This is a genomic window from Halorubrum distributum JCM 10118 (assembly GCF_000337335.1).
Classification (GTDB): Archaea; Halobacteriota; Halobacteria; order Halobacteriales; family Haloferacaceae; genus Halorubrum; species Halorubrum distributum.
This window is the reverse complement of sequence record NZ_AOJN01000052.1, coordinates 1-40,455: the sequence shown is the minus strand read 5'-3', so window position 1 is coordinate 40,455 and position 40,455 is coordinate 1. Positions and strand designations below refer to the sequence as shown.

37 protein-coding genes are annotated in these 40,455 nt (G+C 70.5%); 20 read left to right on the top strand and 17 right to left on the bottom strand.

The window, feature by feature from the left end:
- Positions 1-129: 129 nt before the first annotated feature.
- The gene (locus tag C466_RS11695; RefSeq protein ID WP_004595776.1) at positions 130-1,164 is read right to left on the bottom strand and encodes a glycosyltransferase family 4 protein; all 1,035 of its coding nucleotides are present in this window, start codon (positions 1,162-1,164) and stop codon (positions 130-132) included.
- Positions 1,165-1,222: 58 nt separating this feature from the next.
- Positions 1,223-2,089 (bottom strand): hypothetical protein, encoded by an 867-nt coding sequence (locus C466_RS11690; protein WP_004595777.1) that lies wholly within the window; start codon positions 2,087-2,089, stop codon positions 1,223-1,225.
- A 150-nt stretch (positions 2,090-2,239) separates the two neighbouring features.
- On the opposite strand from C466_RS11690, the gene C466_RS11685 reads away from it, so the two are divergent.
- Positions 2,240-3,253, top strand: a complete 1,014-nt coding sequence (locus C466_RS11685) for a lysylphosphatidylglycerol synthase transmembrane domain-containing protein (protein WP_049897437.1) — start codon at positions 2,240-2,242, stop codon at positions 3,251-3,253.
- Positions 3,254-3,262: 9 nt separating this feature from the next.
- On the opposite strand, the gene C466_RS11680 is transcribed toward C466_RS11685, so the two are convergent.
- The 3 genes from C466_RS11680 to C466_RS11670 all read right to left on the bottom strand — a co-directional run bounded on the left by C466_RS11680 (position 3,263) and on the right by C466_RS11670 (position 6,625).
- Positions 3,263-3,739, bottom strand: coding sequence for a hypothetical protein (locus tag C466_RS11680; RefSeq protein ID WP_004595779.1), 477 nt, complete (start codon positions 3,737-3,739; stop codon positions 3,263-3,265).
- A gap of 78 nt (positions 3,740-3,817) precedes the next feature.
- Positions 3,818-5,560, bottom strand: a complete 1,743-nt coding sequence (locus C466_RS11675) for a DUF2070 family protein (RefSeq protein WP_004595780.1) — start codon at positions 5,558-5,560, stop codon at positions 3,818-3,820.
- Positions 5,561-6,625 (bottom strand): glycosyltransferase, encoded by a 1,065-nt coding sequence (locus C466_RS11670; RefSeq protein WP_004595781.1) that lies wholly within the window; start codon positions 6,623-6,625, stop codon positions 5,561-5,563.
- A gap of 257 nt (positions 6,626-6,882) precedes the next feature.
- Between C466_RS11670 and C466_RS11665 the strand changes: the two genes are divergently transcribed.
- Both C466_RS11665 and moaC read left to right on the top strand, forming a co-directional pair.
- Positions 6,883-8,367 (top strand): bifunctional ADP-dependent NAD(P)H-hydrate dehydratase/NAD(P)H-hydrate epimerase, encoded by a 1,485-nt coding sequence (locus C466_RS11665; RefSeq protein WP_004595782.1) that lies wholly within the window; start codon positions 6,883-6,885, stop codon positions 8,365-8,367.
- Positions 8,360-8,902, top strand: coding sequence for a cyclic pyranopterin monophosphate synthase MoaC (gene moaC / locus C466_RS11660; protein ID WP_004595783.1), 543 nt, complete (start codon positions 8,360-8,362; stop codon positions 8,900-8,902). The genes C466_RS11665 and moaC overlap by 8 nt, the downstream gene beginning before the upstream one ends.
- A 56-nt stretch (positions 8,903-8,958) precedes the next feature.
- Here moaC and C466_RS11655 read toward each other — a convergent pair whose 3' ends face one another.
- Together C466_RS11655 and gcvT are read right to left on the bottom strand one after the other, a co-directional pair.
- Positions 8,959-10,719 (bottom strand): formate--tetrahydrofolate ligase, encoded by a 1,761-nt coding sequence (locus C466_RS11655; RefSeq protein ID WP_004595784.1) that lies wholly within the window; start codon positions 10,717-10,719, stop codon positions 8,959-8,961.
- Positions 10,720-10,774: 55 nt separating this feature from the next.
- A complete protein-coding gene (gene gcvT, locus C466_RS11650) occupies positions 10,775-11,959 on the bottom strand; it encodes a glycine cleavage system aminomethyltransferase GcvT (protein ID WP_004595785.1) in 1,185 nt (394 codons plus the stop codon).
- Between the two features lie 132 nt (positions 11,960-12,091).
- On the opposite strand from gcvT, the gene C466_RS11645 reads away from it, so the two are divergent.
- Positions 12,092-12,754, top strand: coding sequence for a S26 family signal peptidase (locus C466_RS11645; protein WP_004595786.1), 663 nt, complete (start codon positions 12,092-12,094; stop codon positions 12,752-12,754).
- 479 nt (positions 12,755-13,233) lie between these two features.
- Here C466_RS11645 and C466_RS11640 read toward each other — a convergent pair whose 3' ends face one another.
- Complete coding sequence (locus C466_RS11640) at positions 13,234-13,857, bottom strand: NYN domain-containing protein (RefSeq protein WP_004595787.1); 624 nt, start codon at positions 13,855-13,857, stop codon at positions 13,234-13,236.
- A gap of 196 nt (positions 13,858-14,053) precedes the next feature.
- On the opposite strand from C466_RS11640, the gene C466_RS11635 reads away from it, so the two are divergent.
- Entirely contained in the window at positions 14,054-14,308 is a 255-nt protein-coding gene (locus C466_RS11635; RefSeq protein WP_004595788.1) for a hypothetical protein, read from the top strand.
- A gap of 370 nt (positions 14,309-14,678) precedes the next feature.
- Here the strand turns inward: C466_RS11635 and ilvD are convergent, their stop codons facing one another.
- Together ilvD and C466_RS11625 are read right to left on the bottom strand one after the other, a co-directional pair.
- Complete coding sequence (gene ilvD / locus C466_RS11630) at positions 14,679-16,469, bottom strand: dihydroxy-acid dehydratase (RefSeq protein ID WP_004595789.1); 1,791 nt, start codon at positions 16,467-16,469, stop codon at positions 14,679-14,681.
- Between the two features lie 109 nt (positions 16,470-16,578).
- Positions 16,579-16,971 (bottom strand): VOC family protein, encoded by a 393-nt coding sequence (locus C466_RS11625; RefSeq protein ID WP_004595790.1) that lies wholly within the window; start codon positions 16,969-16,971, stop codon positions 16,579-16,581.
- Positions 16,972-17,137: 166 nt separating this feature from the next.
- On the opposite strand from C466_RS11625, the gene C466_RS11620 reads away from it, so the two are divergent.
- The gene (locus C466_RS11620; protein WP_004595791.1) at positions 17,138-17,500 is read left to right on the top strand and encodes an SHOCT domain-containing protein; all 363 of its coding nucleotides are present in this window, start codon (positions 17,138-17,140) and stop codon (positions 17,498-17,500) included.
- Positions 17,501-17,554: 54 nt separating this feature from the next.
- On the opposite strand, the gene purQ is transcribed toward C466_RS11620, so the two are convergent.
- Positions 17,555-18,232, bottom strand: a complete 678-nt coding sequence (gene purQ, locus C466_RS11615; protein ID WP_004595792.1) for a phosphoribosylformylglycinamidine synthase I — start codon at positions 18,230-18,232, stop codon at positions 17,555-17,557.
- A gap of 46 nt (positions 18,233-18,278) precedes the next feature.
- A complete protein-coding gene (gene purS, locus C466_RS11610; RefSeq protein ID WP_004595793.1) occupies positions 18,279-18,530 on the bottom strand; it encodes a phosphoribosylformylglycinamidine synthase subunit PurS in 252 nt (83 codons plus the stop codon).
- 180 nt (positions 18,531-18,710) lie between these two features.
- Between purS and C466_RS11605 the strand changes: the two genes are divergently transcribed.
- Together C466_RS11605 and C466_RS11600 are read left to right on the top strand one after the other, a co-directional pair.
- A complete protein-coding gene (locus tag C466_RS11605) occupies positions 18,711-19,691 on the top strand; it encodes a formyltetrahydrofolate deformylase (protein WP_004595794.1) in 981 nt (326 codons plus the stop codon).
- A gap of 83 nt (positions 19,692-19,774) precedes the next feature.
- Entirely contained in the window at positions 19,775-19,963 is a 189-nt protein-coding gene (locus tag C466_RS11600; RefSeq protein ID WP_004595795.1) for a hypothetical protein, read from the top strand.
- Between the two features lie 18 nt (positions 19,964-19,981).
- Here C466_RS11600 and C466_RS11595 read toward each other — a convergent pair whose 3' ends face one another.
- A complete protein-coding gene (locus tag C466_RS11595; protein WP_004595796.1) occupies positions 19,982-22,951 on the bottom strand; it encodes an ATP-dependent helicase in 2,970 nt (989 codons plus the stop codon).
- A 133-nt stretch (positions 22,952-23,084) separates the two neighbouring features.
- Here C466_RS11595 and cmk point away from each other — a divergent pair, with 133 nt between their 5' ends.
- Entirely contained in the window at positions 23,085-23,699 is a 615-nt protein-coding gene (cmk, locus tag C466_RS11590; protein ID WP_004595797.1) for a (d)CMP kinase, read from the top strand.
- Positions 23,700-23,722: 23 nt separating this feature from the next.
- Here cmk and C466_RS11585 read toward each other — a convergent pair whose 3' ends face one another.
- A complete protein-coding gene (locus C466_RS11585) occupies positions 23,723-24,187 on the bottom strand; it encodes an MGMT family protein (RefSeq protein ID WP_004595798.1) in 465 nt (154 codons plus the stop codon).
- A gap of 131 nt (positions 24,188-24,318) precedes the next feature.
- On the opposite strand from C466_RS11585, the gene trpC reads away from it, so the two are divergent.
- The 4 genes from trpC to C466_RS11565 all read left to right on the top strand — a co-directional run bounded on the left by trpC (position 24,319) and on the right by C466_RS11565 (position 28,232).
- On the top strand, positions 24,319-25,194 hold the full coding sequence (gene trpC / locus C466_RS11580) for an indole-3-glycerol phosphate synthase (RefSeq protein WP_004595799.1): 876 nt from the start codon (positions 24,319-24,321) through the stop codon (positions 25,192-25,194).
- Entirely contained in the window at positions 25,191-26,504 is a 1,314-nt protein-coding gene (trpB, locus tag C466_RS11575) for a tryptophan synthase subunit beta (protein ID WP_004595800.1), read from the top strand. Before trpC ends, trpB begins: the two co-directional genes overlap by 4 nt.
- Positions 26,505-27,350: a tryptophan synthase subunit alpha gene (gene trpA, locus C466_RS11570; RefSeq protein WP_004595801.1), complete on the top strand. Its 846-nt coding sequence runs from the start codon at positions 26,505-26,507 to the stop codon at positions 27,348-27,350.
- A gap of 90 nt (positions 27,351-27,440) precedes the next feature.
- Positions 27,441-28,232: a 2-amino-3,7-dideoxy-D-threo-hept-6-ulosonate synthase gene (locus tag C466_RS11565; RefSeq protein WP_004595802.1), complete on the top strand. Its 792-nt coding sequence runs from the start codon at positions 27,441-27,443 to the stop codon at positions 28,230-28,232.
- Positions 28,233-28,258: 26 nt separating this feature from the next.
- Here the strand turns inward: C466_RS11565 and C466_RS11560 are convergent, their stop codons facing one another.
- Positions 28,259-29,812 (bottom strand): HTTM domain-containing protein, encoded by a 1,554-nt coding sequence (locus tag C466_RS11560; RefSeq protein WP_004595803.1) that lies wholly within the window; start codon positions 29,810-29,812, stop codon positions 28,259-28,261.
- 121 nt (positions 29,813-29,933) lie between these two features.
- On the opposite strand from C466_RS11560, the gene C466_RS11555 reads away from it, so the two are divergent.
- A complete protein-coding gene (locus C466_RS11555) occupies positions 29,934-31,106 on the top strand; it encodes a 3-dehydroquinate synthase II (protein WP_004595805.1) in 1,173 nt (390 codons plus the stop codon).
- A 175-nt stretch (positions 31,107-31,281) separates the two neighbouring features.
- Here the strand turns inward: C466_RS11555 and C466_RS11550 are convergent, their stop codons facing one another.
- A complete protein-coding gene (locus C466_RS11550; RefSeq protein WP_049908342.1) occupies positions 31,282-31,683 on the bottom strand; it encodes a hypothetical protein in 402 nt (133 codons plus the stop codon).
- 872 nt (positions 31,684-32,555) lie between these two features.
- Here C466_RS11550 and C466_RS11545 point away from each other — a divergent pair.
- Positions 32,556-33,170: a hypothetical protein gene (locus C466_RS11545; protein WP_004595806.1), complete on the top strand. Its 615-nt coding sequence runs from the start codon at positions 32,556-32,558 to the stop codon at positions 33,168-33,170.
- A 149-nt stretch (positions 33,171-33,319) separates the two neighbouring features.
- Here C466_RS11545 and C466_RS11540 read toward each other — a convergent pair whose 3' ends face one another.
- On the bottom strand, positions 33,320-34,846 hold the full coding sequence (locus C466_RS11540) for a carboxypeptidase M32 (protein ID WP_004595807.1): 1,527 nt from the start codon (positions 34,844-34,846) through the stop codon (positions 33,320-33,322).
- Positions 34,847-34,992: 146 nt separating this feature from the next.
- On the opposite strand from C466_RS11540, the gene C466_RS11535 reads away from it, so the two are divergent.
- The 5 genes from C466_RS11535 (at position 34,993) to C466_RS11515 (ending at position 40,328) form a co-directional block, all read left to right on the top strand.
- Positions 34,993-36,039, top strand: coding sequence for a threonine aldolase family protein (locus tag C466_RS11535; RefSeq protein ID WP_004595808.1), 1,047 nt, complete (start codon positions 34,993-34,995; stop codon positions 36,037-36,039).
- 225 nt (positions 36,040-36,264) lie between these two features.
- Entirely contained in the window at positions 36,265-36,621 is a 357-nt protein-coding gene (locus tag C466_RS11530; protein WP_004595809.1) for a DUF2209 family protein, read from the top strand.
- Positions 36,618-37,976 carry a GTPase HflX gene (gene hflX, locus C466_RS11525; RefSeq protein WP_004595810.1) on the top strand — a complete coding sequence of 453 codons (1,359 nt, stop codon included), beginning with the start codon at positions 36,618-36,620 and terminating at the stop codon, positions 37,974-37,976. The genes C466_RS11530 and hflX overlap by 4 nt, the downstream gene beginning before the upstream one ends.
- Positions 37,977-38,096: 120 nt before the next feature.
- Positions 38,097-40,052: an acetate--CoA ligase gene (gene acs / locus C466_RS11520; RefSeq protein WP_004595811.1), complete on the top strand. Its 1,956-nt coding sequence runs from the start codon at positions 38,097-38,099 to the stop codon at positions 40,050-40,052.
- A 69-nt stretch (positions 40,053-40,121) separates the two neighbouring features.
- On the top strand, positions 40,122-40,328 hold the full coding sequence (locus C466_RS11515; protein WP_004595812.1) for a DUF2061 domain-containing protein: 207 nt from the start codon (positions 40,122-40,124) through the stop codon (positions 40,326-40,328).
- The last annotated feature ends 127 nt before the right edge of the window (positions 40,329-40,455 follow it).

Sequence of the window (40,455 nt, the reverse complement as noted above, 5' to 3'; positions counted from 1 at the left end):
GTGTCGGACACCGCTGACGCGGTGTCCTTGTCCTCTTCGACACGACAGCGACAGCTCGCCAGTATCAACAATCTCCTACGGAAGAGCGTCGTTCATATCTCGTTACTCACGGACGAATGCCACCGATACTCAGACCAGATCCGCGTACAGGTCCCGGTAGCGCTCGGCGATCGCCGACAGGGAGAACGCCTCGCTGCGTTCGGCGGCGTTCGCGCCGAGTTCCGCCCGCCGGTCCGGGTCCCGGAGTTCGTCGATGGCCTCGACGAACCCCTCCACGTCGTCGCCGCGAGCGCGGTCGTCCCGGTCGCCCGTCCCGGCCTCCCCGTCGTCGCGGTCGCCCACCTTCAGGCAGTCCTCGCCGTCCTTCAGCCACGAGAACGTCTCGATGTCGCGGACGACGACCGGCTTTCCGGCCGCCATCGCCTCCAGCAGCGCGATCCCCTCGTTCTCCTCGTGGGTCGGGAAACAGAACACGTCCCCCGCGGCGTACGCGCCGCGGATGTCTTCGACGAACCCCGTGAACGTGCAGTTCGACGGCGCCTCGTCGACGAGCCGCTTCGTCTCGCGACCCTTCAGCGAGCGGTCGATGTGGCCGAACCACGCGAAGTCCACGTCGGGGGTTCGGTGGGCGGTCTCGACGAACGTCTCCAACCCTTTCCGCTTGATCACGTGACCGACCATGAACACCGTCGGCGAATCGAGGTCGTAGCGCTCGCGGTACTCGGCTTCCAGCGCCTCGAACCCGTCGAGCTTCTCCCGGTCGACGCCGTTCGAGATCACCGTGGTCGGCGCGTCGGTGTACCCCTCGATCACGTCGCGGTTGTACTCGGAGGGACAGACGAGCCGGTCGGCGAGCCCGTAGGCGCGCCGGAGGTACGGCTTCAGCGGCCGCGCGAGCGCGTTAGTGAATCGGAAGCTGTCGCCGAAGTCCTCGGCGGTGACGTGGGTGTGCGCGACCACCGGGACGCCCGCCTTCCGGGCGCGGCGCGCGTACCAGACCGAGCGCGGCCCCATCAGGTTCAGATGGAGCACGTCGGCGTCCAGCGTCGGCTCGGTGGTGTACTCGATCCCGGTCCGGTCGAACATCTTCCGCTGGTGGTCGACGGACGCCGCCATGCCGCCGGTGACGTGCTCCTCGAACTCGAAGTAGTGGCTGACCTTCATCGGTGGAGCGGCGCTCGCGGCCGCGCGGCGCTCGCGTCTCGGGACCCCTCGCGGCCGGTCACTCGACTTCCAGCCACGGGACCTCCATCAGCGCGGGGATGTACGTCTCGATGTGGTGCTCCCAGACGCCCTCCTCGCCGAACGCCTCGCCGTGGTCGGCGGTGACGACTACGTCGCCGTCGAGCTCCTCGACGAGCTCCGAGACGCTCTCTAAGGCGATCCGGAGGTTCTCCTCGTACATCGACAGCGCGGTCACGCGCGTGCCGTCCTTCACGAGGTCCTTCGGGTCGAGTTCGAGCCACAGGCCGGCCTTCTGTGCGAACTCGCTGTCGTCCAGCCGGCTCTCGATCTTCGGCCGGACGGTGTCGCTGAGCGAGGAGAGCAGGCCGCCGTCGTCGTCGCCGCCGTCGCTCGCCTCTTCTTCCCCCTGCTCTCTGATCCCCTTCTGGATCTGCTTGAGCTTCTGTCCCTTCCCGCGGGAGAGGTAGGGAGCGTGCGGCTGCATGTAGTGGAGGACGGTGCGGTCGGCGCGCTCGACGGCGTCTTGGTTGCGGTGGAACGCGTCCGCGAGCCCCTCCGGCGGGACGGTCCCGAGGTCGTCGTCCCAGTCGGTCTTCCAGACGTCGTGGATGTCGCTGATGTGCTCGGAGGCCGTCCACTCGTAGTCGCAGCTCGCGCCCCACTTCAGCTCGTTCAGCGGGATCCCGAGGTCGTTGATGAACGGGTTCCCGGAGAAGTACGCGATGTCGTGGTCGTCGGTGAACGTGCGGTAGGCCCACTCCGGCGTCGAGGAGCCGACGCTCTTCCGCTTCTCGAGCGTGCCGTCGAGGTACTCGTCGTACACGTCCGCGAACACGTCGTACCGGCATGCGTCGAGAACCAGGCAGTAGTCCCACTCCGACTCGAGGAACCGCTGATCTTCCATTGGGTGGGCCGTCGGCCCGGCGGTACGTATGTATTCTCATTCTCGGCCCGGCACCGCGGGGGCCGCCGACGGGACGCAGTCCCGGGAGGCGGCCTTCGCCCGACGGACGCGAAGCAGACGTTTCAAGTTCGCTACGGCGCCACCCTGCCTATGGAAGGCCCACAACGGCGCGCGCTAATCTTGGGGGCGGGCGGCGCCGTCCTCCTCCTCGCGGTGCTTTTCGTCGTCGTCGGGGTCGATCGCGTCGTCGACGCGCTCGCCGCCGCGGACCCGGTCCTCGTCGCCCTGACCGCCGGTCTCGGCCTCTGTTGGCTCGCGGCGTGGAGCCTCATGCTGCGCGCCGTGTTGGGCGCGCTCGACGTCGAGATGTCGGTCCGGACCGCCTTTTTGGTCTACAGCGGCGCCGCCTTCGCGAACAACGTCACCCCGTTCGGGCAGGCGGGCGGCGAGCCGGTCGCCGCGGCCCTCATCTCGAAGGTGGGAGAGGCGCGCTACGAGACGGGGCTCGTCGGCATCGCGAGCGTCGACGTGCTCAACGTCGTCCCCTCGGTGTCCCTCGTGTTCCTCGGCGTGGGGTCGTACGCGGCCACCACCGCGGTCGGCGACCGCGTCGGGTTCGCCGTCGCGAGCGCGGTCGCGCTGATCGCCGCCATCGTCTCGGCGATCGCGTTCGTCTGGCGCTACCGCGTGGCGGTCGTCGACCGCGTTCCGGGCGCGATCGGGCCGTTCCTCGGCCGGTTCGACCGCTTCGACGCCGAGACGATCGAGGCCGGGCTCGCGGACCGGCTGGGGAACTTCTTCGCCGACATCGAGCGCGTCGGCACCGACCGCCCGCGGCTCCTCGGGATCGTCGCGCTCTCGCTCCTCGGCTGGCTCTTCCAGGCGGCCGCGCTCACGGCCGCGTTCGCCGCGGTCGGCCACCCGATCTCGCCGCTGATCCCGGTCTTCGTCGTCCCCCTGTCGTACGTGGCGGGCGCGACGCCCCTGCCCGGCGGCCTCGGCGGCATCGAGGCCGCGCTCGTCGGCCTGCTCGTCCCCACGACCGGGGTCGCCGCGTCCGCGATCACCGCCGCGGTCCTCGTGTTCCGCGGCGCGGTCTACTGGCTGCCGATGGTGATCGGCGGCGCTTCGGCCTCCGCGCTGGGCGTGAAGGCGTTCGAGTAGCGCGGGTCGTCACGGACCGCCGGTTCCCTCCGAGCGACGCCGCAGTGCCACCCCCAGCGCGAACGCCGCGCTCCCGAGCGTGAGCGCTATCGCGAGCGCGACGACCGGGCCGATCCGGAGTCCGGTCAGCAGTTCGGCGCGGGGACTCAGCGCGACGATCGACGGTCGCGGGACCGCGTAGCCGCCGGCGTCGAGCGTATCGCCGCGAACGACCGCCGCGAGCGGCGGGATCACGTAGATCCAGATCGTCGCGAGGAACGTCGCTCCCCACCCCGCGACGAGGCCGCCGCGGTGCCGACCGGCGTACCCGGCGCCCGCGAGGCCGACCGCGACGAGGGCGGCCCAGATCGGGTACCGTCCGGTGGTCCGCATCGGCTCCCACGGGAGGGCGACGAGGAGCGACGCGGCGGCGAACGCGGCCGCGACCGCGCCGAGCGCGCGTTTCGGGGACCGGCCGGTTCCGAGGAGGAGGGCTCGCGAGACCATGGGGACGCGTCGACGGGAGCGCACAAAAGCGACGGGGACCGCTCGCTCGGGGGCGGCTCCGCTGGCGCTGGCCCTGGTTCAGAAGAACAGCCACAGCACGAGCAGCGCGTACAGCGTCACGAGCGAGATGATCGTCAGGCGGATGAGGATGTTGACGCTGAACACGAGCCCGTTGTAGTCGTTCTTCAGGAGCTTCACCGGCTCCGTGCGGCGGCTCTCGAATCCCACCGTCGCGGGCGCGACGTCGTCGACGGCGCGGTCGACCGCGCGCTCGATGGCGTCGACATCGGACTCGCGCATGTTCGCCAGCTCGTGGATCGACGCGTGGGTGTCCGTCGAGAAGGGGATCACCGCGTCGAACTCCTCGCGGTAGGCGTCGGCGGTCGCCCGCACGTCCGGGGTGAGTCCGTTCGTGTCGACCCCGATCCAGAGCACCTCCTGGCCGTCGACGGCCTCGACCATCGCCAGCGCGTCTTGGCCGGTCCGCGTCACGGCGAACCCGGCGGCGTAGTCGTCCGCGAGCTCGGCGTCCGCGAGGCGCTCGCGGAACTCGTCGAACGCGCGCTTCAGGCGGTCGGCCTCGGCGGAGCCGTACTGGATCTCCACGTCGGGGCCGTTCTGGATGTCGTGTCTGTGCTGGTCGATCAACAGTACCTCGTCGTTGTCGACGTCGCGCATGAACACGCCGGTGTCGTAGTCGTCGATCCCCTCGCCGTGGAGGACGATCACCTCCTTGTCGCCGATCCGGCGGCCGTGGAACCGCACGTCGGCGTACCCCTCTCGCTCGCCGTAGGACTCCGTGACGAGCCGGGACGTGCGTTCGGTCCGCTCCGGCGCCGCGACCGCGTCGAGGATCCGCTCCGCGTCCGCCGGGTTCGAGAGGTCCTCCTTGTGCGTACACGGGACGTGGAAGAAGAACCCGGCCGAGCCGTCAGCGGCGGCCCCGACACCGCCGTCGGTCGCGGCCTCGTCGCGGTCGCGCTCGCCCCCGTCGGCCTCGCGGCCGTCGTTCAGCGCGTCGATCAGGTTTCCGCTCAGCTGGCCGCCGCCGAAGCCGCCGAGGGGGCCCGGGTGGACCCACGGGGCCGCGACCGTGAGCCGGTCCCCGTTGTCGACGGCGAACGTCTCGACGGACGGGCGGGCCTCGACGCCGAGATCGAGTGACTCGCGGTCGTTCCGGAGGAGCCCGGAGGTGAGCGCGAACGCCGAGACGTCGGTGTTGCTCTTGATCAGGTAGTCGACGACGAGGAGGACCAGCACGAGGAAGCCGGCCGCAATGAGCAGCGACGCGAACGCGAACACGTGGCGGTACGTCGAGAAGCCGAGGTCGCTGCCGCCCAGCGCGTAGAACGCGGTGATGAGCGCCGCCGGCTCGACGAGCGACACGAGGAGGATCCGGTCGGAGCGGTCGATGCCCGTCGAGACGACGAGCACCAGGATGTTGATCAGGTACAGCGTGATGAAGCTCAGCCAGATGATGCTCCAGGCGTTCCCGACGTTGTTCGCGCCGGTGAGCACCAGCGCGTACACGAACAGGACGAACTGCGAGGTGAGCGCCAGGAAGTAGCTCCACGGCCGCGGGTAGCCGTCGAGGACGCGGGGGAACAGCTCCGCGGCGACGACGAACGGGATCAGGAAGATGAGGGCGGCCACCGGAACGATCTGCGACGGGTCGGGAGCGAACGGCGTGAAGAGCCGGATTCCGGCGAACGTGGCGACGCCGTACACGGCGCTGAGGAGGACGAGCGCGACCGCCTGAAGCCGGAGTCGCGGCACCGAGAAGATGAACCGCTGGAACGCGTCGACGTTGTCCGCGCCCATCTACCCGGCCACCCCGTATATCGATTCGAGTTCGTCTATCGTCTGTTCCACAGAGAACCGCTCGACGGCCGCGCGGGTGTCCCTGTCGCCGTCGAGGCAGTCGCGGACCGCGCGCTCCATGTCGTCGAGGTCGCCGAGCGCGAACCGCGCGCCGTTCTCGGGACCGATCGTCTCGTCGAACGGCGCGACGTCCGCGGCGGCCACCGGGGTGCCGCAGGCGTTCGCCTCCAGCGTCGAGAGCCCGAGCGTGTCGCAGGTCGACGCCGTGAGGAAGACGTCGAGGGCGGCGTAGAAGTCGGGGAGCTCCTCCCGGGGGAGGAAGTCGTGGAACCGGACGTTCTCCGGCGCGTCCGCCTCCAGCTCCGCGCGGACGGGTCCCTCGCCGACGAGTTCGAACCGGACCTCGGGCAGCCGCTCGGCGAGCCGGAGCGTCTCGTCGACGTTCTTCTTGTGGGTCATCCGGCCGCTGTACCCGACTACCGGCGCGTCGGCCGCGGTCGGGCCGCCGTCGGTCGCGAGCGCGGCCACCCGGGCCCCCTCGCGCGGCCGGAACCGGTCCATCTCGATCCCGACCGGGAGCCGGTACGGCTCCACGTCGCGGCGGATCCGCGAGGTAGATGCCGTGACGCAGTCGAAGGCGTTCAAAAAGCGGTTCTCGTAGGCCACGTACGCCCGCCCGGCGAGCGAGGCGAGCCGCTCCGACTTGAGCCCCTGAACGAAGTAGTCCTCGACGGGGGTGTGGTGGGTGTACACCGAGGTCGCACCGTACCGCTTCGCGTACCGAAGTCCCATTAGGCCGGTCGACGCCGGGCCGTGACAGTGGACCACGTCGAGGTCGGGGAGCGTCGACAGGCGGCGGTAGGTCGGGAGGCGGTACTGTCGGTAGAAGGGGTTCGGCAGCGAGGGGACCGGTATCTCGCGCTCGTCGGGCTCGTGGCTGCTCTCCGGATACACGACGTACACGTCGTGCCCCCGGGACTCGAGGCGGTCGCGCCACGCCTGAATGGTGTAGGTGACGCCGTCGATGCCGGGGAAGTAGCTGTCGGTGAAGAAGCCGATGTTCATGGTCGCGTCTGGCGGTTGGGGGGCTGCCGGCGGCCGGGGCCGCCGCGGAGAGGCCTGTCGGCGGGGACTGCGCCGATCGGGGCGGGGCTCGGGTCGTCGTCCGCGCCGACGGCTACTGCGAGTACCACGGTCATTCGCGGACTTCACCACCTGACCGCTTCAACATTTTCATTTCTCGAGACCGCGCTCCGGGGCCGCCAGCGGGCGGCACGCCCCGACCCCGCCCGCTTAATCCCTCGGCGCCCGAACCGACGACTATGATCACGACCGACCGCATGGCGGCCGTCGACGCCAACGCGGCCGCGCTCGGCGTGCCCCGCAAACAGCTGATGGAGTCGTCCGGCAACGCGGTCGCCCGCGAGGTGCGAGCCGTCGCGGACCCCGGGGCGACCGTCGCGCTCGTCTGCGGCCGCGGGAACAACGGCGGCGACGCGCTCGTCGCGGCGCGGTTCCTGAAGGGGTACGACGTGACCGTCTCCCTGCTCGGTCGCCCCGAGGCGATCCGGACCGATATCGCGCGAGAGAACTGGGACGCGCTCGAAAGCGCGGAGATTCCGCGCGAGGCCGTCGCCGACTCTCGCGGCCTCAACCTCACCGGCCCCGACGGCGACGACCCGGACGTCGTCGTCGACGCGATGCTCGGCTCCGGAATCTCGGGCGGGCTCCGGGAGCCGGAACGGACCGCGGCCGCCGCGATCAACGCGAGCGACGCGACCGTGATCGCGGTCGACGTCCCCTCCGGTATCGACGCCGACACCGGGGATCCGACCGGCGGTTCGGGGGAGACCTCCGTCGACGCCGACGAGGGCGCCGTCGCCGTACACGCCGACCGCGTGGTGACGTTCCACGACGAGAAGCCCGGACTGGACTCGCTAGACGCCGCCGTCACGGTCGCTGACATCGGGATCCCGGCCGCCGCGGAGCGGTTCACCGGCCCGGGCGACCTGCTCGGGATCGACCGCGACCCGGACTCCCACAAGGGCGAGAACGGCGAGGTGCTGGTGGTCGGCGGGGGGCCGTACACCGGCGCGCCGACGCTGTCCGCGCTCGCCGCCCTCCGTGCGGGCGCCGACCTCGTCAGCGTGGCGTGTCCCGAGTCCGTCGCCGGCGCGGTCCAGGGGTTCTCGCCGAACCTCATCGTCCGCGCGCTGCCCGGCGACCGCGTCGGGCCCGCTCACGCGGACCGAGTCGCGTCGCTCGCGGCGGAGAACGACGTCGTCGTCCTCGGACCTGGGCTCGGGGGCGGCGACGGGACCGAGGCGTTCGTCCGCGAGTTCCTGACGGCGTTCGAGGGGCGCGCGGTCGTCGACGCGGACGCGCTCCGAGTCGTCCCCGACGTCGACACCGACGCCGAACTGATCTGTACGCCCCACCAAGGCGAACTCGTCGGTATGGGCGGCGAGACGGCGGAAGAGCCCGACGAGCGCGCGGAACTGGTCCGCGAGTTCGCGGCCGAACTGGACCACGCGCTGCTCGTGAAGGGCGCGGTCGACGTGATCGCCGACGCCGACGGCGCCCGGCTGAACCGCACCGGCAACCCCGGAATGACCGTCGGCGGGACCGGAGACGTGTTGGCGGGGACGGTCGGCGCGCTGGCGGCCGTGACCGACCCGTTCCGCGCGGCCGCGGTCGGCGCGTACGTCGTCGGTCGCGCGGGCGACGCGGCCGCGGAAGCGAACGGTGCCGGGCTGGTGGCGACGGACTTACCCGACCGGCTGCCGGAGGCGATGCGTAATGAGTGAGGAGGAAGGCAGCGCCGACAGGGGGGCCGACGGAGCGGGCGCGGAGCCCGCCGGCGCGGACGCGCTGACCCACACCGACGAGTCCGGCGACGTCCAGATGGTCGACGTCGGCGCGAAGCCCGACAGTAGCCGCCGCGCGGTCGCCCGCGGCGAGATCCGGCTGACGCCGGAGACGGTCGCAGCGGTCGAGGCCGACGCGGTCGAGAAGGGGGACGTGCTCGCGACCGCCCGGATCGGCGCGGTCCAGGCCGTGAAACACACCTGGGAGACGATCCCGATGTGCCACCAGATCCCCATCACGAACGTCGACACCGAATTTTCTGTCGGCGACGACCGGATAGAACTGACCGTCGCCGTCGAGACCACCGGGAAGACGGGCTGCGAGATGGAGGCGCTCGAGGGCGTCACGACCGGCCTCAACACCGTCTGGGACATGGTCAAGGCCGCCGAGAAGGACGCCGACGGGGGGTATCCCGACACGCGGATCGCGGACGTGGAAGTGGTCGACAAGCGAAAGGAGCGCGTCGGGGAGTAGGCCGATCGACGGGGCGCGGGCGCCGTCTCCCCGAGGGCGCCGCGAGGGTCGCCGCCTCAGAACAGCCCGGTCACGTCGCCGTCGGCGTCGACGTCGATGTCCTCGGCGGCGGGCTCGGCGGGGAGCCCCGGCATCGTCATCACGTCGGCGGTCTTCGCGACGACGAAGCCGGCGCCCGCCGAGGGTGTCACTTCGCGGATCGTCAGCGTCCACCCCTCCGGCACCCCGGTCCGCGCGGCGTCGCCGGACAGCGAGTACGGGGTCTTCGAGAGGCAGACGGGCAGGTCGCCGTACCCCCACCCCTCGACGCGCTCGACGTCGTCGGCCGCGCCGTCGACGTACTCGACGCCCGCGGCGCCGTACACCTCGCGGGCGACGGTCTCGATCTTCTCCCGAATCGGCGCGTCGACGTCGTACAGCGGCGAGAACGAGCCCGTCCCGGCGCGCTCGCGGACGAGCTCGGCCAGGTCGGTCGCGCCCGCGCCGCCGTCGCGGTAGGCGGTCGAGCGCGCGACCGGGATCCCGCGGTCCGCGATCGCCTCCTCCAGCGCCGCCAGTTCGGCCTCCGTGTCGTCGCCGAACACGTTGATCGCGGCGACCGTCGGGATCCCGAACGACTCGGCGATCGAGACGTGTTTCGCGACGTTGTCGACGCCGGCGCGGACCGCGCCCGGGTCCGGCTCCGCGAGGGCGTCGAAGTCGGTCGGCCACATCTCCAGCCCGTGGCGCTTCGCGCCGCGGACGGTGGCGACCACGACCGCGACGTCGGGGACTATCCCCTCCCGCGCGACGATGTTGCCGAACTTCTCCGCGCCGAGGTCGGCGCCGAAGCCCGCCTCGGTGACGAGGTAGTCGGCGAGCGCGGCGCCGACTCGGTCCGCGACGAGCGTGTTCGTCCCGTGCGCGATGTTCGCGAAGGGGCCGCCGTGGACGAACGCCGGAACGCCCTCGACCGTCTGGACGAGGTTCGGACGGAACGCGTCGCGGAGCAGCGCGGCCGCGGCGCCGGTCACGCCCAGGTCGTCCGGCGTCACCGGCTCGCCGTCCGCGTCGACGGCGAGGACGATGCGACCGATCCGCGCTTTTAAATCCTCCAGGTCGGACGCCAGCCCGAGGACCGCCATCAGCTCCGAGGCGGCGGTGATCACGAACTCGTCCTCGCGGGGGACGCCGCTCGCCGTCCCGCCGAGGCCGACGACCGTCTCGCGGAGCGCGCGGTCGTTGACGTCGAGCGCGCGCGGCCAGTGGACCCGCCGCGCGTCGATCTCCGCGTCGTTCCCCTGATGGAGGCGGTTGTCGAGCGCGGCCGCCAGGAGGTTGTGCGCCGACGTCAGCGCGTGGATGTCGCCGGTGAAGTGGAGGTTGATCGCCTCCATCGGCAAGACCTGCGAGTAGCCCCCGCCGGCCGCTCCGCCCTTGATCCCGAAGACCGGGCCGAGCGACGGCTCGCGCACGGCGACCGCGGTCCGCTCGCCCAGCTCCGCGAGGCCCTGGCCGAGCCCCACGGTCGTAACCGTCTTCCCCTCCCCCTTCGGGGTGGGCGACATGCCGGTCACGAGGACGGTCGTCCCGTCGAGTTCGCCCGGCGCGTCGGCCGCGCTCGCCCCGTCGCCAGCGCCCGCGGCGCCGCCGACGGCCTCGCGCACCGCCGCGTGCGTGAGCTTCGCGACGCCATCGCCGCGGCGCTCGACGTCGTCGGCTGAGAGACCGAGGTCGGCAGCGACGTCCTCGATCGGGCGGGGATCGGTCGCTCGCGCGACGGCGAGGTCGGACTCCGGTGCGCCGGTCGCGTCGCTCGCGGGATCAGTCGGTGCCATACCGGCGCTTCTCGGGCCGGTCTCATGAGGGTTGCTCGGTCCTTGCTGACAACCCTCACCGATCGAGGAACGGCGGGATCACGACCTCGGCGCGCTTCTCGTCGCCGCGCACGACGACGCTCACCTCGGCGCCGGCGTCGGCGTACGACTCGTGGAGGTAGCCGAGTCCGATCGGCTCGTCGAGCGTCGGGCTCATCGTCCCGGAGGTGAGCTTCCCGACGCGGGTGAGGTCGCCGTCGGTGACCGCGTAGCCGCCGCGGGGCACGCCGCGCTCGCGGAGGCGGACGCCGACGAACTTCTCGTCGACGCCCTGCTCCTTCTGGGCCTCCAAGGCGTCGCGGCCGACGAACTCCGTGTCGAGCTTCACGACGAACCCGATCCGGGCCTCGTAGGGCGTTCTGGGTTCGTTCTCGGGGTCGAAGTCCTGTCCGGAGAGCAGGAACCCCATCTCGGTGCGGAGCGTGTCTCGCGCGCCGAGCCCGCACGGCTGCGCCTCGCGCGGCGCGTCGACGAACGCGTCCCAGACGGCCTCGGCGGCGCCGGCGGGGCACATCACCTCGAAGCCGTCCTCGCCGGTGTAGCCGGTGCGCGCCACCCAGCTCTCGGTGTCCGCCACGGCCGCCGCCGTCGCCTCGAACTTCGAGAGGTCGATGACGCGGTCGCGCGGCGTGGCCTCGTCGAGGGCGTCGGCCGCGTCGGGGCCCTGGACCGCGAGCATCGCCCAGTCGTCGGTGGCGTTCGCGACGGTCGCGTCGAGGTCCCACTCGTCGCGGTGCGCGGTCCAGCGGTCCTCCATCTGCTCGTCGTGGCCCGCGTTCGGCACGAAGAGGTAGGCGGGGTCGCCGCTCGGCGCGTCGAGGTCGCCGCCGTGGGCGTCCTCCAAGTCCGCGAGCGACGCGGCCCCCTCGCCGGCCGCGGTGCCGTCCGGAAGTCGGTAGACGACCGTGTCGTCGAGCATCACGCCCGCCTCGTTCGTGATCGCGGCGTACTGGGAGTCGCCGGGGTCGAGCGAGGTCACGTCGTTGGTCGTGAGCCGGTTCATCAGCGCTGTCGCGTCCGGGCCGGCCACCTCGATCTCCCCCATGTGCGAGACGTCGAAGACGCCCACGGACTCGCGGACGGCCGCGTGTTCCGTCCGGATCGAGTCGAACTCGACCGGCATCTGCCAGCCGCCGAAGTCGGTGAACTTGGCGCCGCGCGCGTCGTGAGCGTCGTGGAGCGGAGGGAGGCGATCGGTCATACTCGCACCTCACCGGGACGAACCTAAGGCTTTGTGACATCGGCGGTCCGCTCGGCGAGCGCGTCGCGGCCGGCGCGGTCATCGCCGGACCCGGCCGACAGCCTCAAGCGGTCGCCGGTCCCCGTATCGGGCGTGAGCAGCCGTCGCCCCGATCGCACCGGTCTCGTCGCGCCCGCGGTCGCGGTCCTCCTGATCGCGGTCCTGCTCGGGTCGCTCGTCGGGACGTGGCCGCCGTTCGTCGCCGTCGAGAGCGGTAGCATGGCGCCCGGCGTCGAGCGCGGCGACCTCGTCGTCGTCACGGACACCGACCGCGCGCCGTGGGGCGACCTCTCGACCGCCGCCGACCCGGACGCCCCGACGCGCCTCGGTGAGGCGGGCGACGTGGTCGTCTACACGGTTCCGGGCGCCGGTGGGAGACCGGTGTTCCACCGACTGGCGTTTCCCGTCGACGCCGGCGAGGACTGGACCGACCGGGCGGACCCGGAGCTCCTCGCGGGCGACTGCGACGAACTCGCGACCTGTCCGGCGGCGTACGACGGGTACGTCACGTACGGCGACGCGAACGAGCTGTACGACCAGAGCGCCGGCATCGCGCCGGTCGTCCCCGACGAGTGGATCGCCGGCAAGGCGCTGTTCGCGGTGCCGGATCTCGGGTGGATCCGGGTGGGGATCGACGCGGCGGCCGCGCGGTACGGCGGGGTCGCGACCGGCGTCGTCCTCGTCGGCGGCGCGGGACTCGCGGGGGGCGTCGGCGCCCTTCTGGTAGGACGGCTCCGGCGTGGGAGGCGGCGGTGAGCCGATCCGGCCGGCGCGAGACAGTATTTAAACGGTGGCAAAGCGGCGGCACCGGTGATATATAAGGGCGGTGCGGTCAGCGCGCGCCTCCGAGCGGCCGCCCCCGGCGGCCGCGAGGAGCGCGTGTGAGGGACGCCGCGAGCGACCGGCGGGAGCGAGCGGCGAGGTTGGGGAGGTGTGAGGCTGCGGTGCTGTGCGGGGCGGGACTCAAAGGGGCAGTCGCCGGCGGCGGAGCCGCCGGCTGCCCGTGGCGCGTAGCGCCACGCTGCCGCGAGGGCGACGGCGCGCGACGTAAACACCGGAAGGAGCGAGCAACGCGAGCGACTGAGGAGCGCAACGAGCGTGCGCCCGCCTCGCGGCTGGGGCTTTGGAGGTGCTCTTCTCCAGAATACAGTGATTCGGTTATAAATAAGCGGCTGGGACTTCGGAGGCGGTCGTCGTCGATCCGCGACGTCTCTAATCGAGCTCGATTCCCAGTGCTACTGCGTCGAAGAGGTTTCCGCGGTCGTCTCGTCCTCGTCGCTCACGGACTCGCTCTTCGTATCGCCGTCGAGCGTCACGGAGCCGTTGGCGGCGTTCCGCAGCGCGTCGGAGCGACCGAACTCGCCGGGCGCGATGGCGAGCGTCCGGATCCCGTAGCCGTTCGCGGTCTCGACGACCGGCTTGAAGTCCGTGTCGCGGGAGGCGATCGCGAGGGTGTCCATCCGGCCCTCGGCCGCGAACCGCGCGGCGTCGACCGCGAGCTTCACGTCGACGTCGCCGCTCGTGATGACGACCTCGAAGCCGCGGGCCTCCGCGGCCTGGATCAGCCCCGGCGTCGCGTGCTCGTCGAGGTACAGGCGGGTGGTCACCAGCGGCCCCTCCGCCTCGCCGGCCCGCCGCACGTCGTCGAGGTCGACGTCGAACTCCTCGCGCAACACGTTCGGGCCGTCGACGAACAGCGCCACGCCGCCGGCGGTCGCGTCGGTCACGCCTTCTGCGCCTGCCACGCCTTCCGCGCCCGTCTCGCCGTCAGCCGTCACGGCGTCGGTGTCCGTCACGGTATCGGGATCCGTCACACCGCCGGCGGTCGGTTCGCTCTCCGGCCCGTCGCCTCGGTCCATGGCTCGCGTTCGCCGCCGGCGGAAATAGGTATGGTGGTCCGCGGGCGGTTCGGTGTGCCTCCGCCCGCCGAACGAGGGCCTATCCCTCACGGTCGTTTCAGAGCTTCAATCCCTTATATCGGTATTACGACTTCGGTCACGACCGTAGTGAATATACGGAGATTTGAAATAGGATGTCCAGCTATAACCAGTTAAGATGTCACAATCGAACGCGTACACCGTCATTTCCGCACAGAACGATCACGAATGTACCACGGTACGTGCCCATCCCCGCAACGAGACGTACCACGTCGTCGAGTACGCAGACGAGGACGCCCGCGAGCGCGTCGCGGACCTACCGGTTGGCTCGGTCGTGAAGATGGAACTGTCGCGCGCCGGCCGCCGCAGCAACGTCTGGCGCGCCGAGTCGGTGAAGACCGCAAAGACCGACGGCGGAACGAGCAAGGCGTAGATCAAGTAATTCTCGATATAGAATCCGGAATCCACCGACGGTCTCCGCGATGACTGATCGCAGATCGACGGTGAATACCTCCAAAGCCCCAGTCGTGAGGACGGCGCACGCTCGCTGCGCTCCGCAGTCGCTCGTTACACTCGCTCCTTGCGGTGCTTACGTCGCCTGCGCCGTCCTCACGACTGCCCCTTTGAGTCCCGCCCCGCACCGCCCCGCACAGCAGCCTCAACCCTCCCCAGCCTCGTCAGTCGCCTCCGCTTCGCTCCGGCGACTGACTCCCTCGCGCGTGCTCCTCGCGGCCGCCACCGGCGGCCGCTCGCAGGCACGCGCGACCGCACATATAAATCCAAAAAACAGCCGCTCGTCTCGTTTATAAGTCTCGCGTGAGCCGCGGGTTCGTCACCGCGCCGTCGGCGGCGGAAGCGAAGTCGCGGCCGTACTTCGCGAGGATGCCGCCCTCGTAGGGGGGTTCGGGCGCGTCCCACGACTCGCGGCGCTCGTCGAGCTCCTCGTCGGAGAGGTCGACCGTCAGGTCGCGTTCGGGGATGTCTACGGTGACGTGGTCGCCGTCCTCGATGAGCCCGATCGGCCCGCCGACGGCAGCCTCGGGCGCGACGTGGCCGATCATCGGGCCGCGGGTGCCGCCCGAGAAGCGGCCGTCGGTGAGCAGCGCCACGTCGTCCTCGTGGCCCGCGCCGACGACGGCCGCGGTGACGCCGAGCATCTCGCGCATCCCGGGCCCGCCGCGGGGCCCCTCGTTCCGGATGACGATCACGTCGCCGGACTCGATACCGCCCGATTGGACGTACTCCATCGCGTCCTCCTCGTTCTCGAACACGCGGGCGGGCCCCTCGTGGTAGAACTCGTCGTCGCCGGTCACCTTCAGCACCGAGCCGTCCGGCGCGAGGTTGCCGTCGAGGATCTTGATCGCGCCCTCCGCCTCCTTGGGGTCCTCGACCGTGTAGAGGAAGTCGGCCTCGATCTCCGACTCGTCCGGGAGCTCGCCGCGCTCCTCCAACTCCGCAATCTCCTCGGCGAGCGTCCGGCCGGTCACGGTCATCGCGTCGCCGTGGAGCAGGTCGGCCTCCAGCAGGCGGCGGAGCACGACCGGCACGCCGCCGACCTCGTGGAGGTCGTTCATCACGCGGCTCCCGCCGGGCTGGAGGTCCGCGATCTTCGGGGTTCGGCGGGATATCTCGTCGAAGTCCTCGATCGAGAGGTCGACGTCGGCCTCGCCCGCGAGCGCGAGCAGGTGGAGCACCGCGTTCGTCGAGCCGCCCATCGCGGTCTGGGCCGCGATCGCGTTCTCGAACGACTCCCGCGAGAGGATGTCGGAGGGCCGGCGGTCGTTCTCGATACAGTCCATCGCCAGCTCGCCGGCGCGCTCGGCGACCGCGTAGCGCTCCTCGTCCTCGGCGGGCGGCGAGGCCGAGCCGAGCGGCGCCAGCCCGAGCGCCTCCGAGAGCGACGCCATCGTGTTCGCGGTGAACATCCCGCCACAGGAGCCCGCGCCGGGGCAGGCGTGGCGCTCCAAGTCGTCGAGCTCGTCGGCGTCCATGTCGCCCTGCGCATAGGTCCCGACGCCCTCGAACACCTGGACGATCGTCACGTCGCGCCCGTCGTGCTGGCCGGGCATGATCGAGCCGCCGTAGAGGAAGACGCTGGGGAGGTCCGTCCGGATCGCGGCCATCATCATCCCGGGGAGGTTCTTGTCGCAGCCCGCGACCGTCACGAGGGCGTCCATGCGCTCGCCGAAGGAGACGAGCTCGACGGAGTCCGCGATGACCTCCCGCGAGATGAGGCTCGCCTTCATCCCCTCGGTCCCCATCGAGATGGCGTCGGAGATGGTGATGGTCCCGAACTCGATGGGCATCCCGCCCGCGGCGTCGATGCCGTCGAGCGCGGCGTCGGCCACGTCGTCGAGGTGGACGTTACACGGCGTGATGTCGGCCGCCGGGTTCGGCACGCCGATGATGGGCGAGGAGAGGTCCTCGTCGTCGAACCCCATCGCGCGGAACATCGCGCGGTGCGGCGCCTTGTCCGGCCCCTCGGTCACCTCGCGGCTCCGCAGCTCCTCGTCTTTCCCGCCGGCGAATCGGTCCGTGTCCTCCCGGCGACGACGCCGCTCGTCGTCGTCGGATCTCGGCTGCTGTTCGCTCATACCCGACCCTGTCGCTCGGGACTCTTAAACGACCGCGTCGGGGCGAGGGTTGCTCGGCGGGGCGAACCCGTTCGGGGGATCTGCGGGGAACGACGGCGCATCGCCGGTCTCACACCCGCGCCTTCAGTTCCACCCGATACCCGAACGGGTCCCTGACGTACACCGCACCCGCCTCCCCGGTCGCGCCGAGCGGCGAGTCGAGGGTCTTCTCGACCTCGACGCCGGCCTCTGCCAGTTCGCGCTCTATCTCCTCGGGCGACTCCTCGACGACGACCGCGACGTGGTCGTAGTTCGTCTTCGTCGGCCGCTCGAACTCGTCGGTCGGCCAGAGGTGGATCACCGCGGTCGCCGAGAGCCGCACGTCGAAGAAGGGCTTCTCGCCGGCCGCGTACAGCGCATCCTCGACGCCGAAGCCGAGCCGCTCGCCGTAGAACTCGCGGGCGGCGTCGGCGCCGTCCGCGGGAATCCGGAGGTTGACGTGGTCGATGTGTCGCGCGTTCACACCGACCGATTCGGCGGCCGGGCGCAAAAGTCGTGCGGGGACGCCGCGAGCGTCGTTTCCGAACGGCGGCGAGCGAACCGACCCGTCGACTCGCGACGACCGAGCGCGGTCTCACGACCCGCGAACGGGCGTGGTGTATTTACTTGCGGAATTGTAACTACTACACATGATCGTTCTCGACGCCGTCGCGCCGCTGATGGGCGGTATGGCCGGTTCGGGGATGGCGGGCGGGATGGGCGGCTGGATGTTCGTCTTTCCCCTCGTGGCGCTGCTCACCGTCGCGGTACTGCTCACCGCGGGCCTCCTCGGGGTCAAGCTGCTCGCGAGCGAGAGCGACGACGGCACGGACGCGAGCGACCTCGACGAGACGCCGGTCGAGCGCCTCCAGCAGTCGTATGCCGCCGGCGAGCTCACGGAGGCGGAGTTCGAGCGAGCCGTGGAGCGCGAACTGGAGCGCGAGGAGACGGGCGGGACAGCTACGAGGGCGACGGAGACGGAACAGACCGGAGAGGCCGCGCGAGCGCGGTAACCGAGAGCCGCCTCGGGCGAACCGAGAGCCGACTCAGGCGAACCGCGAACCCGGTCAGGCGAACGCCCGCAGGATCCCCGCGCCGTCGGTGCCGCGCCCGAGGTCCGGGAGCGTGGCGCGCTCGGGGTGGGGCATCAGCACGGCGACCGTCTCGCGCTCGCCGAGGACGCCGGCGACGTTGTCGGTCGACCCGTTCGGGTTGGCGGCGTCCGTGACGTTCCCGTCGGCGTCGCAGTAACGGAACAGGACGCGGTCGTCGGCGACGAGGTCGGCGTGGGCCGCCTCACTTATCTCGAAGCGCCCCTCGCCGTGCGCGATGGGGACCTCGATCACGTCGCCCTCGTCGTAGGCGGCGGTCCACGGCGTGTCCGCGCGCTCGACGCGCAGGCGGACCGGCTCGCACTGGAAGCGCGCCGAGGCGTTCGTGGTGAACGCGCCGGGGGTGAGCCCGGACTCCGAACCGATCTGCGCGCCGTTACAGATGCCGATCACGGGGACGCCGTCGTCGGCCGCGTCCCGCACCTCCTCCATGATGGGCGCTCGGGCGGCCATCGCGCCGGCGCGGAGGTAGTCGCCGTAGGAGAACCCCCCCGGGAGAACGATCCCGTCGGGGTCGGTCGGGAGGCCGTCCTCGTGCCAGACGCGCTCGGCGTCGACGCCGAGGTGGTCGAGGGCGCGGACGGCGTCGCGGTCGCAGTTCGAGCCGCCGAACTGGACGACGGCGACCGTCACGCCGCCCACCTCCCGCGGGCGGCCGCAACGGCCGAATCGGCGACCGTCATCGCTCCGCGACCGCGACGTCGTAGTCGTGGATCGTGGGGTTCGCGAGCAGCCGCTCGGCCATCTCGTCGGCGCGGTCGGCGGCCTCGTCGGCGTCGGCGGCGTCGAGGTCCACCTCGAACCGGTCCGCCGAGCGGAGGTCGGACAGCTCGAACCCGAGCCGTTCGAGGGCCTGCTGGGTCGTCTCGGCCTCCGGGTCGAGGACGCCCCGCTTCAGCCGGACCGTCACCGTCGCCGTGTACGCGGTCATACCCGTTGGTGCGGAGTCGTGTGTAAAAACCGTTTTGGAACGCCGTTTATAGGCACGTTCGTGGATACAGATCGGTCGTTCGTGCGGGAGGCAGGGACCGCGCGGAACGAAAGGGGCAAAGCCCTCCGCCTGTTGGAGGCGGTGTATGCAGCCGCTTGAACCCGCGGAGGTGATCGTCGCATGACCCGCGAACTGACCGAGATCACGGTCGTCGGAGGAGACAAGACCGGACTCATCGCGCGGGTCACCTCCCTGCTGTTCGAGCGGGGAATCAACATCGAGGACCTCGATCAGGCGGTCCGCGAGGGCGTCTTCCGGATGACGACCCGCGTCGACGCGTCGGAGATGGAGACCTCCCGCGGCGAGCTCCGCCGCGCGCTCGCCGAGCTCGGCCGCGAGCTCGACGTCGACATCCAGGTCCGCTTCCCGAGCGACCGCGACGCGCGCCGCGTCGCGCTGCTCGTCACGAAGGAGACGCACGCGCCCGAGGCGCTCCTGGAGGCCGAGGCCAGCGGCGAGCTGGCCGACGACGACGCCGAGGCGGAGATCCCCGTCGTCATCGGCAACCGCGGCGACCTCCGGTCGCTCGCGGAGCGCTACGACAAGCCGTTCTACGACGTGGGCGACGGCAACGGCAACACCGACGAGGGACGCCTGCTCGACCTCCTGGCCGAGTACGACGTGGACCTCATCGCCTTGGCCCGCTACATGCGCATCCTCTCTCCGGAGGTCGTCTTCCGGTACGAGGGCCGGATCATCAACGTCCACCCCTCGCTGCTGCCGGCGTTCCCCGGCGCCGAGGCGTACCGGCAGGCGAAGGACGCCGGCGTCCGCATCGCGGGCGTCACCGCTCACTACGTCACGACCGACCTCGACCAGGGCCCGGTCATCGCCCAGCGCGCGTTCGACGTGCCGCCGGGCGCCGACGTCGACGAGATCAAGCGCCGCGGCCAGCCCCTCGAAGCCGAGGTGCTGCTCGACGCCGTGCGGCTTCACCTCGCGGACGCCATCGCGGTCCACCGCGGCACCGTCCACGTGCGCGAGGACGCCGACGTCGACGCCCAGTTCGGGCTGAGCGACGCTGCCGTCGACGCGAACCCCGACGAGCCCGTCGACGGCGAGCCGCTCGGCCGGTCCCCCGTGTCGCCCTCGGACGACTGAGCGGCCGCGAGCGAGTTGGCCGAATCGACCGCTCCGCCGCCCCACCGGCTACTTTTAAGCGAACGCGGGCGCAACAGTCGACGATGCCCGAGCGTCGCCCGCGGACGGAGTTCCTCGCGGACACCGCCGCGGTCGTCCGCAGCGACGAGCGCCTGATCCTGCTTTTCCTCCTGTTGCTGTCGCTCGCGGCGCTGGTCGTCTTCCTCCACTACACGACGCTGATCTTGGACGGGCTTCCCGACCCGCTCCCGACCGAGCCGCTCCGGCCGTGATCCGCCGTCTCAGTCCGATCAGCGGTCCGCGGGCGGTTCGGCATCGCGGTCACCGACGCCGCAGTCACCGGCCTCGTCGCTCCCGGCGCCCCGAGGCGCCTCGCCGATCTCCTCCATCACGCGGGCGTGGAACTCCCGGAGGACGGCCGACTCGTCGTCGGCGATGACGGTGTCGGAGTCGACGAGCGTCGCGAGTCCGAACGCGAGCGGACTCGGGGAGTCGACGACGCGGTGTTCCACCGCCAGGTCGCCCGTCGCGATCCGCCCGACCGCCTCGCGGATCCCGTCGACGTCCAGCCGGTCCTCCAGCAGCTCGCGGTACGTCTCCTCCAGCACAGCGAACTCCTCCAGATCGGCCGCGAACGACAGCAGCATCTCGGCGGACACCTGCTGCTCGGCGGCCGACTTCTCGTACCCCTTGTAGCGCTTGAGGATGAGGAGCGCGCGCCCGGCGTTGATCCGGAAGTAGCGCTGGAGGAGGTCCGTCCCCTGAACGGCCTCGCGGAGGTCCTCGCGGACGGTCTCCGGGTTGAGGCCGGCGAGGATCTGTGCCACGTCGACCTTGCGGTTCAACGGGAGCGCGAGCGAGAACCCGCGGTCCGCGACCGCGACCGCCACGTTGGCGTCGGTGCGGTTCGCGACCGCGGCCGCGACGAGCCGCGAGAGTCCGTCGTTGAACCGGCGGCCGTAGATCGAATGGACGTAGAAGCGACGCTTGTACTCGTTACGGTCGAGCTCCTCCTCGACGACGATGCGGTCGGGCGTCGAGACCGAGCCCGGGTCCGCGTACCTGACCTGCTCGTCGTACATGCGGGCGAGCGCGCGGACCGCGTTCCCGTCGAGGGGGAACTCGCGGAGCCACGCGCGGACCGCGGCGGGACCGGCGCTCGGACCGTCGCCGGTCAGCCGGTCGAGGAGTTCGGCCTGGAACGCCAACACCTCGCGGGCGAGGTCCGCGGACAGCGGGAGGCGTTCGGCGAACCACGAGGGGACCGTCGGGCGCTCGCTCGTGCGGTCGACGTACACCTTCGAGCCGCGGCGGTAGCGGAACGCGAACCGCTCGCCGCCCAGCGCGAACACGTCGCCGGACTCCAGCGTGTCGAGGTACGACTCGTCGAGGGTGCCGACCCACTCGTCGTCGCGCGTGAACACGTCGCAGGTGAACGAGTCGGGGATCGTCCCCACGTTCGTCATGTAGATGACACGCGCGAGCCGCCCCCGCTTCCCCACGAGCAGCTCGCCGACGGGGAACTCCGGGTGATGGTGCTCGCCGTCCGGCGCGTCGTTGGCGTCGCGCCACACCTTCGGGTAGACGTTCTTCGCCTCCAGCCCGTCGTAGTCGCCGGTGAGGTACCTGAACAGCCGCTCGTAGGCCGCGTCGTCAAAGCCGCGGTACGGGTGCGCCCGACGGAGGACCTCCCGAATCTCGCGGTCGGGGCGGACCCGGTTTATGGCCATCCCGTAGACGTGCTGGGCGGCGACGTCGTAGGCGCCCTCGGGCGGGAACACGCGGTCGACGAACCCGTCCTCTGCGCGGGCGAGCAGCGTCGCGCACTCGATCAGCTCGTCGCGGTCGAGGGCGAACACCCGCCCCTCGACGGTCTCGCCGGGGCTGTGGCCGGCGCGACCGACGCGCTGGAGCAGCGCCGCGACCGACTTCGGCGAGCCGACCTGGACCACCAGGTCGAGGTGGGGCATGTCGATGCCGAGCTCCAGGCTCGTCGAGGTGGTCACCACGTCGAGATCGCCCGACTTCAGCCCCTCCTCGACGCGCGTCCGCTGGGCCTCGCCGAGGCTCCCGTGGTGACAGCCCGAGTCCGACTCGTCGTAGTCGAACCGCTGCCGGAGCTCCTGGAGCGTGCGCTCGGCGCCCGACCGGGAGTTCGTGAACACCAGCGTGTTCTCGTGGGACTCGATCAGCTCGCGGAGCGACTCGTAGAAGCGGTCGGTCACCGCCGACCGCGGCGTGTGGATCAGGTCGGCGGCGGGCGTCCGGAGTTCGAGGTCGAACTCCCGCGCGAACCGCGCGTCGACCACCTCGCAGGGGCGCGTCTCGAACCCGTCGACCGCGCCGACGTCGCCGGCGACGCGCTCGCGCCCGACGAGGAACGAGGCGATCCCGTCGAGCGGTTCGACCGTGGCCGAGCAGCCGATCCGGGTGATCTCGGTCTCTGCTTCCCGCTCACCGTTCCGCGCCAGCTCGGTCAGCCGCTCCAGCGACACCGAGAGGTGGGTGCCGCGCTTGTTCGCCGCAAGCGAGTGGATCTCGTCGACGATCACGTACTCGACGGTGCGCAGTTTCTCCTTGAACTTCGGCGAGTTGAGCAGGATCGCCAGCGTCTCCGGCGTGGTGTTGAGCACGTGCGGCGTCTCCGAGAGCATCGCCTGCCGGTCCGCCTTCGAGGTGTCGCCGTGGCGGATCGCCTGCCTGACGCCGGGGTCGTAGGGGTCTTCGTCGTTGTCGGACTCGCCGGCCGCGTCGGCGTCGCTCGTCGAGTCGCCGTCGCCTCCCTCCGCCGCGGCGACCGCCTCGCCGATCCCGGCCAAGGGCGCCTCTAGGTTGCGCTCGATGTCGTTCGCGAGCGACTTCAGCGGCGAGACGTACAGGCAGTAGACGGAGTTCTCCAGGTCGCCGGCGCGGTCGCGGGCGAAGAGGTCGTCGAGGACCGCGAGGAAGGAGGCGAGCGTCTTCCCGCTGCCCGTCGGCGCGGCGACGAGGCAGTTCTCGCCGTCGTCGACGTGGGGGATCGCCTCGCGCTGCGGCGGCGTGAAGAAGCCGCCGTTCTCGCCGACGTACCCGCCGAACCGCTCGACCCACCAGCGACGGACCGGCGGCGAGAGCCGGGCGAGGACGTCGGCGTCGGCGATCGGGACCGTCTCCGGGTCGAACTCGGGGTCCGCGATCGCGCCGCGCTCGACCGCGTCTCTGAGGAGCGCCCGCGCGGCGGCCTCGTCGCCGCGGTCCGTGGTCTCGCTCACGACGTTCACGAGGGCTCGGGAAGGGAAATCCGTTGCGTCGATCCTCGTGAGGCGTTCGCGCAACCGACCCCATCTCCGTCGGTTCCGCGGAAATTCGCGCAACCGACCCGTTTATCTGACGGCCTTCCGTGGCGCAACACGCATGAGCGGCACCTCGCCGGAGCCCGACCGACGGATCGACCGGAACCTGTTCATCACCGTCTCCGGCCCGCCGGGCTGCGGGGCCACGACGCTCGTCGAGGGGATCGCCGAGGCGCTCGACTGCGGCTACGTCTCCGGCGGCGAGCTGTTCCGCGAGATCGCGGCCGAGCGGGACATGAGCCTCTCACAGCTGATCGCGGAGACCGGCGAATCCGAAGAGATAGACCGGGCGCTCGACCAGCGGCTCCGCCGCATCGCCGAGAAGTGGGGCGCCGTGAACAAGGCGTTCGTGCTGGAGTCGCGGCTCGCGGGCTGGATCGCCGGCAACCGCGCCGACATCCGGATCTGGCTCGACGCCCCGGACGAGGTCCGCGCCGACCGCACGGCCGAGCGCGAGGAGATGACCTCCGAGATGCAGGTGCGCGAGGTCATCGAGGAGCAGCGCTACAAGTCCTACTACGGCGTCGACCTGTCGGACCGGTCCATCTACGACCTCGTCATCAACACGGGCCGGTGGGACGCCGCGGCGACGCTCGATCTGGCGCTCACCGGGATCGAGCGCTACGACGTCGACGCCGACGAGGGCGCGTTCGACACGCCCGACTTCGATATCTGAGCGGTTAATCCGGCCCGAACGGACTACATTCCCTCCACGCGGCGGAACTCGCCCCGGACGTCGCCCGGGGTCGCGTACGGCCCGCCGCTCACCCGGTGGTCCGGAAGCAGGACCGGGATCGGGTTGTCATTGAGCGCGCCGGTCACGGTCTCCAAGTCGTCAGGGTCGTCGGGATCAAATCCGCAGAGCCGTGCGAGCCGGCTCACTGAGACCTCCTCGCCGTACGGGACGCTCCGGAGCGCCTCCAACACCTCCCGCTGATCCGTCGGCACGGTGAGGCCGAGCGCCACCTCGGCGAACTCGTCGCGCTCGCCGCCGAGGTACGCGTCGATCCGGTCCAACAGGTCGTGGTCGCCGTCTGCGTCTCCCGGCGGTTCGGCGGGGAACGACACCGAGATGACGCGGCCCCCCGCGAAACCGACCTGGACTGTCCGGTCGATGGCGTCGAACTCGCGGGCGAAAACGCCGGACGTGCCCGATACACTCATACCCTTCATTGGTAGGGTTGCTCACTTAAAATGTCTCCCGCAGGACCGGTTCGCGCCGCCGGCCGGGAGCCGAGTGGGTCGGTCCGGTCCCCGCAAGTCTTATGAACAGATACGTACATTAGTGTATAGTAATGGACGATCCAGACGAGCTGGCGCCAGCGGTCAGATCGATCCTGTCCGCCGCACGGGACCGGGCTGACGCGGCCGCGGAGGCCGGAGAGGCCGTCTCGGTCGCGCCGCGCGACCTCGAGGCCGCGTTCGAGCGGGCCGAGGCCGACGGGCGCGTTCCGGTGATCGCCGAGGTGAAGCCGACGAGCCCGACGACCGAGGGCAGCCGCGAGGACGACCCCGTCGCGCTCGCGGAGGGGATGGTCGCCGGCGGGGCGGTCGCGCTGAGCGTGCTCACCGAGCCGGAACATTTCGGCGGGAGCGTCGACACGCTCGGACGCGTGCGCGAAGCCGTCGACGTGCCGGTCCTTCGGAAGGACTTCGTCGTCGACGAGGCGCAGCTGGACGCCGTCGAGAGCGACGTCGTCCTCCTGATCGCGCGGTTCGTCGGCGACGACCTCCCGGACCTGCTCGCCGCGGCGCGCGACCGCGGCTTTCAGGTCCTCGTGGAGGTCCACGACCGCGAGGAGCTGGAGCGCGCGGTCGACGCGGGCGCGACGACGATCGGCGTGAACAACCGGGACCTCGCGGAACTCGTCGTCGACCTCGGAACCTTCGAGTCCGTGGCGCCCCACGTCCCGGACGACGCTACGCTGATCGCCGAGAGCGGCATCGGCTCGCCGGCGGACGTCCGCCGGATGCGGACGGCGGGCGCCGACGCCCTGCTCGTCGGCAGCGCGATCATGGACGGCGACGTGGAAGCGAACACGCGCGAACTGGTGCGGGCGGAGGCGGACGGTGACGGCGCCGCGGAGGGGGACGCGTACGACGCGGCCGACGACGAGGACGATGCGAGCGGCGAAAGCGGCACCCGAGACACCACGGAGACACCCACATGAGCGAGACCGACACGCGGACGACGGAGGAACCGAACGACACGGCGCCCTCGCGGCGACCGGGCCGCGAGCGCGGCCGCGACGACGGGAAGTTCGGCCGCTACGGCGGCCAGTACGTCCCCGAGGCGCTGATGCCCGCGATCGAAGAGCTGGCCGACGCGTACGGGCGCTACGTCCTGAACAACGAGGACGGCTTCATGGACGAGTTCCGCGAGCGGCTCGCCGACTTCGGCGGGCGGCCGACGCCGCTCCAGCGCGCCGACCGGCTCTCGGAGCGCTACGACACCGAGGTGTACCTCAAGCGCGAGGACCTGCTCCACGGCGGCGCCCACAAGCTGAACAACGCGCTCGGCCAAGTCCTCTTGGCGAAGTACATGGGCAAGGAGCGCATCATCGCGGAGACCGGCGCCGGCCAGCACGGCACCGCGACCGCGATGGCGGCCGCCCACCTCGACATGCCCTGTACGATCTACATGGGCGAACGCGACATCAACCGCCAGCGGCCCAACGTGTTCCGGATGAAGCTCAACGGCTCCGAGGTGAAGCCGGTCACGACGGGCCGCGGGACGCTGAAGGAGGCCATCTCCGAGACGATGCGCGACTGGGCCGAGACGGTCGAGGACACCCACTACGTGATCGGGTCTATCGTCGGCCCGCACCCGTTCCCGGTGATGGTCCGCGACTTCCAAGCGGTCATCTCCGAGGAGGCCCGCGAGCAGGCGATCGAGAAGACGGGCGGGCTCCCGACCGACGTGGTCGCCTGCGCGGGCGGCGGCTCCAACACGATGGGGACGTTCGCCGAGTTCGTCGACGACGAGTCCGTCGCGCTCCACGCGGTCGAGGCCGGCGGCTCCACGCTCGAAGTCGACGAGGCGGCGGGCGTCGCGCCCAACTCCGCGTCGCTGTACGCCGGCGAGGAGGGCGTCCTCCACGGGGCGCGGACGAAGCTCCTCCAGGACTCGGACGGGCAGATCATGGAGAGCCACTCCGTCTCCTCCGGGCTCGACTACGCCGGCGTCGGGCCGGAGCTCGCGTACCTCGTCGACGAGGGGCGCGTGAGCCCGGTCGCCGTCGACGACGACGCCGCGCTGGAGGGGTTCCACCGGCTCTCGAACACCGAGGGCATCATCCCCGCGCTGGAGACGGCCCACGCGTTCGGCTTCCTCGAGGAGCACCACGAGGAGCTCGGCGAGCGCGTGGTCGTGAACGTCTCCGGCCGCGGCGACAAGGACCTCGACGCCGCCATCGAGGAGACGGACCAGCGGGACGTGCCGAACGCGCCCGACATGTCGATGTTCACGGAGGGGATGTAGATGGCCAACTCCGAGGCCATCGCCGCCGCGTTCGCCGACGGCCCCGCCTACGTCCCGTACCTCGTCGTCGGCGACCCCGACTACGAGTCGTCGAAGGCGTACGTCGAGGCGCTCGACCGCGGCGGCGCCGACGTGATCGAGCTCGGGCTCCCGTTCTCCGAGCCGATCGCCGAGGGGTCGACGATCCAGGAGGCGCTCGTCCGCTCGCTCGACGCGGGGATGACGCCCACTCGCTTCTTCGAGTTCGCGGAGGAGCTCGACGTCGACGCCGCGCTGGTGTGTATGACGTACTACAATCTCATCTACCAGTACGGCGAGGGCGAGGGGCCGCGCCCCTTCGTCGAGCGCGCCGCCGCGGCCGGCATTCAGGGGCTCGTCGTCCCGGACCTGCCGGCCGAGGAGGCGGACCCGTTGCGCGAGGCGTGCGACGAGTTCGGGCTCGACCTCGTCTTCATCGTCGCGCCGACGACGCGCGGCGACCGACTGGACCGCATGATGGAGAACGTCTCCGGCTACGTGTACGTCCAGGCGCGGCTGGGAACGACCGGCGCCCGCGACGACGTCTCCGACCAGACCACGGAGAGCCTCGACCGTCTCCGCGAGTACGACGTGCCGAAGGCGGTCGGCTTCGGCATCTCGACCGGTGAGCACGCCGAGCGCATCGTCGCGGGCGGCGCCGACGGGATCATCGTCGGCTCGGCGCTCGTCGACGTGGTCGCCGAGGGCGTCGCCGAGGACCTGTCGACCGACGAGGTCGCCGACCGGCTGGAGGCGCTCTCCCGCGAGCTGAAGGAGGGCGCCAGGCGCGGCTACCGCTCGCGGACCGAGGCCGTCGAGTCCGCCTGAGCCGCTCCGGACCGGAACGGTACAATACGTCCCCGAACGAAACCGACTTACCTCCGATTGCCACAGACTCACACAACGACCCACCCCACAATGACAGCAGGACTCTCGGCACGACTCGACCGCATCTCCACGAACGACCGATACCTCATCGTCCCGATGGACCACGGGATCACGATGGGCGCCGTCGAGGGGCTCGTCGACATCGAGTCGACGATCGACGGCGTCACGAGCGGCGGCGCGGACGCGGTGCTCACCCAGCGCGGGATCGCGCCCCGCGTCCACGAGAACAAGAACGACGCGGGCTACATCGTCCACCTCAACGGGTCGACGACGATCGGGCCCGACGAGAGCGACAAGCGCGTCACCGGCACCGCGGAGGACGCGGTCCGCGCCGGCGCCGACGCCGTCTCCTTCCACATCAACGTCGGTTCCGACCACGAGCCGGACCAGATCGAGGAGCTCGCCGAGCTGACGGCCGACGCCGAGCGGCTCGGGCTCCCCGTCCTCGCGATGGCGTACGCGCGCGGCCCGGGAGTCGACGAGTCCGACCCGGAGGCGCTCGGGCACGCCGTCCGGCTCGCCGAGGAGCTCGGCGCTGACGTGGTGAAGACGGGCTACTCCGGCGACGGCGACTCCTTCGAACGCGTGACGGAGTCGACCCGGCTCCCGGTCGTCATCGCCGGCGGTTCGAAGGGGACCGACCGCGAGACGGTGGAGATGGTCCGCGGCGCCATGGACGGCGACGCCGCCGGCGTGTCGATGGGGCGGTCGATCTTCCAGCACGACGACCCCGAGGGGATCGCGCGCGCCGTCTCCGCGGTCGTCCACGACGACGCCGCCGTCGAGGAGGCGCTGCGGGCGGGCGGATTCGTCGAGGCGTAAGGGGTCGATCGCGCTCGGGATCCGCCTCAGCAGGCGACGCGCACTCGCTCTTCCGCGTCCGGTTCCCCGACCGGGCCGTCCGAGTCGACGGGCTGTTCGACGTGGACGACCGCGACGGACTCCAAGTCGCGGTCCGATCGCTCGCAGGCGTACGCCGCCACCGGCCGATACTGCGACTCGCCGGCGCTCTTCATTCTGAAGCCGAACTGGTGCCAGAGGGTCGACGGATACGTCTCCGCCGCGTCCGGCGGCCGGTCGTACGAGACCGCGCCGCCGTCGCGCAGGTCGATCGCGTCGCCGGATTCGAGCGTCCCCGCGACGACGTACCAGCCCGAGGCGTCCGGTGGGTTCGGGGCGAAGAACGACCAGCTCACCTCCGACAGCTGTCCGGTCGACTCCTGTGCCGGGAGGTCGACGAGCCCGACCCCCGCCGCCTGCCACCACACGAGCGCGAGGAAGAAGCCGACGAGCAGCGCGGCGGCGCCCGCCCTGATCCCGCGGCGGGTCTGCGACGGGGTCGGAGAGGGGGTCCGTGCGTCGGTCCCGCCGTCGCTCCGGTGCGACCGATCGGTCCCCGCGAGCCCCGTGGACTCGGAGACCCTCGACGCGACGGCCTCGGCGCGGTCCCACGCGTCGGGCGGGAGGAACAGGAGCAGGACCGCGCTCATGACGTACGGGAACACCGCGAGCCGCATCGTCGCAGCCATGCCGAGGTGGGCGGAGACGAACGCGAGGGCGATCCCGGTCCTGCGCCGCCCGGTCGCGACGACCAGCAGGGGGGAGACGGAGAGGAGCGCGATCCAGAGCCAGTTGATCGCGGTGAGGGCCGCGGTGTACTCCGAGACGAGCGGCCCCAGCCCGACGGTGAACTCGCCCAGCTGGAAGATCCGGGGGACGGCAGTCCCCGACATCCAGGCGCCGCTCCGGTACTTCGAGACCGCGTTCGCCGCGTATATCGACACGAGCGTCAGGAGCGTGACGGCCGTGCCGATCGTACAGATCCGCCGGTCACCGGCGTCGCCTCCCCCGGCGCCCGCACCTCCGTCAGCGTCGTTCGGCTCCCCGCGAACGCTCCGGCGGCCCGCACCGAGCGACCAGCGGGCGTCGAGCGGGAGGAAGAGGCTCAAGAACAGGAAGGCGACAAGCACCGTGTTCCCGCCGTTGAGCACGTACGGGTTCCGCGCGTACAGCGACGCGAGCAGGAGGGCCGAGAGGCCCGCCGCCGCCCGCGTGCGATAGCCGACCAGCAGGCAGGCGGCGGCGACGGCGGTAACCGCGAGCAGCCCCGTCTGTACCCGCGCCGATCCGGAAATCGCGTAGAGGGACGCCCGCTCCAACAGCGGGAAGACCTCGGCGAGCGTCGCGCGGGGGAGGACGCCGTCGTCCGTGTAGAACGTCCGCACCGCCGGAAGCCGGTAGATCAGCAGGTCAGAGAGGATCACCAGCGCCGCCGCGATCCGGAACGCGCCGAGCGCCCGCGGGTCGATCCCGAGGTGTGGCCGCGCGCGTTCGCGCAGGGACTCGCGCGCCGCGGCGTACCGGGACCCCGCGTCCGAGAGGCGCTGGCTTGGTTGCGTCATACGGGGGCGTGTGTCAGACGATACTATCTCACCGATAAGTGCTTTGTCGTCTGCCGGGCCGCCGCCCGCAACGCCCGACCCTTTCGCAGTTTTCAAGCCGGCGCGCCGCGACGATTCGACAATGACACGCACGGTCTGGGTCAAAGCCGACGGCGACGTCGGCGACTGGGAGGCGCGCAAGCGACGGGTCACGACGGCCATCGAGGCCGGCGCGGACTGGGTGCTCGTCGACGAGGGCGACGTCGGCCGCGTCCGGGAGCTCGGCGACGTGAACGTGGCGGCGTTCCGCTCGGACGCCGACGTGATCGACGACGCCGAGAGCGACGTCGAGGCCGACGCGTACTTCGTCGGCAAGGGCGGCGAGGGCGACGGGACGGTCTCGATGCCGGACGACTTCTCCGGGTCGGCGGACCTGACCACGCTGCGCCGCCGCGACGACCGCGCGCAGGGCGCGTACGTCCGCGTCCTCGGCACCGAGTACGAGGAGTTCGCCGAGGCCGCGGCCGACGAGGCCGAGTTCACCGTGGTCATCGGCGAGGACTGGTCGATCATCCCCTTAGAGAACCTCATCGCCCGGGTCGGCGACGAGACGCACCTCGTCGCGGGCGCGACGACGGCCGCGGAGGCCCGGACCGCGTTCGAGACGCTGGAGATCGGCGCCGACGGCGTCCTGCTCGACGCCGACTCGCCCGACGAGATCCGCGGTGCGGTCGAGGCCCGCGACGCGGCCGACCGCGAGACGCTGGACCTCCGGCACGCCGAGGTGACCGAGGTCGAACAGACCGGGATGGCGGACCGCGTCTGCATCGACACCGGGTCGCTGATGGACGACAGCGAGGGAATGCTCGTCGGCTCGATGTCGCGTGGGCTCTTCTTCGTCCACGCCGAGACCGCGGAGTCGCCGTACGTCGCCTCGCGACCGTTCCGCGTGAACGCCGGCGCGGTCCACGCGTACGTCCGCAACGCCGAGGGCGGCACGAACTACCTCGCGGAGCTGTCGAGCGGCGACGAGGTCCAAGTCGTCGACACCGACGGCCACACCCGCGAGGCGGTCGTCGGCCGGGTGAAGATCGAGAAGCGCCCGATGTTCAGGATCCAGGCGGAGATAGAGACGGAGGACGGAACCGACCGGATCGAGACGCTCATCCAGAACGCCGAGACCGTGAAGATCGCCACGAGCGAGGGGCGGAAGGCCGTCACCGACGTCGAGCCGGGCGACGAGGCGCTCGTCTACTACGAGGACGTGGCGCGCCACTTCGGCGAGGCCGTCGAGGAGAGTATCATCGAGAAGTAATCGGGTCTCGTGACCGGAAGGCGCTGTTAAACTTCTCTGGCTCTGTTGAAATCCTATTGTTCAGACATATTATTGCTTGAAACGTCCGGTCGCTGAAGGGTGCGAATACGACATAGAACATCTGTATTGGAAGTGGCTGGACCTCGACTGACCAGTTCTGTCTCCTCGTGAAGTCTCAGTCTGACCCAAACAGCGCCCGGGTCAGTGCACCACCGTAGGCAAGCCGTGAGCCAATCCACAGTGCACCGAGCGTGACGCCTATTGCCAAGAGGTCGGGAATCGGCTCTGGGAGGCGGCCGCTTGCTGTGCGAGCGAGTCGGCCCGCTAGAGGGAAACTGCCGAACCAAACTATTAAAAAAGCAACGTGCTGATGGAGAGACTTCTGTCGGCGTGCGTGGCGGTAACCGACGACGAGAAAGCCCACGAGCAGCAGGACGGCTAGGATTACGAAGACGAGAGAGCGGAGTTGTCCATCGAGCGCAAACGCCGAAGGGATGCCGATCACCACGGCAAGAACGAAGGCTGTCTGGGCGATAAGTCCAATATCTATCTCAGTATTGGAGAGCTGTTCGGACACAAATTGTAGTTACAAATGATAAAAAGATAAATTTTCTCCACATGACTAGAGTCTGTTCATCCAAATTGGTTGTATTCTACGCCACCGACTAGTTCGCCTTTCGTGACGCCTACCGTTATCTAAGATACTTCGCTGAATCTACACTCTGTATTGACCGTAATCGAAACAGAATATATCACTTTCTAAGGATTTCAACAGAGCCACTTCTCTTTATAAGCACCGACATGCCTGAAACAGCCGATAGCTGAAGCGTGCTTCTCGATCGGTTACGGGAGTGGGTATCTCAGATTGCCGGCCACAATGTCGTATTTAAATAGTCGTAAGCGACGGCGACGAGGGGTTATAAATGACAGGCGGTGGCGCGCCCCGGTGAGCGGCCCGGAGGGCCGCGAACCGACGGTGCGAGGGAGTCGCTGGCGGTCGAGCGAAGCGAAGACCGCCAGCGACGAGGCTGGGGAGGTGTGAGGTGCGGTCGCTGTGCGGGGCGGGACTCAAAGGGGCAGCCGGGAGGCCGGCGCAGGCGAAGTAAGTACCGCAGGGAGCGAGCGAAGTGAGCGACTGAGGAACGCAGCGAGCGTGCGCCGGCCTCCCGGCTGGGGCTTTGGCGGTTGTCATCCCACCAGCCTCAACCATTTATAAACGGCCAACGGCAAAACCGAAATTCCATTTATAAACGACCTCGGTCACGATATACTACACCTACTCCCGCTATCGCTCATCTCTTCCTCTGTACTGAGCGATCGAGATCGGTCAACTACCAACTACGGGTACTCAATGGAGTACCGGGGTGGTGAGCACGTGGTCACCGCCGAGAACCGGCCGCGATCGTGTCGACCAGAACGCATTTGACGGAGACTCGGGATCCGGCGTCCATGGCCGTCGCCGACGAAGGTAGCCGTCACGTCGCTGAGTCGGGATTCGTCGATCGAGTTCGCCACCTCGCGGACGCCGCGAACCCGGCGTTCGCGGCCGGGAGCTTCCTCGTGCCGCTGGCGTTCCTCGCCGCGAGCCTCGCGCTCGTGAGTACCGAACTCCTCTTTTATACCCACGTCGCCGCCGGCGCGGTGTGGTTCGGCTTCGCGCTGATCTTCCCCGCGATTATCGGGCCGACGCTGGGCGGCCTCGACGAGGAGGCGTCGGCCGCGGTGAACAGGACGCTGATTCCGAAGGCCGTCTTCTTCCTCGTCGGCTTCTCGCTGACGACGGTGCTGTCCGGGACGGTGTTGTTGACGCCCGACCTCGGGCTCGGCTACGGCTTCGGCGGGATGTGGTCGGGGCTCGCGCTCGGCCTCGGCTGGGGGCTGTTCGCGTTCGGGTTAGCGGTCCCGCACCGGCTCCAGCTCAGCGCGTACTACGAGACGCTGTCGCCGGACCCGGACGCCTCGCGGCTCGAATCGATAGAGAAGAAGAACCTCGTGGTCGGGCTGTTCGAGGGCGCCGTGATGCTCGTCCTCATCGTGTTGATGACCGGGTTCCGGCTCGGATAGCCGCGGGCGTCGCGTTCGGGTGGCCCTACTGGCGGCGCAGCCTCGCAGCGGCGATGGTCGCGCACGCCTCGCTCCACGTGCCGCTCGCAACGCCGTCGCTGGTTCGGGTGCTCTCGTAAAAACGGGGACGGTCGGTGTGCGCTCCCGGTTCAGATGCCGTACAGCTCGCCGTACTTCTCGTCGACGTAGTCGAGGAACGCGTCCGCCGAGAAGTCCTCGCCGGTCGCGCGCACCACCAGCTCGTTGGTCTCGTAGCGGGAGCCGTGCTGATGGACGTTCTCGCCGAGCCAGTCGTGGAGGTCGCCGAACTCGCCGTCGGCGATCTTCCCGTGGAGGTCGTCGATCTCGTCCTCGGCGGCCTCGAACAGCTGGGCGGCCATCACGGAGCCCAGCGAGTAGGTGGGGAAGTAGCCGAAGTTGCCGTGGCTCCAGTGGATGTCCTGGAGGCAGCCCTCGCTGTCGGTGTCGGGCCGGATGCCGAGGTACTCCTCGTACTTGTCGTTCCACACTTCGGGCACGTCCTCGACGTCGAGGTCGCCGCGGATCAGGTCGCGCTCGATCTCGAACCGGATCACGATGTGGAGGTGGTAGGTGAGCTCGTCGGCCTCGACGCGGATGAGGTTGTCCTCGTACACCTGGTTGAACGCCTCGTAAGCGTCCTGAACCGTCGCCTCCTCCGTCTGCGGGAAGTGCTCCTGGAAGACGGGGAGGAACTCCTCCCAGAACGCCTTACTGCGCCCGACGTGGTTCTCACAGAGGCGCGACTGCGACTCGTGGACCGAGAGGTCGCGCGACTCGCCGAGCGGCGTGCCGAAGTGCTCCTGCGGGAGCCCGAGGTTGTACTGCGCGTGGCCGAACTCGTGGATCGTCGAGCCGACGGCGCCGAGCGGGTCGTTCTCGTCGAACCGGGTCGTCACGCGGCAGTCGAACTGGTTGCCCGAGGTGAACGGGTGCGAGGAGACGTCGAGGCGGCCGCGGTCGAAGTCGTAGCCGACGAGTTCGAGCGCCTCCCGCGAGAGCGCCTCCTGGTCGTCCTCGGGGAAGGTACCCTCGAACGTGTCGACGGCGAGCTCGACGTCGGACTCGCGGATCTCCTCGATCATCGGGACGAGCGCCTCGCGGAGCTCCGTGAGGATCGACTCGGCGCGCTCCATCGAGAGGCACGGCTCGAACTCCTCGAAGAGGACCTCGTAGGGGTCGCGGTCGGGGTCGATATGCTCGGCGTACTCGCGTTTGAGCTCGACGTGCTTCTCGAGGTAGGGGGCGAACTCGTCGAAGTCGTCCTCGGCCTTCGCCTCCTCCCACGCCTGGAGCGCCTCGGAGCCCGTCTCGGAGATCTCCTCGACGAGCTCGACCGGGACGGCGTCGGCTCGCTCGTACTCGCGGCGGACCTCGCGGACGACCGCCGCCTGCTCGTCCGTGAGGTCTGCGTCGTCGAGCTCGTCGAGCAGCTCGCCCGTCTCGTCGGCGGTGACCATGTCGTGGTGGACCGAGGAGAGCGCCGAGAGCTGCTTCGACCGAGCGGGTGTCCCGCCCTCGGGCATCATCACCTGTTGGTCCCAGCCGAGGACGCCGGAGGCGCTGCCGACCGCGTTCCACCGCTGGACGCGGTCGAGGAGGGCGTCGTAGGCGTCCGGTGCGTCGGCTGCGTCGTCTGGCGCGGCTTCCGTTGCCATACGCCACGGATCGGCCGCTGTCGTTAAATAGGGACCGAACGCGGAACCGGGTGGATCGGCCTCGGGACCGTCGGAAACGGTCGGTCTCCGAGGGCGTTCGCCGAGCGCGGGATATATGCCCGCCGCCGCGGAACGACAGACAACCGATGTCCGACGACGACTTCATCGACCTGCGGTCCGACACCGTCACGGCGCCCTCGGACGAGATGCGCGACGCGGCCGCGACCGCCGAGGTCGGCGACGACGTGTACCGCGACGACCCGACCGTCAACGAGTTGGAGCGCCGCGCGGCCGAGGCGGTCGGCACCGAGGCCGCGCTGTACGTCCCCTCCGGGACGATGGCGAACCAGATCGCGGTCCACGCGCACACGGAGCCGGGCCAGGAGCTCCTCTTGGAGCGCGAGTCCCACATCTACCGCTGGGAACTGGCGGGCGCGGCCAAGCTCTCCGGCGTCCAGACCCGGACGATCGACGCCGGCGAGCGCTGCGTCCCGACCCCCGAGGCGGTCCGCGAGGGACTCGTCGACGAGGACCTCCACCGACCAGGGACTGGCCTCCTCTCTCTGGAAAACACCCATAACTACCGCGGCGGCAAGGCGGTCCCGGTCGACCGGATCGCGGCCGCCGCCGAGGCCGCCCGCGACGCCGGCGTTCCGGTCCACCTCGACGGCGCGCGCGTGTTCAACGCCGCGGTCGCGCTCGGCGTCGACGCGAGCGAGATCGTCGCGCCCGTCGACAGCGTCACCTTCTGCCTCTCGAAGGGGCTCGGCGCGCCCGTCGGCTCGATCCTCGCCGGCGACGAGGCGTTCGTCGAGGACGCGCGCCGGGTCCGCAAGCTGTTCGGCGGCGGGATGCGGCAGGCGGGCATCATCGCCGCGCCCGGGCTCCGCGCGCTGGAGAACGTCGACCGCCTCGCCGAGGACCACGCCAACGCGGAGCGGCTCGCGGCCGGCCTCGACGCGCTCGACGGTGTCGACGCGCCCGCGCCCGACACGAACATCGTCGTCGCGCACACCGAGGAGGCCGGGGTCCCGGCCGAGTCGCTCTACGCGGCGTGTAAGGAGGCCGGCGTCGGCTGCGTCGAGTTCGCGGACTACACGACGCGGTTCACCACGCACCTCGACGTCGACGAGACCGACGTCGACGAGGCGGTCGAGCGGATCGGGGCCGTCGTCGACGACCTCCGGGACTGAGCGCCGCCGCCGGCGTGCGCCCGCCTGAGCGCCGCCGCTGTCGCATGCCCGCCTGAGCGCCGCCGCTGTCGCATGCCCGCCTGAGCGCCGCCGCTGTCGAACGCCCGACGGAAACGTTCAATTCGCCGGGTGACTAACGTATTCGCATGGACGCACAGGCACTCGGCGCGGACGCGCGGACCGGTCGAACCGTGGTGAACCGCTCCCGCCCCTGAGGTCGTCGGCGTGGACATCAGCGGCCGCCACGAGGAGGACGGCGAGTACCTGATGGTCGCGGCCGCGGTCCACGCGCGGGTCGACTCCTCGCGGATCCGGTCGGTGGAGGGAATTGGCTTCGCGGCGGCGCGCGAGGGGCCGACGCTGGAGGCGACCGTCGCGCTCGCAGCGGAGGCGGTCGGCGACCTCCCTTCGCCGCCCGAGGAGCCGGTCGTGGCCGAGGGCGGCGAGTTCTACGAAGAGCCGGCGGAACGCGTCGGACTCAGCTTTCAGCCCGACTTTAAATACGTCGAGAGCATAGGCGAGCGCGAAACAGTGCAGGCAGCACACCACGCCGCGTACGCCGCCCGGGAGCTCCTGCGATGAGCGAGGGCACCGGGAGAGCGGACGCCGACGCCGAGTCGTCGACCGAGGGACGCCGCGCAGTCGTCGCCAAGCGCGTCGACTCCGGGGATGCCGATCTCACCGAGATCGGACAGCTCGCGGCCGCCGCTGGCTACGACGTGGTCGGCGAGCTCACCCAGACGCGCACCGAGGACGCCGCGTTCATGTTCGGCGAGGGGAAGGTCGCGGAGCTGCGCGACCTCGTCCGCCGGACGGACGCGAACGCCGTGATCATCGACAACGACGTTGGCCCGTACCAGACGTTCAACATCGGCGGGAAGCTCCCCGAGGGCGTCGAGGTCGTCGACCGGTTCACGCTCATCTTGGAGATCTTCGGCCAGCGAGCCAACACGCGGAAGGCGCAGCTCCAAGTCGAGCTCGCGGAGCTCCGGTACGAGCTGCCCCGCGCGGAGGCGAAGGCGAGCCTGGCGAAGCGCGACGAGCGGCCCGGGTTCATGGGGCTCGGCGAGTACGACGAGAGCGTCGAGCGCGACATCAAGCGGCAGATCTCCGAGATCCGCGACGAGCTGGAGTCGATCGCGGAGAAGGAGGAGGCGCGCCGCGAGCAGCGCCGCGACTCCGGGTTCGACCTCGTCGCGCTCGCCGGCTACACCAACGCGGGGAAGTCGACGCTGATGCGCCAGCTCGCCGACGAGCTGGCCGTCGACGAGAACGACGAGCGCCACCGCGACCTCGACACCACCGCCGAGTCGCAGGACATGCTGTTCACGACGCTCGGGACGACGACGCGCCGGGCCGAGATGGAGAAGCGCGACGTCCTCCTCACCGACACGGTCGGCTTCATCGCGGACCTCCCCCACTGGCTCGTGGAGTCGTTCGAGTCGACGCTCGACTCCGTCTACCGCGCCGACCTCGTGCTGCTCGTCGTCGACGCCAGCGAGCCGGTCGAGGAGATGCGCGAGAAGCTCGTGACGAGCCACGACACCCTCTACGAGCGCAACGAGGCGCCCGTCGTCACCGTGTTCAACAAGATCGACCGGCTTGAGCCCGGGGAGCTCGCCGACAAGCGCGGCGCGCTCTCGGGCGTCGCGCCCGACCCGGTCGCCGTCTCGGCGAAGACGGGCGCGGGCGTGGCGGAGCTCCGCGACCGCGTCGAGGACGAGCTCCCGGACTGGGAGCGCGAGCGGCTCGTCCTCCCGGTCTCGGACGACGCGATGAGCCTCGTCTCGTGGGTCCACGACCACGGGCACGTCGCCGAGGAGACGTACGCGGGCGACCAGGTGACCGTCGACTTCGAGGCGAAGCCCTCCATCGTCGCCCGCGCCCGGGCGAAGGCCGCCGAGCTCTCGGCGCCGCCCGCCGAGGAGTCGGCCTGAGCGGGGGCGACCGGCCGCTCTCGGCGAGCCGCCGCGTCCGGCGCCGACTCTTGCTCGGCGCTGACTCGCTCGGCGGCGACCCGGACAAAGTATACGGGCCTCCGCGGGCCATACAGTGTCATGGACGACCCCGGGACCGACGGTCGGCTCGTCGAGCGGGACGAGGACGCCGTCCCACCGCCGGCCGACTTCCGGACGCGAGCCGCCGCGAGCGACCCCGCGGTGTACGAGCGGTTCGACCGCGAGGGGCCGGAAGCGTGGCGAGAGGCCGCCGACCTCCTGACGTGGGACCGCGAGTACGAGACGGTCCTCGACGACTCCCACCCCCCCTTCTACGAGTGGTTCCCGGACGGGCGGCTCAACGCCGCGGCGAACTGCGTCGACCGGCACCTGGACGACCGCCGGAACCAGCTCGCGATCCGGTGGTTCGGGAAGCGGGGCGAGCGCCGGTCGTACACGTACCTCGACCTCCACCGCGAGGTGAACGCGGTCGCGGCCGGGCTCCGCGAGCTCGGCGTCGAGGAGGACGACGTGGTCACGCTGTACCTGCCGATGGTCCCGGAGCTGCCGATCGCGATGCTGGCGTGCGCGCGCATCGGCGCGCCGCACAACGTCGTCTTCGCGGGGCTGTCCGCGGAGGCGCTCGCGACGCGGATCGACGCGGCCGACTCGGAGTACCTGATCACCTGCGACGGCTACTACCGCCGGGAGGACGCGTTCAACCAGAAGTCGAAGGCGGACAACGCCCGGATCCGCGCCGAGGGGGAGCTGTCGGCCGCGGTCGTCGTCGACCGCCTCGGCGACGAGCTGGCCGTCTCGCTGGGCGACGACGAACACGAGTACGACGCGCTCGTCGACGCGCACGACGGGGAGACGGTCGAGCCGGTCGCCCGCGACGCGACCGACCTCCTCTTCGTGATGTACACCTCGGGGACGACCGGGCGGCCGAAGGGGGTCGAGCACGCGACCGGGGGGTACCTCGCGCACGTCGCGTGGACGACCCGGAACGTCCTCGACGTGCGCCCGGAGGACACCTACTGGTGCGCCGCCGACATCGGCTGGATCACGGGCCACTCCTACGGCGTGTACGGCCCGCTCGCGACGGGGACGACCACCGTGCTGTACGAGGGGTCGCCCGACTACCCGGACCGCGACCGCGTCTGGGACCTTATCGAGCGCAACGCGGTGAGCGTCTTCTACACCTCGCCGACCGCGATCCGGTCGTTCATGAAGTGGGGCGCGGAGTACCCCGAGTCGCACGACCTCTCCTCGATCCGCCTGCTGGGGACCGTCGGCGAGTCGATCACGCCGAAGGCGTGGCGCTGGTACCGCGACCACGTCGGCGGCGGCGACGCCCCCGTCGTCGACACGTGGTGGCAGACGGAGACGGGGGCCATCTCGCTCGCCACCCTCCCGGGGATCGCGCCGATGAAGCCGGGGAAGGTCGGCCCGCCGCTGCCGGGGATCGACGCCCGAGTCGTCGACGAGGACGGCGAGCCGGTCGACCCCGGCGAGTCGGGGTACCTCACGCTCGCCTCCCCGTGGCCCGGCATGCTTCGCGGGCTCCGCGAGGGGGACGAGCGCTACCTGCGGGAGTACTGGGTGAAGGGCGAGGACGGCTGGCGCTACCGCACCGGCGACGGCGCGACCGTCGACGAGGACGGTTACGTCACGATCCTCGGCCGCGTCGACGACGTGATCAACGTCCGCGCCCAGCGGTTCAACACTGGCGAGCTGGAGGCGGCCATCGTCGACGCCGACGGCGTGACCGAGGCCGCGGTCGTCGGGGACGGCGACGGGCACATCGTGGCGTACGTGACGACGAAGAGCGGGGTCGAGCCCGACGAGCCCCTCCGCGACGCGGTCGCGGACCGGCTGGCGAGCACCGTCGGCGACGTGGCGCGCCCGGACCGGGTCGTGTTCACCCCCGAACTCCCGAAGACGCGATCGGGGAAGATCATGCGGCGGTTGCTGGAGGACATCGCCCGCGGCGAGGAGTTCGGCGACGTGAGCGCGCTCCGAAACCCCGAGGTCGTGGGCGAGATCGAGTCGACCGTGCGAGACATGAGTAGGTGAATCTGGTCTCTGTAAACGCATTCTGACGCGGGTCCCACGTACGTATTCGCGGCGACCGAATCGACCGGCATGGGAGCTGCCGGTTTCTCGCGGGAGGCGATACAGGCCCGTCGCCGGGCGGTCGTCGAGACCGGTCGCTACCTGGCGCTGATGGTGACGGTCGCGTTTCTCGTCGTCGGCGACGTCGGGCAGGCGGCGAGCATCGGTCTCGTGACCAACGTCTCGAAGCCGCTCACGTACCACGGCCACGAGCGGCTGTGGGACGACGTCTCCTGAGGCGTCGGCGCGTCCGGGTGACGGCGACCTCGTTTCGGAGCGCCGAACAGAACCGAAACCGTTCGATCGAGACGCGACCGCGGTGAGGGGTGCTTTCGCCAAAGAGCGGCAGGATCCGTCGCGAAGG

What these genes read in the sequence shown, in the direction of transcription:
- C466_RS11695 (WP_004595776.1), bottom strand. Translation starts at nt 1,164, where the DNA reads ATGAAGGTCAGCCACTACTTCGAGTTCGAGGAGCACGTCACCGGCGGC.
- C466_RS11690 (WP_004595777.1), bottom strand. Translation starts at nt 2,089, where the DNA reads ATGGAAGATCAGCGGTTCCTCGAGTCGGAGTGGGACTACTGCCTGGTT.
- C466_RS11685 (WP_049897437.1), top strand. Translation starts at nt 2,240, where the DNA reads ATGGAAGGCCCACAACGGCGCGCGCTAATCTTGGGGGCGGGCGGCGCC.
- C466_RS11680 (WP_004595779.1), bottom strand. Translation starts at nt 3,739, where the DNA reads ATGGTCTCGCGAGCCCTCCTCCTCGGAACCGGCCGGTCCCCGAAACGC.
- C466_RS11675 (WP_004595780.1), bottom strand. Translation starts at nt 5,560, where the DNA reads ATGGGCGCGGACAACGTCGACGCGTTCCAGCGGTTCATCTTCTCGGTG.
- C466_RS11670 (WP_004595781.1), bottom strand. Translation starts at nt 6,625, where the DNA reads ATGAACATCGGCTTCTTCACCGACAGCTACTTCCCCGGCATCGACGGC.
- C466_RS11665 (WP_004595782.1), top strand. Translation starts at nt 6,883, where the DNA reads ATGATCACGACCGACCGCATGGCGGCCGTCGACGCCAACGCGGCCGCG.
- moaC (WP_004595783.1), top strand. Translation starts at nt 8,360, where the DNA reads ATGAGTGAGGAGGAAGGCAGCGCCGACAGGGGGGCCGACGGAGCGGGC.
- C466_RS11655 (WP_004595784.1), bottom strand. Translation starts at nt 10,719, where the DNA reads ATGGCACCGACTGATCCCGCGAGCGACGCGACCGGCGCACCGGAGTCC.
- gcvT (WP_004595785.1), bottom strand. Translation starts at nt 11,959, where the DNA reads ATGACCGATCGCCTCCCTCCGCTCCACGACGCTCACGACGCGCGCGGC.
- C466_RS11640 (WP_004595787.1), bottom strand. Translation starts at nt 13,857, where the DNA reads ATGGACCGAGGCGACGGGCCGGAGAGCGAACCGACCGCCGGCGGTGTG.
- C466_RS11635 (WP_004595788.1), top strand. Translation starts at nt 14,054, where the DNA reads ATGTCACAATCGAACGCGTACACCGTCATTTCCGCACAGAACGATCAC.
- ilvD (WP_004595789.1), bottom strand. Translation starts at nt 16,469, where the DNA reads ATGAGCGAACAGCAGCCGAGATCCGACGACGACGAGCGGCGTCGTCGC.
- C466_RS11620 (WP_004595791.1), top strand. Translation starts at nt 17,138, where the DNA reads ATGATCGTTCTCGACGCCGTCGCGCCGCTGATGGGCGGTATGGCCGGT.
- purS (WP_004595793.1), bottom strand. Translation starts at nt 18,530, where the DNA reads ATGACCGCGTACACGGCGACGGTGACGGTCCGGCTGAAGCGGGGCGTC.
- C466_RS11605 (WP_004595794.1), top strand. Translation starts at nt 18,711, where the DNA reads ATGACCCGCGAACTGACCGAGATCACGGTCGTCGGAGGAGACAAGACC.
- C466_RS11600 (WP_004595795.1), top strand. Translation starts at nt 19,775, where the DNA reads ATGCCCGAGCGTCGCCCGCGGACGGAGTTCCTCGCGGACACCGCCGCG.
- cmk (WP_004595797.1), top strand. Translation starts at nt 23,085, where the DNA reads ATGAGCGGCACCTCGCCGGAGCCCGACCGACGGATCGACCGGAACCTG.
- C466_RS11585 (WP_004595798.1), bottom strand. Translation starts at nt 24,187, where the DNA reads ATGAGTGTATCGGGCACGTCCGGCGTTTTCGCCCGCGAGTTCGACGCC.
- trpC (WP_004595799.1), top strand. Translation starts at nt 24,319, where the DNA reads ATGGACGATCCAGACGAGCTGGCGCCAGCGGTCAGATCGATCCTGTCC.
- trpB (WP_004595800.1), top strand. Translation starts at nt 25,191, where the DNA reads ATGAGCGAGACCGACACGCGGACGACGGAGGAACCGAACGACACGGCG.
- trpA (WP_004595801.1), top strand. Translation starts at nt 26,505, where the DNA reads ATGGCCAACTCCGAGGCCATCGCCGCCGCGTTCGCCGACGGCCCCGCC.
- C466_RS11565 (WP_004595802.1), top strand. Translation starts at nt 27,441, where the DNA reads ATGACAGCAGGACTCTCGGCACGACTCGACCGCATCTCCACGAACGAC.
- C466_RS11560 (WP_004595803.1), bottom strand. Translation starts at nt 29,812, where the DNA reads ATGACGCAACCAAGCCAGCGCCTCTCGGACGCGGGGTCCCGGTACGCC.
- C466_RS11555 (WP_004595805.1), top strand. Translation starts at nt 29,934, where the DNA reads ATGACACGCACGGTCTGGGTCAAAGCCGACGGCGACGTCGGCGACTGG.
- C466_RS11545 (WP_004595806.1), top strand. Translation starts at nt 32,556, where the DNA reads ATGGCCGTCGCCGACGAAGGTAGCCGTCACGTCGCTGAGTCGGGATTC.
- C466_RS11540 (WP_004595807.1), bottom strand. Translation starts at nt 34,846, where the DNA reads ATGGCAACGGAAGCCGCGCCAGACGACGCAGCCGACGCACCGGACGCC.
- C466_RS11535 (WP_004595808.1), top strand. Translation starts at nt 34,993, where the DNA reads ATGTCCGACGACGACTTCATCGACCTGCGGTCCGACACCGTCACGGCG.
- hflX (WP_004595810.1), top strand. Translation starts at nt 36,618, where the DNA reads ATGAGCGAGGGCACCGGGAGAGCGGACGCCGACGCCGAGTCGTCGACC.
- acs (WP_004595811.1), top strand. Translation starts at nt 38,097, where the DNA reads ATGGACGACCCCGGGACCGACGGTCGGCTCGTCGAGCGGGACGAGGAC.
- C466_RS11515 (WP_004595812.1), top strand. Translation starts at nt 40,122, where the DNA reads ATGGGAGCTGCCGGTTTCTCGCGGGAGGCGATACAGGCCCGTCGCCGG.